The sequence below is a fragment of the Halalkalicoccus tibetensis genome (assembly GCF_037996645.1).
Classification (GTDB): domain Archaea; phylum Halobacteriota; class Halobacteria; order Halobacteriales; family Halalkalicoccaceae; genus Halalkalicoccus; species Halalkalicoccus tibetensis.
The window spans coordinates 1-57671 of record NZ_JBBMXV010000006.1; the positions used below are offsets into that span (position 1 = coordinate 1).

Annotated in this window: 54 protein-coding genes; 39 read left to right on the plus strand and 15 right to left on the minus strand. The window is 51.4% G+C overall.

Annotated features, from left to right (window positions below; all coding sequences use genetic code 11):
- On the plus strand, positions 1-1179 hold a 1179-nt coding region (locus WOA58_RS16460), incomplete at its 5' end, for a tyrosine-type recombinase/integrase (RefSeq protein ID WP_340605377.1).
- A 40-nt stretch (positions 1180-1219) separates the two neighbouring features.
- On the opposite strand, the gene WOA58_RS16465 is transcribed toward WOA58_RS16460, so the two are convergent.
- Positions 1220-1711 carry a winged helix-turn-helix domain-containing protein gene (locus WOA58_RS16465; RefSeq protein WP_340605378.1) on the minus strand — a complete coding sequence of 164 codons (492 nt, stop codon included), beginning with the start codon at positions 1709-1711 and terminating at the stop codon, positions 1220-1222.
- A 114-nt stretch (positions 1712-1825) separates the two neighbouring features.
- On the opposite strand from WOA58_RS16465, the gene WOA58_RS16470 reads away from it, so the two are divergent.
- The 3 genes from WOA58_RS16470 (at position 1826) to WOA58_RS16480 (ending at position 4245) form a co-directional block, all read left to right on the plus strand.
- Positions 1826-2623, plus strand: a complete 798-nt coding sequence (locus WOA58_RS16470) for a hypothetical protein (protein ID WP_340605379.1) — start codon at positions 1826-1828, stop codon at positions 2621-2623.
- A gap of 282 nt (positions 2624-2905) precedes the next feature.
- Entirely contained in the window at positions 2906-3778 is an 873-nt protein-coding gene (locus WOA58_RS16475; protein WP_340605380.1) for a ParA family protein, read from the plus strand.
- Positions 3778-4245, plus strand: a complete 468-nt coding sequence (locus tag WOA58_RS16480) for a hypothetical protein (protein WP_340605381.1) — start codon at positions 3778-3780, stop codon at positions 4243-4245. The genes WOA58_RS16475 and WOA58_RS16480 overlap by 1 nt, the downstream gene beginning before the upstream one ends.
- 28 nt (positions 4246-4273) lie before the next feature.
- On the opposite strand, the gene WOA58_RS16485 is transcribed toward WOA58_RS16480, so the two are convergent.
- Together WOA58_RS16485 and WOA58_RS16490 are read right to left on the minus strand one after the other, a co-directional pair.
- A complete protein-coding gene (locus WOA58_RS16485; protein ID WP_340605382.1) occupies positions 4274-5545 on the minus strand; it encodes a Cdc6/Cdc18 family protein in 1272 nt (423 codons plus the stop codon).
- A gap of 655 nt (positions 5546-6200) precedes the next feature.
- Entirely contained in the window at positions 6201-8117 is a 1917-nt protein-coding gene (locus WOA58_RS16490; RefSeq protein WP_340605384.1) for an archaea-specific SMC-related protein, read from the minus strand.
- Between the two features lie 234 nt (positions 8118-8351).
- On the opposite strand from WOA58_RS16490, the gene WOA58_RS16495 reads away from it, so the two are divergent.
- Positions 8352-8702, plus strand: coding sequence for a DUF6788 family protein (locus WOA58_RS16495; protein WP_340605385.1), 351 nt, complete (start codon positions 8352-8354; stop codon positions 8700-8702).
- A 359-nt stretch (positions 8703-9061) separates the two neighbouring features.
- Positions 9062-9481, plus strand: coding sequence for a TRAM domain-containing protein (locus WOA58_RS16500; protein ID WP_340605386.1), 420 nt, complete (start codon positions 9062-9064; stop codon positions 9479-9481).
- A gap of 614 nt (positions 9482-10095) precedes the next feature.
- On the opposite strand, the gene WOA58_RS16505 is transcribed toward WOA58_RS16500, so the two are convergent.
- Genes WOA58_RS16505 through WOA58_RS16520 form a run of 4 tightly spaced genes read right to left on the minus strand, consistent with a single transcriptional unit; the run spans position 10096 to position 13737 of the window.
- Positions 10096-10794 carry a helix-turn-helix domain-containing protein gene (locus WOA58_RS16505; protein ID WP_340605387.1) on the minus strand — a complete coding sequence of 233 codons (699 nt, stop codon included), beginning with the start codon at positions 10792-10794 and terminating at the stop codon, positions 10096-10098.
- A gap of 60 nt (positions 10795-10854) precedes the next feature.
- Positions 10855-12147: an MmgE/PrpD family protein gene (locus WOA58_RS16510; protein WP_340605388.1), complete on the minus strand. Its 1293-nt coding sequence runs from the start codon at positions 12145-12147 to the stop codon at positions 10855-10857.
- Complete coding sequence (locus tag WOA58_RS16515) at positions 12147-12611, minus strand: Rieske (2Fe-2S) protein (RefSeq protein WP_340605389.1); 465 nt, start codon at positions 12609-12611, stop codon at positions 12147-12149. The genes WOA58_RS16510 and WOA58_RS16515 overlap by 1 nt, the downstream gene beginning before the upstream one ends.
- A 10-nt stretch (positions 12612-12621) precedes the next feature.
- The gene (locus WOA58_RS16520; RefSeq protein ID WP_340605390.1) at positions 12622-13737 is read right to left on the minus strand and encodes an amidohydrolase family protein; all 1116 of its coding nucleotides are present in this window, start codon (positions 13735-13737) and stop codon (positions 12622-12624) included.
- Between the two features lie 246 nt (positions 13738-13983).
- Here WOA58_RS16520 and WOA58_RS16525 point away from each other — a divergent pair, with 246 nt between their 5' ends.
- The 8 genes from WOA58_RS16525 (at position 13984) to WOA58_RS16560 (ending at position 19706) form a co-directional block, all read left to right on the plus strand.
- A complete protein-coding gene (locus tag WOA58_RS16525) occupies positions 13984-14793 on the plus strand; it encodes a carbon-nitrogen hydrolase family protein (protein WP_340605391.1) in 810 nt (269 codons plus the stop codon).
- Between the two features lie 174 nt (positions 14794-14967).
- A complete protein-coding gene (locus tag WOA58_RS16530) occupies positions 14968-15918 on the plus strand; it encodes a glycine betaine ABC transporter substrate-binding protein (RefSeq protein ID WP_340605392.1) in 951 nt (316 codons plus the stop codon).
- Positions 15918-16634, plus strand: a complete 717-nt coding sequence (locus WOA58_RS16535) for an ABC transporter permease (RefSeq protein WP_005557530.1) — start codon at positions 15918-15920, stop codon at positions 16632-16634. The genes WOA58_RS16530 and WOA58_RS16535 overlap by 1 nt, the downstream gene beginning before the upstream one ends.
- Positions 16631-17689, plus strand: a complete 1059-nt coding sequence (locus WOA58_RS16540; protein ID WP_390220971.1) for an ABC transporter ATP-binding protein — start codon at positions 16631-16633, stop codon at positions 17687-17689. The genes WOA58_RS16535 and WOA58_RS16540 overlap by 4 nt, the downstream gene beginning before the upstream one ends.
- Before the next feature lie 3 nt (positions 17690-17692).
- Entirely contained in the window at positions 17693-18367 is a 675-nt protein-coding gene (locus tag WOA58_RS16545) for an ABC transporter permease (RefSeq protein WP_340605394.1), read from the plus strand.
- Positions 18368-18972: 605 nt separating this feature from the next.
- Positions 18973-19146 (plus strand): hypothetical protein, encoded by a 174-nt coding sequence (locus WOA58_RS16550; protein ID WP_340605395.1) that lies wholly within the window; start codon positions 18973-18975, stop codon positions 19144-19146.
- Positions 19143-19277, plus strand: a complete 135-nt coding sequence (locus tag WOA58_RS16555) for a hypothetical protein (protein WP_340605396.1) — start codon at positions 19143-19145, stop codon at positions 19275-19277. The genes WOA58_RS16550 and WOA58_RS16555 overlap by 4 nt, the downstream gene beginning before the upstream one ends.
- 123 nt (positions 19278-19400) lie before the next feature.
- The gene (locus tag WOA58_RS16560) at positions 19401-19706 is read left to right on the plus strand and encodes a hypothetical protein (RefSeq protein ID WP_340605397.1); all 306 of its coding nucleotides are present in this window, start codon (positions 19401-19403) and stop codon (positions 19704-19706) included.
- A gap of 48 nt (positions 19707-19754) precedes the next feature.
- On the opposite strand, the gene WOA58_RS16565 is transcribed toward WOA58_RS16560, so the two are convergent.
- On the minus strand, positions 19755-19934 hold the full coding sequence (locus tag WOA58_RS16565) for a hypothetical protein (RefSeq protein ID WP_340605398.1): 180 nt from the start codon (positions 19932-19934) through the stop codon (positions 19755-19757).
- Positions 19935-20277: 343 nt separating this feature from the next.
- On the opposite strand from WOA58_RS16565, the gene WOA58_RS16570 reads away from it, so the two are divergent.
- The 3 genes from WOA58_RS16570 to WOA58_RS16580 all read left to right on the plus strand — a co-directional run bounded on the left by WOA58_RS16570 (position 20278) and on the right by WOA58_RS16580 (position 25124).
- Entirely contained in the window at positions 20278-20811 is a 534-nt protein-coding gene (locus tag WOA58_RS16570) for a GNAT family N-acetyltransferase (RefSeq protein WP_340605399.1), read from the plus strand.
- Between the two features lie 1090 nt (positions 20812-21901).
- Positions 21902-22921 (plus strand): hypothetical protein, encoded by a 1020-nt coding sequence (locus WOA58_RS16575; protein ID WP_340605400.1) that lies wholly within the window; start codon positions 21902-21904, stop codon positions 22919-22921.
- 1240 nt (positions 22922-24161) lie between these two features.
- The gene (locus WOA58_RS16580) at positions 24162-25124 is read left to right on the plus strand and encodes a DUF4268 domain-containing protein (RefSeq protein ID WP_340605401.1); all 963 of its coding nucleotides are present in this window, start codon (positions 24162-24164) and stop codon (positions 25122-25124) included.
- Between the two features lie 284 nt (positions 25125-25408).
- Here the strand turns inward: WOA58_RS16580 and WOA58_RS16585 are convergent, their stop codons facing one another.
- Together WOA58_RS16585 and WOA58_RS16590 are read right to left on the minus strand one after the other, a co-directional pair.
- Entirely contained in the window at positions 25409-25759 is a 351-nt protein-coding gene (locus WOA58_RS16585) for a hypothetical protein (RefSeq protein ID WP_340605402.1), read from the minus strand.
- 783 nt (positions 25760-26542) lie between these two features.
- On the minus strand, positions 26543-28315 hold the full coding sequence (locus WOA58_RS16590) for a hypothetical protein (protein WP_340605403.1): 1773 nt from the start codon (positions 28313-28315) through the stop codon (positions 26543-26545).
- 214 nt (positions 28316-28529) lie between these two features.
- Between WOA58_RS16590 and WOA58_RS16595 the strand changes: the two genes are divergently transcribed.
- The 17 genes from WOA58_RS16595 to WOA58_RS16675 all read left to right on the plus strand — a co-directional run bounded on the left by WOA58_RS16595 (position 28530) and on the right by WOA58_RS16675 (position 48137).
- Positions 28530-28961, plus strand: a complete 432-nt coding sequence (locus WOA58_RS16595; RefSeq protein WP_340605404.1) for a TIR domain-containing protein — start codon at positions 28530-28532, stop codon at positions 28959-28961.
- A complete protein-coding gene (locus tag WOA58_RS16600; RefSeq protein ID WP_340605405.1) occupies positions 28961-29614 on the plus strand; it encodes a RipA family octameric membrane protein in 654 nt (217 codons plus the stop codon). Before WOA58_RS16595 ends, WOA58_RS16600 begins: the two co-directional genes overlap by 1 nt.
- Positions 29615-29738: 124 nt before the next feature.
- Entirely contained in the window at positions 29739-31241 is a 1503-nt protein-coding gene (locus WOA58_RS16605; RefSeq protein WP_390220980.1) for a type I restriction-modification system subunit M, read from the plus strand.
- On the plus strand, positions 31234-32649 hold the full coding sequence (locus tag WOA58_RS16610; protein WP_340605407.1) for a restriction endonuclease subunit S: 1416 nt from the start codon (positions 31234-31236) through the stop codon (positions 32647-32649). The genes WOA58_RS16605 and WOA58_RS16610 overlap by 8 nt, the downstream gene beginning before the upstream one ends.
- Positions 32642-35614: a type I restriction endonuclease subunit R gene (locus WOA58_RS16615; RefSeq protein WP_340605408.1), complete on the plus strand. Its 2973-nt coding sequence runs from the start codon at positions 32642-32644 to the stop codon at positions 35612-35614. The genes WOA58_RS16610 and WOA58_RS16615 overlap by 8 nt, the downstream gene beginning before the upstream one ends.
- Positions 35607-36338: a M48 family metallopeptidase gene (locus WOA58_RS16620; RefSeq protein WP_390220972.1), complete on the plus strand. Its 732-nt coding sequence runs from the start codon at positions 35607-35609 to the stop codon at positions 36336-36338. Before WOA58_RS16615 ends, WOA58_RS16620 begins: the two co-directional genes overlap by 8 nt.
- 1001 nt (positions 36339-37339) lie before the next feature.
- The gene (locus WOA58_RS16625; protein WP_340605410.1) at positions 37340-38437 is read left to right on the plus strand and encodes a hypothetical protein; all 1098 of its coding nucleotides are present in this window, start codon (positions 37340-37342) and stop codon (positions 38435-38437) included.
- A 1-nt stretch (position 38438) separates the two neighbouring features.
- Positions 38439-39524 (plus strand): hypothetical protein, encoded by a 1086-nt coding sequence (locus WOA58_RS16630; RefSeq protein WP_340605411.1) that lies wholly within the window; start codon positions 38439-38441, stop codon positions 39522-39524.
- Between the two features lie 595 nt (positions 39525-40119).
- Positions 40120-40326 (plus strand): hypothetical protein, encoded by a 207-nt coding sequence (locus tag WOA58_RS16635; protein WP_340605412.1) that lies wholly within the window; start codon positions 40120-40122, stop codon positions 40324-40326.
- Entirely contained in the window at positions 40320-41084 is a 765-nt protein-coding gene (locus WOA58_RS16640) for a hypothetical protein (RefSeq protein WP_340605413.1), read from the plus strand. Before WOA58_RS16635 ends, WOA58_RS16640 begins: the two co-directional genes overlap by 7 nt.
- 174 nt (positions 41085-41258) lie before the next feature.
- Positions 41259-41987, plus strand: coding sequence for a hypothetical protein (locus WOA58_RS16645; protein WP_340605414.1), 729 nt, complete (start codon positions 41259-41261; stop codon positions 41985-41987).
- 612 nt (positions 41988-42599) lie between these two features.
- Positions 42600-44321, plus strand: a complete 1722-nt coding sequence (locus tag WOA58_RS16650; RefSeq protein WP_340605415.1) for a propanediol/glycerol family dehydratase large subunit — start codon at positions 42600-42602, stop codon at positions 44319-44321.
- 15 nt (positions 44322-44336) lie between these two features.
- Positions 44337-44954 carry a propanediol/glycerol family dehydratase medium subunit gene (locus tag WOA58_RS16655; protein ID WP_340605416.1) on the plus strand — a complete coding sequence of 206 codons (618 nt, stop codon included), beginning with the start codon at positions 44337-44339 and terminating at the stop codon, positions 44952-44954.
- A 13-nt stretch (positions 44955-44967) separates the two neighbouring features.
- A complete protein-coding gene (locus WOA58_RS16660; protein ID WP_340605417.1) occupies positions 44968-45372 on the plus strand; it encodes a diol dehydratase small subunit in 405 nt (134 codons plus the stop codon).
- A 97-nt stretch (positions 45373-45469) separates the two neighbouring features.
- Positions 45470-47377: a diol dehydratase reactivase subunit alpha gene (locus tag WOA58_RS16665; RefSeq protein WP_340605418.1), complete on the plus strand. Its 1908-nt coding sequence runs from the start codon at positions 45470-45472 to the stop codon at positions 47375-47377.
- 31 nt (positions 47378-47408) lie between these two features.
- Positions 47409-47795: a glycerol dehydratase reactivase beta/small subunit family protein gene (locus WOA58_RS16670; protein WP_340605419.1), complete on the plus strand. Its 387-nt coding sequence runs from the start codon at positions 47409-47411 to the stop codon at positions 47793-47795.
- A gap of 156 nt (positions 47796-47951) precedes the next feature.
- Positions 47952-48137, plus strand: coding sequence for a hypothetical protein (locus WOA58_RS16675; RefSeq protein ID WP_340605420.1), 186 nt, complete (start codon positions 47952-47954; stop codon positions 48135-48137).
- Positions 48138-48551: 414 nt separating this feature from the next.
- Here the strand turns inward: WOA58_RS16675 and WOA58_RS16680 are convergent, their stop codons facing one another.
- On the minus strand, positions 48552-48956 hold the full coding sequence (locus tag WOA58_RS16680; RefSeq protein WP_340605421.1) for a GlcG/HbpS family heme-binding protein: 405 nt from the start codon (positions 48954-48956) through the stop codon (positions 48552-48554).
- 312 nt (positions 48957-49268) lie between these two features.
- Between WOA58_RS16680 and WOA58_RS16685 the strand changes: the two genes are divergently transcribed.
- The 4 genes from WOA58_RS16685 (at position 49269) to WOA58_RS16700 (ending at position 52496) form a co-directional block, all read left to right on the plus strand.
- On the plus strand, positions 49269-49424 hold the full coding sequence (locus WOA58_RS16685) for a hypothetical protein (protein WP_340605422.1): 156 nt from the start codon (positions 49269-49271) through the stop codon (positions 49422-49424).
- Positions 49425-49699: 275 nt separating this feature from the next.
- Entirely contained in the window at positions 49700-50953 is a 1254-nt protein-coding gene (locus WOA58_RS16690; RefSeq protein ID WP_340605423.1) for an MFS transporter, read from the plus strand.
- A 26-nt stretch (positions 50954-50979) separates the two neighbouring features.
- Positions 50980-51459 carry a M28 family metallopeptidase gene (locus WOA58_RS16695; RefSeq protein WP_340605424.1) on the plus strand — a complete coding sequence of 160 codons (480 nt, stop codon included), beginning with the start codon at positions 50980-50982 and terminating at the stop codon, positions 51457-51459.
- Between the two features lie 437 nt (positions 51460-51896).
- Positions 51897-52496, plus strand: coding sequence for a GNAT family N-acetyltransferase (locus WOA58_RS16700; RefSeq protein ID WP_340605425.1), 600 nt, complete (start codon positions 51897-51899; stop codon positions 52494-52496).
- Between the two features lie 284 nt (positions 52497-52780).
- On the opposite strand, the gene WOA58_RS16705 is transcribed toward WOA58_RS16700, so the two are convergent.
- The 4 genes from WOA58_RS16705 to WOA58_RS16720 all read right to left on the minus strand — a co-directional run bounded on the left by WOA58_RS16705 (position 52781) and on the right by WOA58_RS16720 (position 56457).
- Positions 52781-53308 (minus strand): DUF7344 domain-containing protein, encoded by a 528-nt coding sequence (locus tag WOA58_RS16705; protein ID WP_340605426.1) that lies wholly within the window; start codon positions 53306-53308, stop codon positions 52781-52783.
- 276 nt (positions 53309-53584) lie between these two features.
- Positions 53585-54517 (minus strand): DUF4013 domain-containing protein, encoded by a 933-nt coding sequence (locus WOA58_RS16710; protein ID WP_340605427.1) that lies wholly within the window; start codon positions 54515-54517, stop codon positions 53585-53587.
- Positions 54510-55424, minus strand: a complete 915-nt coding sequence (locus WOA58_RS16715; RefSeq protein WP_340605428.1) for a DUF4013 domain-containing protein — start codon at positions 55422-55424, stop codon at positions 54510-54512. The genes WOA58_RS16710 and WOA58_RS16715 overlap by 8 nt, the downstream gene beginning before the upstream one ends.
- A gap of 58 nt (positions 55425-55482) precedes the next feature.
- Complete coding sequence (locus WOA58_RS16720; RefSeq protein ID WP_340605429.1) at positions 55483-56457, minus strand: hypothetical protein; 975 nt, start codon at positions 56455-56457, stop codon at positions 55483-55485.
- Positions 56458-56709: 252 nt separating this feature from the next.
- Between WOA58_RS16720 and WOA58_RS16725 the strand changes: the two genes are divergently transcribed.
- Positions 56710-57051 (plus strand): aldo/keto reductase, encoded by a 342-nt coding sequence (locus WOA58_RS16725; protein WP_340605430.1) that lies wholly within the window; start codon positions 56710-56712, stop codon positions 57049-57051.
- The last annotated feature ends 620 nt before the right edge of the window (positions 57052-57671 follow it).

The following is a 57671-nucleotide window of genomic DNA, read 5'->3' on the forward strand; positions in this document are numbered from 1 at the left end:
TCAACCACCACAGAAGACCCTCCAACACTCCAGGAAGGGCTTACACAGTTCCTCGAGGCCAAAGCCAAAGGCGACGACTCAGGAAACTACCGGCGCAACGCAAATCGCGTCATCAGTCAGTGGATCGATTGGCTCGCCCAACGAGACATCGAGCGCTTCGAGCAGCTCGATGAAACCGTTCTCGCCCACTACGCCGAACATCTGCGCCGGCGTGTCGCTGCGAGCGAAGCCGAGACGACCGACGGAGGTATCGCTCGCTCCACTGCCTGGACCTACTACAACACGATCTCTGCCTTCCTTGGCTGGGCCTCCAAATGGGGCTATCTTCAGGAGAACTATGCCCGAGCGGGTCTCGCCCAAGAGTCGATGCCTGACCGATCCACAACACAACAGTCCCAACAGCAGTTCTGGACCCCAGCTCAACGAGAGCAGATCCTCAATTACGTCAACAAACGAGCTCACGACGCTATTGATGAGAAGGGTCTCAGCGCCGAGATCGAAGCACGCGATCGGGCTCTCGTCGCTGTTCTCGCGTTCACAGGAGTGCGTGCATCCGAGGTCTTCCGCTCCGAGCACGACAACCGCACCGGCCGCCAGGGCATTCGCTGGCGTGATATCAATCTCGAGGAACAGACGATCTCCGTTCTTGGAAAGAATCAGCAACGCCAGTCAGCATGGCTCCTCGAGCAAGCGATTCCCGCGGTCGAACGCTATCGGACGATTAGCGATCCCCCATCGGATGACTGGCCCGTCTTTCCTACGAGACACGCGCCATCGCTGTATGAGAGTGCTCGGACGCATCTTCGCGAAGTAGATAACGAGAACGAAGAATCGATAGAAGTAATTCTCGACGAAAATCCGATCGAAGAGGTGTTGCGAGAGTACCAGATCGTTCCACCCGCGATCACGACGACAGGCGCTCGAAGCGTCATGAAACGGCTCTGTGAGGCCGCAGAGCTCGATATTCCGACTCCACCGGAAGGTCCTGGGTATCTCCAACTCCACGGGGCTCGCCGTGGGATCGGTGATACGTTCTACCGCATGGATCGTGGGACTGCACAAGATCTCATGCGTCACCAGAGCCTCGAAACCACGAAAGACCACTATTCACACATCGACGCGACTGAGGGAGCAAAACGTGCGAGTGAAATGCTCGACGAGTCTAACGCCGATCAGTGATCGTACTTGGTTCTATGCAGTCCATTCCAGAGGAGTGAAATTATTGCCGACTGCCACTGGTAGTATCTTCCCCCAGATCCGGTTCTTCAAACGTAAGCGCCTCCACAACTGCTGCTGGTAATTCTGGGCGAGGGGCTGCTTCGTGACGAGTGATTTTCTCAGTCTTACGTGTGTTCTCGTACAATGCGCGCGCGATTGGCAATCCACGGAGATACTTATATTCGTAGAGGATTTCTACACCACGCTCAGTAAATCCATAGAACTGAGACGGAAGATCCCGCGTGCCTTTACTTGGTTCGTAGGTGTAGCGAGCAACGACCCCTGCCTCGGTTAATGTCTCTAACTGGTCTTTGAGTGCTGCCTGGCTTTTCCCGACCATATACTCCAACTCGGCAAGCGACATGAGGTGAGCAGGATGGCCAAGAAGTTCCTGAATTATGAGGTGGCGCGTATCCTGTGAAAGGAGCTTAAAGAGACGCTGTTGCTCCGCAAACGGCCCGACATCGGCGTTCCCCGTGTCGCTCTCACTCATACCTGCTACTACGATAAGCGCTGTATTAACAGTTTGGGCGCTCCAAGTAGGTTAATATTCGAATTGCCAAAGTGGTTCAGAAGAAATAAGCCACAGTAGTCTGTGCCTAGAGCAATGAGTAATCCAACGCCGCCACCGAATTCAACGGAAATTATGAGTGTTGTTCACGATGCTGTTGGAGGTCTCGAATTGGAGCCCGCAGAAAAACGGGAAATCTGGCGATTCGCACAGCGCGAACTGCCATACCTCTGGAGCCAACGCACTTCGTATTTCGTTCTCGGTAGTTACCGTGATCCCTATATTCGCCGCCTTCGGGCGGTTCAGAACGAACTCGCAAAGCAACTTGGTGCCTATCCGTTCATTATGGGTGATCTTCTGGAGCTACCAGCAGATCGACTTAACGCGTTCGACATTATGTTTGCGCTCCTTGCTACGTATAGCGATTATATTGTCGGCGTTTTCGAGAAAGAAAGCGGCGGGGAAGCACCTGAGCTAGGAGAGATTGATGATACGCCATACTTCGAGAAGTCCTATGTGTATCCTCGTGATTATACCTGGTTTACGGACTCAAACCTCGACTCAGAACACCATGTCGCTCAAGCCGCTATTGAGATCGCATTCACCGAGGATCTAACGAGAGAAGAAAAAGGAGCGAAGATCTCGTCACTAGCCGATCGTGCACAGAAACACGAGATTGAGGTTAGTGATCAAGATCTCTGGGACGTGGTTGGTGAACGGAAGGCGGAGAATGGCGAGAAGGCAACATATAGCTGGGTCCATATCAACAAGTTCCGAAAATTCGAGTTGCACGATCGATGTTTCCCGTGGGCAACAGTTCAAGAGCTTCGTACTGCAGTCTCTGAACTACCGCCGCCAACTCCGCGTCCAGTTTGGGAAAGTCAAGAAGAATAGTTCAGTCTCTCTCAACTGGCATCGACATTCTGTACAGCTATTACTGTAGTAACATGCTGTACATTCACGACATTATAGACAGTAGAGACAGTACAGACCGTAGCAACAGTCAGAGTGGTGCGCAATTAGTATGCTAATCGTTCTGCTTATACATGAAGTAGTGTACGTACTCTACTGAGTGTTCTACAATGACAGAATGTAGAAAGAGTACGTACTGTAGCCACAGTTAATACACTCATGCAGGCCAGTACATTTTATAATGTTACGGTGAGAGGACCGAATATGGTCGACGAAAATCAGAAGAGTCCACGGGCAATCGCGATCAATGTTTTAAAAGGAGGGTTTGGAAAATCAACGACTGCCATCAATCTCGCACGGGAGCTGGCGGAGCGAAATGATCAAGTGCTACTTATCGATCTCGATGACAACGGTCATACAACGTTTAATCTTGGCTACCGGGACCGCTATGAAGGTGAGAACCATGTACAGAATGTTCTCTTGGATGGAGAAAATCCATCAGATTTCATCGTTCCTGTCGTTGAAGATCTTGACCTCTTTCCTTCGCATGAGGCTCTTGAGGAGGTAGAAACAAATCTCAAGTCGGCAATGGCGTCAAGTCAACGCCTGTTTCGAAATGTTGTAGATCCGCTGCTTGGAGACGTCTATGATTACATTGTCGTTGACACCCCAGCGAATAGAGGAAAAATAAACGACAATGCACTGTTTGCGACGAAGAATCTCATGGTCCCGCTTCGACCGGAGAGTGGTTGGGAATCGGGTATTACGCAAACGAACAAGCGGCTGATTCAAGAAGCACAGCAGTATTTCGAGCTCAAACTGCTTGCGCTCGTTCCGACGGATCTAAGCGAACGCTTGGATCAAGATACGCGAGATCGGAACCTACTGCAAGCCATTAACAGCCGCGATGCCTTAGAGCCATTTGTTCCAAACTTCGCACATCTCTCTGAGTCAGATTGGGAAGCAATCGATGCTGGCGAGTACAATAATGAACTACCAGGCATTCGACACCGAGCGAGTATCGATAAAGCTCACCGAGCGCGAATACCGCTTCGGGACTTCGATCCCCACTGTGATCAACTCGAGTATTACGGCGAACTCGCACAGATCGTCGAGCAGGGAGAGGTGGTTCGATAATGCCATTCGAGGATATTTCCGACGACAACGAGGAGCAACCCGATCCAGGTGATGAAGCACTTGATGAGCTTGCTGGGACTCTCTCAGGAGAGACCACACCTGAGTCGGCCAGCAAATCGACAGCGACTGAGGACACAACCGAAGAAAGCGGTGAGGAAGCTACTACAGAGGTAGCAGCATATGATCCACAAAGTGAACCTGCATTTCCAACTGCGAAATCTCAAACACAGCACTCTATCTACTGTCTTCCAGAGACATGGGAGGATATAGATGGATCGTCAGGTTTGCTGTTTGAGGCCGAAATTACCCTCCGTCGCGATGGATACGATACGGTTCAAAAAAGAGAGTTGCATAATGCGATCCTCCGTGCCGCAGCAGAGTCCTTGACGGCTGATGATATCGCCGAAGCGTTTGTCAATACCCGTGAGGACCGAACCAACGAATCTCTCCTCGAAGAGGACTCGTAAGAAGCTAGTTGACAGAAAAGAGGGGCAGCTACGTCAGTTCTTTTGCAGTTGCGATTTCAGTTAAATCACTGACAACGTCATCGATACGAGTATCCTCCCCGAGAATATCGAGAGTAGCCTCTAGATCAGTCTTCAATTCGAATCGGTAGTGTGAGCCGCCCTGAATACCTGTGTTTCGAGTCTCTGCAAGGAGGAAGCCCTGCATGCCAAGGCTCTGGAGATGATCACGTACGCGGCGCTCAACGAGTTGATTGCCATCAAGTCGGTCGACGATTGATTTGTATTTCTGGTATACCTGCCTGGTTCTGGCAGGTGTTTCGCCGTCGATCTCGAGAGCTACGACAGAGAGAAGAGCAAACTGATCCTGTGTAGTTAGACTTCGCATCCCCTCTTCAATTCGTTTTCGTTCGAGAATGTCACGTGCTTCACGAACATGTGTTTCACTGACAGTGTCGTTACCGTGGTTGAGCGCTAATTCGCCGGATTTGTACAATAGACGAATCGCTTGGCGAGCACTCCCCTCGTCTTGAGCAGCGAATGCCGAGCAAAGAGGAATAACATCGTCATCAAGTACATCATCGATAAAAGCGCGCTCTGCTCGACGCTCAAGAATTGACGTGAGCTTTTCAGCGTTGTACGGAGCGAACTCGATCTCCGAGTCATACAGTGAGTCTTTGACCTTTGGAGAGAGGTTGTCGCGAAATTGGAGGTTGTTGCTAATGCCGATAACGCTCACCCATTGATCGTTGATATGGTCGTTTTTTCGTGCTCGTGGAAGTTCGTAGAGGAGCTCGTCGTTACTCCCAATTGCGTCGATCTCGTCAATAACGATAATGACTGTTTCCTCTAAATCGCTAATTTCCTCATAGAGGAGATCGAACATGGACTGTTGGTCAATACCACTTGGCTTCTTTCTGCTATCACGAATCTCTTTGATCAGATGAGCACAGAGCTGGTAGCTTGTCGTTTGATTGTTTGCGCTAGTCTTGATGACACTCAAATTAAAATCGTCTTGACTGGCGGCATAGTCCTGTAGTAAAGCCAGTTCGTGATCGATAGCGACTGTTTTTCCTTGCCCAGTCTTACCATAGAGAAACAGATTGTGAGCATTTACACCTCTTGTTGCGGGGGCGAGAGCATTCCTGATCTCGTCAAGCTCTGCTTCTCGTTCAGGTAACTTCTCAGGTTGCCAATCCTCTTTTAAAACGCTTTCATTGGTGAAAATGTCTACAGAGGAACGATAGGGATTGTCCTCAAATGACTCGTATGGGTTTCTGGAATCGGTTTCGTCACCGACCATGTTGGATGACACCAATAGTATGAAGGATAATAAACCCCTGTGTCCGGAGCGTCCGTCGTGTCCGCATATTGGAGAGGGATATATACCCCCTCCCCCCACCTTGTCCGCATAATATTCTCCACGAGACCACCCTTTCCAAGATTACACGATCGACTCAAGGATAGGAAAGATTTAAGAGTGTAGCAGCACAACCAGATCCGTACTAGAATATGAAGAAAGATGCTTCTAGCGGAGAGTGTTCTAGACCGGGGTTCTGAACCCTAATGAGGCTGAATTATGCGGACAGGGTGGGGGGTATAGAAGGGTCGCGCCATCGTGGTTATTGCTGACCAATCGGGATGAATATGAACTCAAGACTTGTCTTGCTTGCAGTTCAAGTTGGTACCTCCTGTCACAATTGGATTATGCGGACAAGGTGGGGTGGGGGCCTGGACTCACCGAATTCGTCAGGCTTCGGAAACGCACTCGGATAGGCAGTTGACAATATTTGTAGCCTTGTGCAACGTTTCGATCGATACCATCTATTGTTGCACAAGGTTCCGTAATATCATCATTCTATCGACAATGCTTCCACAGTATTCTCCGATGGTTTTCCAAAGTAGAATACGGAGGCACATGGCGATCTCCCCTATGTTGAATGGTGTTGATCCTGTTTTCAAATTTCCGTGATCCGCTGGTAGTCCTCATCAAGTGCATCGGCGTCTTCTGAGAGAAGGGCAACCACTATATACGAGGCGTACTCCTCGAGATACTCGACCAACTGCGAAATGCGTTCAGAATCGATCGCTTCCAGTGAATCCAGCAGGATGAACGGCATCTCTTCGTGGACCTCGTGGACGAGATAGCCCGCCAACGCAAGTATGAGTCCGGTTACTTCGCGCTCGCTCTCGCTGAGGTGCTCAACCGAATCCTCGTAGGTCGTCCCATCGTCCGTCTGGCGTGTCACATGGAGCTCAAAGCTCGCGTCGTCGTTGCCCTCCGCATGTCGGTATTCGAGCCAAATCCGTGCGAGGTTCCCGTAATCGAGCAGCTCGACGACCGTCTCCATGTGCTCATTGAACGCCTCGATCGCCTCGCGCTCGACGCGCTCGATGCGCGTTCGAAGCTCCTCGAGCTCCGTGTTGATCTCTTCGCGACGAGCCTCGAGCTGTTCGCGCTCTTCGAGTCGAGATTCGAGCTCCTCGATATCATCTTCGAGCGCATCGCGCTGGCGTTCGAGTTGGTCTCGTTTGAGTTCGAGTTGGGTCACCTCCTTCTGTGCGGCCAGAAGCTCTTCATCGTCTTCGTCGGTTTCGACGGTCGACTCCAAGTTCTCGATCTCCTCGAGAAGCTCCTCGCGTCGCGATTCGAGCTCGTCGATCTGGTCGGTCCTGTCGGCGAGTTCCGATTTGGTTGTCTCGAGCGCTCGTTCGAGCTCGGTACGCTTGTCCCTCGTTGCGGCGTGGTCTTTGCGCTGAGTTTTGAGCTCCTCGAGTTCTCGATTGAGTTCGTTGCGCCCCTGGACTTTCTCTTCGCGAAGGTCCTGGAGGCGCGACACAGTCGATTCGATCTGATCAGTGTCGACCTCCGAGCCACACGTCCAGCAAGTGACCTCATTCGACTGGTCTGCGACCAACTGATCGGTCACTGAGCCACCATCCGCTTCCGTTTTGGCCGCCGCTTCGTCGCCGAGAAGATCGGTGACTCCATCGTCGGTAATCTGCTCGTTGAACTGAATGACTGTCTGGAGCTGGGAGATTATCTCATCGAGTTCGCGCTTTCGACCCCGAATTCGTTCGATCTCGTTGGCTAGATCATCGAGCTCGTCCTCATCAACCGTCGGGAGCTCCTCAAGCTCCGCTTCGATATCGGCATGTTCGTTCTCGAGCGACGAGACGCTTTCCCGCTCGGTCTCAAGATCGTAGTTGACATCCTCGAGCTGAGACTGTGTTTCCTGCAGTTCATCGAGTTGCTCCGAGTCTGTACTCTCTGAATCGGATTGTTGGGCCGTTTGTAGTGACTCACGCGCGTCTTCGAGGTCGGCTTCGGCGTCCTCAAGCTGCTTTGTGACGCGTGCGTGCTCTTCTTCCAGCGAACCGTGTTCACGCTCGGCTTCGGAGAGCTCCGAGAGTTGGTCGTCGATGCTGCGTTTTTCGGCCTGGAACTGGCTGATTCGGGCCTCGATCGCATCGACATCGACCGGCCGAAGAATGAGTTCTCGAAGATCGTCGTTACGGACGACGGCGCGCCGAGCCGGGTTGGATTCGAGTAGAAACGCGAACAGATCGGCTAGTTGTGGATCGTCGAGGTAGGGATCACCGGCGAACGCGACGCCACTCTCTGTGCGCGTCAGCTCGCGAGTATAGGTCTCCTCGTCGAGCGCAAGCGAAACCGAACCATGATCGGCGTCGCCTTTGAGTGATGCTCGGTCGCTCCCAAGAGCAGCCATCAGCGATCGAAGGAACGACGTTCGGTTAGTTGCGTTTCGTCCCGCGAGGATCGTGACACCCGGGGTAAATTCGACTGCAGCAGTGTCGATCCCGCCGATATTCTCGACCTCGACGTCAGCGGTCATATTGTGAAGCGAAGGCATTGTATAGTCCTTCTTTTGGGTTCGTCTTCAATAAGCGTTCAGATGCCCGTTTTCTAGCGAATTCAACTGAACACCGTTTTGGATAAGAGACACCACCTCCGTACGCTGCTTTGCTCGCCCTCGCTTGGTGATATTTCGAATGAACGTTCCGTTCCCCTCCCGGAGATAGCAACTACTCCGGACCCCTTGTGCAACAATATTAATAGAAGGGCGCTCGTTGTTGCACAAGGTAGAATGGCTCCGACTGCACCTCCCTCGCTTCCGAACTACCTCGCCGACGGGCTTCCCAAACAGGACGACGAGACCCTGCGGGAGGTCCAAGAATACGTTGATGAGCTGCTTGCCACTCGTGAACAGCGTCGAAGTGAGCCAGTCACCGAAGACGAACTGCCTGAGGATGCCCAGGTTCTTGCAAACGAATCGAGCGGTGCTGTGTATCTCGAGTATCGTACTTGCGGTGATGAGAGCTGCTCGTGTATGAGTGGTGGTGCAAAGCATGGTCCCTACAAGTATCGGGCCTACCGCGATGGAGACACTGTGCGGCGGGAGTATCTTGGCAAAGCATCCAGTAGCGATACGGACTGAGACAATTGCTACCAATTTCTAAGCGATGATCGTCTTCAGGAATCTATTTCGTCTCGTTTCCCCAGCGGCCGTGCGTTTCGGGCGCCCAGTCGTCAGGAACGACCCGATCCGGATTTCTGGGACAAACCGCCTTATGCCCGTTCGCCGCTCGATCCGTCAGGAACGCGTTCCCACACCGCTCACACTCCCTCATTTGGAATCCGCTGATAGTTGAAACTCAATTGTTATATATTTGACGAACATAAGCATCTGCTGACACTATCCCCATTCAGTAGAAGGGAAGAGCAGTACGGGTCATAACAACTGCTACCAGTACTCTCATGCCGGTAGATTGCTAGTTGATGAACGGAGTATTCCAGATGGAACTCTCAGATACCCTTCTGTGTTTGTTTGGCAGTGAGATCGATCACCAGGATGGATCCTACACGATCGATATTCCTGGACGAGAGGTCGAACTTGGAGATCTCGAGCCGGAACGGTCGTATCGCATCGCGATGATTCCGCAGGCTCGGACCCAGCCCGACTCGGATCCTGATCCGAATGAAGAATCAGCACAATCAACAGCCGAATCTAGCCCGCCAGTTACGGAGGGTGATCATCGAACCGTCGAGATCGAGACGATCGGCGATCAGGGTGACGGGATCGCACGCGTCGAACGAGGCTACGTGGTTATCGTTCCTGATACTAATCCAGACGAGCGTGTCGAGATCGAGATTACGAGTGTCACAGACACTGTCGCCTTCGCTGACGTCGTTGAACGCTACGAGGACCACGAGTAGGAACGTTCTAGTATTGTGCTGATCAGAGTGGCGCCCCTACTGGAGTAGAAAGTATCCGCAGAATCCCGCTTACTTCACTCGTTGTTGCGAGAAGCACTTAAACAGACTCGGCTGCTTGCAGTGTCTTTCCTATTGAATATTTGAGTGACGACGGTAATGGCGAAACCAGAATAATTGAAGCGATTACCGACTGCCAGCGCAGTGAAAAGGGAGCTGTGAGGCCATAGCCAGCAGTGAGACGGTGAGAGACCACCTTCAATTGTTACTGTCAGACTTGTAGACCTTGCTATCTCGAAATCCGTGCCATAGCATGAGCTTTAATTGATACCCTCCGTCCGTAATTGGGCCTCAGTAGCTGCTATTCGTTTGATCAAACTTTATGACTACCTCCAGAAATCGGTTATATAGCAGCTAGCTGTCTATGCAGCGTTGTCGGGCAACTGGACGGTGTCATCCGTACGCTCTTCACCAGCCATGCCCTTCGAGAACTCTCAGTTGAGTTCGCCCACAGAAGCTCATAGCTATCGTCAATTCGATTATCGGGCTCAGCGTCTATCCGACGTGTAAGGGGGATATCTGGTTTTTCATGGTAGTAAGTTTGCTGTAATTGGGTATTATCTTTCGTTTCGAACTGCTAAATTAATGTACGGAAGAACGAACTCGATGAGTTGCTTCTCTACCTTTCGCAAATGGTTTGATGCAGTTGTCTTTGTAATATCCATCTCTTGTGCAATCTCCTCAAGTGTTACCTGTCTGGGAATCTCAAAATATCCTCGTTCAGCAGCCGTGTTTAGAATTTTACGCTGCCGAGGGGGAATTGACGAAAGTAGTTCCTGCCACTCAGAGCGACTCGGTATAATTTCGCGTCTGAAATCCTGTGTAATCCGTTCAACTCTAACACTCCCAAAATCCGAGAGTAAATCAATAGCTTTCGATAGTTCATTGCGATCATCCAGCAACAAATCAAAGCACTCGCGTCCATTGACTAACTGTGTTGGACCGAGAGGAAGATATCCGTCGTACATCAGTGCCTGTAGCGGCGTTACTTCATTCAGTCGTCCTCGGAGCAACATTGTTGCAGCACATCGCCTTTCGCTAGTCTCATACTGCTCAACAAGATCAATGGTCTCTACTGTATCGTGTGAACTGATGATTTTGCGAACAGCATCACAATCTTGAGATTCGATTGCAAGCATACCGACATAGCGATTGTTCCGGAATGTGGAGGCGATAAACTCGCCAAACACATCGTGCTTCGCGACTTCTGCCGTCCAGTCACCGTCATATTGGACACTTACCCTTGCAGTGAGCATAGCTAGTAAATGACGGGGAGGGATAGTATAATTTCCCTGCGAACGCAACAGCCTTGCTTATTACCAATATCTGAGTAGTCTCGCGATCGACTGGTCTTCATTCTGTAGGTCAACAGAAAGACCTTCAACTGCAGCCTTTGATAACGTGGGCGAAATAAGTTGGCGTGCTTTTTCCAATCGCTCTTCGACAGACAACGGTATATCCCGTGAGCCACGACTCGATGTTACATCGGATCGGTATGTCCTCTCAGTAGTTCTCACAGCTACACGAGCTAGACACTCTTCTGGAAACCGGCTGTCCAAGTCGTTGTCGACAGCGAATTCGACATGGTTAGCAATTGCTAATATATCGGAATCTTCCCGTGCTGATTCGGACAATTCGGATTGCGCAAAGCGACCCCGGAGGAGTGCAGCGGCGACTGGATAGGCATATGAGTACTGTGCTTCTTCCGGTGTCTTCGGCTTACGAGTCTGCAGATGTACTGCTTCCTCAAAAGTCGAAATTTGTACTGACCGAATACTCGTTGGCTCAATCTCGTACTGGGATGCCAACATTAGGACTGCTTCAACACCAGGTTGTGCCCAGCGACAGCATGGGTATGGTTTGAGATACCCCTTTGTCACGTGGAATACATCGTTTAGTGTGTCGTCCACTGATGCATCATCGAAGACAGTCCCAGACCCTGTGAATCCCATTTTAGCGAGTTGCGCAGACACAAGACCGGTGTACGCTCCCCATCCGATCCCATCTTTAGTCATGCCCGGTTTCTCCACACCACGCATAATTGGTGTCCGAGGAGCGTGATACTCAGCGACGCCAAGTGCATGTGTCGTCTGCTCTGTTGAGAATTTAAACAGCCGAGCAACTGCTGCGGCGGCTCCGAATGCGCCCCACGATCCAGTACCTGTGTAAATTTCATCAACCGTATGAATTGCTAACCCCGCGCGAACGGCGAGCTCGTAGCCCACAAAAACAGCATTGAGAAATTGGCGTATCGAGGCATCGACTTCTTCTGCGGCCGCTAACGCAGGGGGGACAACCACTGCAGCAGGATGCCCCTTGACCTCACGGTGTCCATCATCGATATCGAGTGCGTTTGCAGCAACGCCGTTAGCTAATGCCGCACCGCCGACAGATACTGTGTCTCGCGATTTATCAAGAAGTGTCCTTTCGCCCTCACCAAGATGCTCTATAGCATACTGGCGGGCAATATCAACACCTTCCTGCCGATATCCGGCAGTTATGGCTGCCAATGTGTCGAGCACGCGTGCCTTTAGTTGTGCCTCGACGTTATCCGGCGCGTCTGCCATCTTCGCTGACCGCGCGAATTCCACTGCTCGAGCGGTATCCATTACAGGTAGACAACAACCTGCTGGTCTTCGACATCCACTTCATACGTGTCCACTGGTGGTTGATCACCTTCAACGGCCCCACAGTCACAACCCCCATCGGCAGCGCTTTCTTCCGAAGTGTCGCCGCTTGTAGACTCAACAGCAGTATCAAACGACCTTGCACGAACCTTGTGGGGATTGAATACGGACTCGCCCGTTGCAATATCGAATTCCCAGCCGTGCCACGGACAGCGCAAAATCTGGCCATCGTCTTCCCATTCTACCTTCTCAGGGTCTGTAGCCGATGTCGTTCCTGTCACTTTCCCCATACAGAGTGGAGCTCGTTGGTGTGGACAGTCATTTTTGAGTGCGTGGTACTCTCCATTGACGTTGAATACGCCGATTGAATGGCCGTTTAATTCAACGATTGTTCGTTTACCGGGTGGCAGTTCGTCAGTCGAACATATTTCGAAGCGTTTCTCCATCAAATCACTCTCAATTGGTGGGAAGGGTCGTCGGATTGTTCGGGAGCCCGTACAGTTCCTGTGCGTTACCGGCCATCACGGCTTGCTCCATCTCATCAGACATCGGTGGCAGTGCGTACACCGGTGAATCCGTATCCCAGTGTGGATAGTCACTGGCGAACATCACCGTTTCCTCAGCATGCATCATTTCTAGAATTTGTAAGAGATGCTCGGGGTTATCCGGCTCCTCGATAGGTTGAGTCGTAAACCGAACTTGGTCGCGAACGTATTCACTCGGTGGCTTCTGAAGATAGGGTACCTGTGCACGGAGGGCTTTCCAGTCTTTGTCCATCCGCCAGAGGAAATGTGGAACCCAACTCAGTCCCCCCTCAATAACAACGAAATTGAGATCGGGGAATTTCGCAAGGACACCTTCAGCAACGAGGCTGACGAGTTGTCCCATTGCATACGTACCCAGGAGCGTATGCCACTCAAAATAGGTGTTCGGATGTCCTGCGCCCGTCGGCGGACGCGTTACACCGTGGCCTTCTGTGTAGGGATGCATAGCGATGGGCAGCCCCATCTCCTCGGCGGCTTCGTACATCGGCCAATAGTACTCGTGACCGTAGGGGTGCTGCGAGGCCATCGGCATCACCACCTGGACAACGCGCGCATGGTCCCCCAGTTCCCGAATCATTTCAGCCATCCGTTCTGGCTTCTGTGGTGCAGCAAGTAACGATCCGACAAATGGCCCTCCCTCTGAAAGCCAGTTGTCGATAACCCATTTATTATTCGCGACTGCAAGTTCGGCAGCGTAGTCACGGTTTGGAAGAGCAGTGAGATTGAGATACGAGTTGCCTGTCAGAACCGCATAATCTACGCCGAATTCCTCAAAATGATGTTCCTTCATTTTCTCGATGCTGGATCCCGCGGGACTGCCATCATCTGGGATCGCATCGCGTCGAGAGAATTCTGCGACGTTGTCGTAGAGAATACTAGGCGACTGCACACCGCGATCTTTGTACTGGTCGGGAAGGTAGGCGATAACCTCCTTGGGATCTTTCCATTTTTGATGGATATCACAATCGATGAGCGTCGGAGCTGTGTCCTCTGACCCAGTCGATTGTTCGACTTGTCGTCCTGACATCGTCTGGCACAACCAAACAGGGATACCCCCCTAAACCACAGGGCGAACTTGTAGCGGGTATATATACTAGCTGTCGCAGATGCTTTATCTAGACCCACAATCCTCCGAATTATCGTGCCCTTCTCATTAGGGGAACGAAACAGAAAAAAGTCAAATTTCTGCCAATAGTATTAGGAGGGGCTTCATTTAAGCACTGGAGATGTTCGTGTCAAAGATTACCGCATTTAAGAATTGAGGTACCCATATGTGTTCTCGAACGAGGTATTTCAATCGATGACAAATGCACGTATCGCTTCTTGCCAATTTGAACCGGATATTGGCGATGTGGACGCAAATCTCAATCATGTTGAGCAGCTTGCTGATCAACTACCCACATCGACCGTCTTCGCTGTCTTCCCAGAACTCTGTGTAACCGGCTATGATCTCAGTGACGTTTCGGCAGCGAAAACACCGGTACCTGGACCTATAACTGACCGAATCCAGAGAATCGCTCAAAGTACCGGTATTGATCTAATAGTTGGACTGCCCGAAGTCGCCGACAACAACGTTTACAATTCGCTTGTGTACATATCTAACCACGGTGTCGAGGCAACATATCGGAAGCAACAGCTATGGGGCGACGAAGCAGCGGAGTTTGCAGCCGGAACGGAACCAGTGGTCGTTGACACGCCAGTTGGACGAGTCGGGTTGTTGCTTTGCTATGACCTGAATTTCCCCGAACTCGCACTTGAGTACGACGAAGCTGATTGTGACCATATTGCCGTCAGCTCAGCCTGGCGGCAGTCGTTCGACAATGACTGGCGACTCCTTTGCTGTGCTCGCGCACTTGATCAAACCTGCTACGTTGTCGGCTCGAATCACTCCGGTACTCAATCCGGACGGCATCATGCGGGTGAAAGCCTAGTTGCAGGGCCACGTGGTGAGATCCTCGCGAAAGTCACAGATGATACCTCGACTGTTTCGGTCGAAGTCGACGCTGATTCGATTGAAACCGCCCGTATCAAGAACCCGGTTCGGGAATCCCGTTACGAGATGACCAGCACTTCTCGGCAGTAGCATCCCTCTGATAATAGAGTGGGCTTTCTTCTCCTTTCCGGGACTCAGCCCTCGTATTTATATATTCTTCGTGTATCTCATTCATAAACATTACTGCTCTATCATGTACTTTGTTTATAAACAATTGATTAGTGTGGGTCAATACTTAGGGTCTTTGTCACAGAATGATTTGGCGTGCCAACTCAAAACACACGGCGTAGTCTCCTCAAGACGGGAGGTGGGCTCGCCGCCACAGCGATTAGCGGGGTGACAGCCGGGTGTCTCACCCTCGCGACACAGTTTCGGAGCGATTCAATTCCAATTGGATCGAAGCGGTTCACCGAACAAGAGATTCTCGGCTACCTCGCGTACGAGTCGCTCGATGCAAACACTGACCTCCATGTTGACGACCAGACTGGTCTCGGCGGCACTACAACGAACTTCCAGGCAGTGAATTCCGGGGAGATCCAATTATACTGGGAATACACTGGTACGGCTTGGCAAACGCTACCACCAGAACAAGACGAAGTCATCCCCGATCCTGAGGAACTCTACAATAGAGTAAAAGAGGAATTCGAAACGGAACACGGACTGACTTTCTTGGAGCGAGCACCACTCGACAATACCTACGTCCTCATGGCGAATCCCGAGTGGTCGGACCAGACTGGTGTAGAGTCGCTATCCGGACTCGCATCTTATCTTACCGAGACGGATACGGAGACTACAGTAGCGTTGAACGCTGAGTTCCAAGATAGAGCGGATGGCTGGCCCGGACTCGTTGATCACTACGAATTTCCCGAAGAGGGTCAAATAGACGTCCGAAATATCGAGTCTGGACTGCTGTACCAGGTCGTCGGCGAGGGTGAAGCGGATATCGGTGTCGGTTTCAATACAGACCCACGCATCCTACAGTTTGACCTACAGGTACTCGAGGATGATGAGCACTTCTTCCCGGGCTATAATGCGGCCCCCATGATACCCACGTCGACGATCGAATCTCACCCATCGATTCGCGAACAGTTGAACGAAATAAGCGCGGATCTCACTACTGAACAAATACGCGAACTCAACAATCGAGTTGCGATCGACAATGCGAATCCACAGACCGTAGCCAGAGAGTATCTACGCGAAACGGGGGTACTCTAATGTCTACGCTTGTCGATCCGCTATCACTGTTCGCAAACCAGTACGTCGAGTACTTCCTTACCAACAGAGAACTTCTATGGGAGTTACTCGTTAATCATATTATCGTTGTCATCGACTCCGTATGGTTCGCACTCCTCATTGGTGTCCCACTTGGAGTGCTCGCTACCTACAACGACCGCCTTGGAAAGGGCATTCTCTGGAGTGCGAGTATGATGATGACGGTGCCGAGCATTGCTCTTTTTGGACTGCTAATTCCTCTCGTCGGGATTGGGGAACTTCCGGTTGTGATTGCGCTTATCCTCTATGCACAGTTGCCCATCATCAGAAACACCTACCTAGGTCTCACGCAGGTTGATGAGGCAACCATCGAGGCCGGGCGTGGAATGGGGATGACAAAAACGCAACGGCTCCTGCGACTCCAACTACCCCAAGCAGTTCCAGTTATCATGGCGGGTGTGCGCAATGCCGTTGTTATCCTCGTCGGTATTGCCGCTATTGGAGCTTTCATCGGGGCAAATAATCTCGGTGATCCCATCTTTAACGGCATCAGCGAGGCCAACACCGCGGCAATCGTTGTCTCGACAATTATAGTGTCGCTACTTGCACTGGCCTTTGATTACATCTTCCAAGTCCTCGAACAGGTCTTCAGACTTCAGAACGGCGAAGACATCGAATTAACCCTCGGTACGCGATTCATCCAGAGGTCGATAGCATGACTAAGACAAACACAACAGGTATGACAGAAGCATCGGACACGATGATTAAATTCGATGGCGTCACCAAAATATACTCGGATCAGACCGTTGCTATCGAAGATATTAGCTTCAAGGTTGAACGTGGAACGACAACAGTCTTCGTAGGCCCATCCGGCTGTGGCAAAACCACGACGATGACCCTCGTCAACCGAATGCAGGACCCAACAGAGGGAACAGTGTACTACGATGGCGCTGATATCCAGGAGCTGGACAAAGTCGATCTACGACGAGATATTGGCTACGTAATTCAGGAGATCGGACTATTTAATCATATGACTGTTGGAGAAAACATCGCAACAGTCCCTGAACTCAAAGGATGGAATCAGTCCCGTATCGATGACCGCGTTGACGAACTGCTCGAGCTGATGGATCTCAAACCGGGAACGTATCGTGATCAATATCCCAACGCTCTCTCTGGTGGCCAACAACAGCGAGTTGGTGTTGCTCGTGCGCTTGCTGCAGATCCTGATGTCCTCCTAATGGACGAGCCTTTTGGAGCGCTCGATCCCCTTACTCGCGAGGAACTGCAGGATGAGTTCCTCGAAATTCAGGAGCGAATCGATACGACGATTCTCTTCGTCACACACGATATCAACGAAGCGCTGAAAATGGGTGATAATATTGCAATCTTCGATGTTGGTGAGCTTGTACAATACGGATCCCCCAAAGAGATTCTTCATAACCCAGCTACTAATTTCGTTGAAAATTTCATTGGAAATAACAAAACATTGAAAGAGCTTCAGATTACCCCTGTTCAGGATATTATGTCGGAGTCGGTACCTACAGCTGAGCAGCCAACGGCTTCATCTACTACCGACACTGGAGAAGACTCTACTGCGGCACTCGCTGACGGAACTGGGAATCAGTACCTTACTCCAACAGATACAGTCGACATCGCACTCTCTCGGATGATCGAAACTGATACACAATCACTTCCCGTCGTCAAAGATGATGACATCGTAGGCACCATTACGGAATCTTCGATTCGTACGCATCAATCGAATGGTGGTGTATAATCGATGGGACTAATTGATGCACTTATCGCAGCCTATGTCTACCTCGTAGCGAACTTTGACGAGTTTCTTGGACTGTTAGCAGAACATCTAGCCCTCGTTCTTGTGTCGGTCACCTTGGCAATCGTGATTGCCATCCCAATGGGTGTCCTCGCGACACGAAATGAGCGTGCAAAATCTGTCGTCATGAGTTTCGGAAACGTCTCACAGACGATTCCAACACTCGCTATCATTGCACTCGTCTTCCCCATACTTGGTCTCGGTTTCCTGCCTGCACTGGTCGGTCTGTTCGCCTATGCGCTTCTGCCGATCTTGACTAATACTGTTGCTGGTCTCGAGAACGTTGATGAGAGTACCGTTGAAGCGGCGCGTGGTATTGGAATGACTGAAAACCAGATTCTACGACAAATTCAACTTCCGCTAGCTGTTCCTGTCATCTTTGCCGGTATTCGAACGAGTGCTGTTCTCAACGTCGGGACTGCATACCTCGCGTTCTTCATCGGCGGAGGGGGTCTTGGTGTCTGGGTTATCAGTGGGATTTCGCTCTTCAACACCCCTCAGCTGCTCGCCGGCGCCATTCCTGGCGCGTTACTGGCTATCGGTCTTGATTCGCTGTTTGGATTTATTGAAGGACGACTTAGCGGTGAGAGTATGCCAGAACAGTCTCCAGCGGCCGGGTGAGGACGGTCCTTTGTATTGTTCTTTGAATTACTGAGGACAGTCGTGAAACTCGGTCAGCCCTATTTATGTTGACTACAATCGACTCATTCTTTAAGTGTTTCTAGATTTCTATAACCCGCTGGTAGTCGTCATTGAGCGCGGTTACGATCGCTTGATTGACCGTCTTAACGGGATAGGCGCTGTTCGCACCGAAATGAACGCGGATTTGGGTAGCGCTGATCGTCCCAGATTCGCCCTTGCCCGTGTTATATTTGACTGTGCGAACAACTCGGCTGATCATGTCTTCTGTGGCAGTGAACATCGGATATTTGCATATTTATATAGGGATGATTGACTGGTCCGCTAATTCTCATCAGAGACAGACTTGCGAAGGTGGTTCCATTATTCTTTGAACAGGTTCATTCTTACCCTGCTACTCTGTGGGCGAAGTACCGATAGAGTGGGCAAAATATAAGTATCTTACCCACAATAGTGTAGATACAGACAGACCAATGATGGACTCTTCGCAGGCGTCGGCGTTCGATCAGGCCGTGATTGCTCACCTCAAATCAACCGATGAAGCCGCCGCAAGGTGGGCACGAAACGCGCTTGGAGATAGCCAATCGATGAGTCCGACTCAGGTCGCTCGTGAGGAGTCGGTGGCGGCCGATCCCGACGATCAGGCGGCCGTTGAGACGGTCGGGAACGCCTACGAAGCGTGGGTGGAGAATATCGGCTATGATCCTGCAACGACCGATATGGCCGGCGGCGAGCTCGAAGCCGAGGAGGGAGAGAAATGAAGGTCTACGTGGAGTCGAAAGACCAGATCCTCGAGAAACGGGCCGATAGTCGTGGCCGGGTGACGCTCGGTAGCGAGTACGCGAACAAGGAGGTGCAGTTGGCGGTGCTTGAGGTCGACGGCGAGGAGTAGTCTTATGGGTGGCCAGTGATCGAGTTTTGTGCCTTGTGCAACGAGTTGGCTATCTAGTGGAGCGTGTTGCACAAGGGACGCTTGGAGTACGGCTGGTTTGCGGTCGGTTAGGAGCGATGTCTATTGGATATTCTCGGCGGGCACGAGATCGTGGTGACGAAATGCGAGAGGGAGTGTCTCGCCAGTCTCGAGCTCTTCGAGTCTGTAGGAGTAGGCATCCGTTGGACGATCGGTGTGGCTGTCGAGATCGTCGGCCAATACGTCGACGACTTCACAAATCGTGCCATGAGCGTGGGCATCCGGGTCAGCTGGATCCAGATAGATTTGGACCTCATCACCTGGGGCGTAGGGCTCTGGTGCTGGCTGGGGGATGTCTTCCACTACTATGGGGTGGTTCGATGTGGTGTATCAGTCTATCGCTGGGTATAGTGGATCTGATTGGGAAGGTGCCTCCGACAGCTTCTCGGCGGTTCGTCGTCAGTGCAATAGGTGGGTCAGTTCGTTCTCGTCGAGGTCGTAGTGAGCGATGTCGCCGAGCAAGGCGTCGATCGTATCACACTCATAGCACCGGCAGTCCTCGTGTTGTGTATTCATGAGTGCGCGAGCGATCAGTTGCCAATCTTCGAACAGCCATTCGTCGGGAGTTCCGGCGGACATACGCTGGGGTGGGTCCGTCTTCTGGGATAAACTCTTGTAGTGTCTTGAGCTTGGGAGTAGCGGAACTGGATCGTAATCAAGGAGCAGTATACGTGAAAAGTCAGCCCGATGGGACGAGGGGCCGACAGCAATCTTTGTCGACGGCAGGAACTCCATCGGCGGTCGTGTTACATTGTGGCGCAACTTAACTCCCTCGTCTATTTTTCGGTTGGAGTAGAGCCTTGTGCAACATGGGTAGACGTGCTGACTGTTGCACAAGGAAAATAGCTGCTCTTCTGGTCGGCAGTACTGATCCGACCATACCTTGCAAAGGCTAAAAACCGAGCATTGAGCAATTTCTCCAATGAAACTTGTTGAAGCCACCACTGGCGACCTTGATGCTCTTATCGAACGCTGGTACGATCTCGCGAAAACAATGGAAGACTATTCCGAGCTAAACAAATTGGTCTACGAGGACGTAAATGAGGTCCCCGACGACGGTTTTCGCGCTCACCTCAACGACGAGAGTATTACAGATTATGTCCTTGTCCATAATAACGAGACTATTGGCTTTCTCACGCTTTCTGAAGGCCAGCATTCTTCTCGCCACTACTCGCAGTATCTCCGTATTGTCAACCTCGCTATCGACGAAGAGTATCGGAATCAGGGCCACGGTACAGAGGTCATCGAGCGCGTCAAAGAATTAGCTCGTGAACGCGGTTGCGACCATCTCAAGGTTTCCTGTGAGTGGCACAACGAGGATGCACGTCGATTCTATCGCAATACCAATTTCCAGCCGAAACAGGCCGACCACCACGGCCCACGTTCACTCACACCACGCTTGGACTGGCTATATAATAATGGAGAGAATACATACCTATATGGGAACTTGCCCTAACTGCAACGACAGGGATGAAGGTCCCCGGATCGACCCGTACCATTCGTCACCCTATGGTCGACGGTGGTCCCTCCCGACATGAGAAGTACCGCTGTACCAATAACGACTGTGGAAAGTCTTGGCACGAGCCGCCGCTGTAGCCCGGCCCGGCTCGCGTTTTCTTTTCGACCTTGTGCAACAACCGTCCACTGAGAAACGCCGATGTTGCACAAAGTGGGCACCTCATCAAATGCTGTCAGCCCCCCAAAGACTATTTTAATTGAGAGGATAACACAAAACAGATGTCACGTTCTATTGTTACTCTCCCTGATCAGTGGTGGACTCGAACCCGCCGCCTGCTGGACTACCTCGAAAGGGCCAAGAAATACGTTTCACTTCACATTACAGGCGAAGGGTTTGCATGGATGAGCGACTTCGACATCGATTTTAAAATTATCACGGTGTCTATAGCTGGCGTAGGTACGCTCCTATGGTTATTTCTAAAGCCGTTAAAGCGCCTGAATAAAGGCTTCGAGCGCTATGTAGGCCGTTGGATCAATCTCGAATCAGTTCGTATCGGCTATTCAGCATCCCAAAGCGAGATCGCGGCCATAACCTGTTCAGCAGACGATTGTAGCAAGACCAGCCCATGTACGAGTTGTCAGGAGCGGTTGGACTCCTACGATTCCTAACCGGTCCCCGGTGGATCACGGTCTTCATGCAGGGGGTTGAACGCCCGAAAAACCAGTCGTCGATCTGCATAATTCCCGCGAACGCCGATGTGCATATCCGACCGATCCGACCCCGGCCGGTCGCCCCGATCGGGGACTCGAGCAGGGGACTACCGGACGCCCGATATCGAGACGTACGGTGGTCGACTCATAGACCTCCCCCACATAGTTCGGTGATTGAGGGTCCGCTGGACGCTGACGCCCCACCGTAGAGACTGCCGACGAGTCCTCGAGGTCAAGCGGCGCTTCGAGGCGGAGCCCGCGGAGGTATAGCACTTCGATCCCGACCCAAATGCCGGGGCGACGGCTTGTGAGAGACAGAATATCTTAATTGTTCAACTGATCGTGGCACTATTAGGAATGGAGAGGCTATCAGGACTATGCCACTTGGATATCTGTCTAGCTTACCTGAAGCATCTGGTGGAGCAATCATTGGTGTAGTTATAGCTGGTATTATACGCTTTTTGCTCGGATGGAACGAAAATGTGAAACGCCAAATGAATTTGCGTCGTGCTCTAATTGCTGAATTGGAAGCATCAGGTCCTGCATTAGAGGAAGCATCAGGTTCTGCATTAGAGAATTTTGACCCCGAATCTATAGATGTGAATCAGATTCTGTCCGATCTTCCGAGGGCAATCTTTGACGGTAATACGGACAAAATTGGTGAATTGTCAAGAGAGGAAGTATCTTCTCTCTCGCTTTTTTATTCTACCACAATGGTTAGACAGTTAGATAGGTATAGGGGCTCGCGTACTCCTGCGGAAAAAAGGGCTAAGGAGATTCTGGAAAATCATTCACAAGAAGACGGAGACGACATTGTAGAAATAGTGAAAGACAATTTACAAGAAGATGAAGACTTCCTCGAGGAACATTCTGATGTTATTGAAGAAGAAATAATCAATTATATGAGTCAAAAAATCCGCTCTACTGAAGAGAAGACGACCAACAAACGCTATCTGGAAACATTGGATAGGAGAAGAGAGAGTGCTATCGAAAATCTTGAAGGCAATCTCCAGTCTAGAAAAAGAATAGTATTTTCAAAATTAGTGTATCCTCTTAATAGAATACGAGAGACAGATTCAAATATGAATTCGGAGGACCTCACCCCAAACGAACGTATGATGTTGGTGGCAATAGCCCATATATACAGAACTTCCGCTTTCCATCGAAAAGATTTGAAGGAAAAGATATCCTCTGATGACATAAAAGGAAAATTCAATGATGAGGTTAAATATAACCCATACGAGTTACAGGAGCTAGCTTCGGCTGGTGTCCTCGAAAAAACAGATAGGAACCACTATAGGTTGACTGGTAAGGGTGCAAGCAAACTCTTGGCATCCACGTCTTCCCTTTGCGAGGTGAAAAATGACGCAGATCTAGACATGGGATGGATTCCTTAAGCTATTCTGCGCAATTTCAGGGGGAGAAGCTTGTGGCATTCCCCGTCCGGGCTCCCTAACTCCCACTCACCACCTACACGCTCCCCCACGGGGTTACACAGTCGAAGATACTAATCGCGTTTTTGCACATCAACGCGCAAATCCAATGTGCAATGTCGACGCAAACGGCCCCGGGTCACCCCCATATAATAACTAAATGACTTGAAACCGCGTGGTCGAGCCCGGCTAAGGCAGTTAGTACCTCGATCTGAGCCACTCTCTAAGGTGGACGTGCAAAAGAGCCACACGGATCAACACTGACGGAGAGTATGCGTGGCGCCCCGACCTCCACGACCATGACGGTGAGCAGCTCGGTGAGAACATGTGCTCGGGTCGATCGAAACGAGTTATGAGTTCACCTGCGAGATGCTCGCGAACCGCGAAGTCGACGCCGACCCCCCGGACATGACCGAGAACTTGGCCCGGACGTTGTCGGCGATTTCGGGCTTGATGACGGACCCGGCGACGTCACGAAGCGGTCGAAAGCCGAGCTCCGGGTTCGGAGCGTCGTCGCCGAGCTCGGCGTCGGGGCGACTATCCGAACCACGGATGTCGCCGAGGCGCTCGAGGCAGACGCCGAAATGTCAGAGAAAATGCCTCACTCCGCATCCGCCGCGTTCTCTATCGACACGCCGACCGGGACTTGCTCGAAAAGCAACGCAACCCTAACGACGGCCGCCCGAAGGTATGGATCGATACGGGACTCGCGTCGCTCTCTGAGGACGACGACGCTACAAGCTCCCGAAGCACCCCTCCGATCATTTCGACTCCGCTGGTCGAACTCGCGACCGAAGATCGGGAGACTTGGATGGGGGCGAAACCCCACCCGATCCCTGCCCGATCGAACTCCCAAAACCCGATCGGTCCATCGAAAGAATTCGATCCAACCGCCGGTTGTCTAGCGATTAGCGAAGCGGCTCTCCACTCGATCGAGATGGACATACCATCGAGTGCGATGAGTGCGGCTTTCGATACGCTGTCGAGGAAGGCCGAACCGGCATGTGCCCCGTCTACCGGTAGAATCATTATTCAAAAAGTCCAGAAATAGTACTCTGATATGCGCTCTATTATTTTGCACACCCCCAATGAACTATCTAATACGAACAAGTAAACTAGCTGAATTCGGACTCTCAAAGCCACGGTTGAAGCTACACTACGACCATCCTGAAGGTTTTTGTAACTACATTGGCCAGTAGAGGCCATGAGACAAGGGTCACCCGAGGAATTCCATGAATTGGAACCACAGGACGTGCGCGAATATTGGACTCACGAGGCTCACGATTTCACGCCATGGTTGGCGAACTCAATCGAATCTGAAGAGGTCTCTCATCTCGAGGACATCCTCGGACTGGATTTGGAGGTGACCGAGATAGAGAAGAGTGTCGGAAAATATAATGTCGATATCGTAGCCGAGGTCGTCGACGACGGTCGCCAAGTCGTTATCGAGAATCAACTGAGTTCTTCTGATCACGACCATCTGGGGAAGTCTATTGCTTACGCGGCCGGTGTCGATGCGGACATTATCGTTTGGATCTCACCGACGTTCAACGACGAGCACCGAGACGCTATCCAATGGTTGAACAAAAACAGCCGGGAGGGCGTCGACCTGTTCGCCATTCGGCTCGAAGTATGGCGGATCGGCGAATCACCCCCAGCAGTCCGGTTCAATCCAGTCGAAGACCCCAGCGAGTGGAAGGAGAAAGCCAAGCGGTCTGAGGGTGAGTTGACGGAGACGAAGAAACTCCAGGAGGAATATTGGACGCAGTTCCGCGATCTGATCGACAGCAAGGATACCCCGTTACGAGCGCGAAAGCCGAAGCCACAGCACTGGTACAACAATCCGATCGGGAAATCGGGCTACAAACTCCAGTTCACGGTCAACACGGTGGAGAATAGGCTGTACGCTCAGCTCATTATCAAGGACGACTCGGAGGCTTTCCAGTCCCTGGAGCAACAGAAAGAGCAGATCGAGGAGGAGATGGGTGAGTCGTTCATCTGGCACCCGCCGGAGGAGGCTCAGGGAGAGAGTAACCGGAGCAAGATTACGCTTCGTCGAGAGGGTCATCTAACGGAAAAGGGCGATTGGGATCAGTACCACCAATGGATGCTGAAGCGAGGAGAGCGATTCCATGAGGTATTCGCTGGTCGAATCCAACAGTTCTAAGCGAGAGTTTCGTGACCATCCGTATTCGGTTAAAGCTGAAATCGGGTGACGGCACGCTAATCGAGTGGGTTATTTCTGACGGTTGAGTGGGGAAGGGTGAACAAAACTCTCTCCAGATGCGATCAGTACCCTGTTGATTTCGGTATTTCCCTCCGAGATGATTGACGACCTCGCATGCGAGTGCGAAGTTGAAATAAATTATGAGATTAGTCCAATTCGGATCATGATGATGAGCACATCAATCTGGTCGTTGAGACAAAAAAGAGTACTGCATACACTATCGATTACGAGTATGGGACGAACAGCAGTTTGAAGATCACATCAATCAGCATATTGGGGAGCTTCAACGGCGAGGCTTCGACAACATCTATTTCGCCGTTATTTCGGGATCGTTCGTTGATGAGGCTCGCGAAGCGATTCGTGGGCTGAAGATCCGGACGCTGATTCGCGAAGTCCGGCTGCTTGAGGCTAACGCTGTTCTTGAACTGCTTGAGAACTCGCTCCGAGATCCGGAGTTTCAGCTTGGACCCGGTGGGTACCAGGGCGTTGGGCTGCAGGACTTCTTTGTCGAGAGTGGCATTCTCACTGAGGTCGATGTTCGGGAAGAGCTTGGGTTGTAGAGAGTAAATCTCCAATGAACGATAGTACTGAAAGGATATCTGATCTGATCAAGCCTAACCAATAGCTATTTTATTTGGAACAAGTCAGTTCATCTGGATGCCAGAGAAGAATAAATCGAAATTGTATAATCTTGATCCAGTCCTCGTAGAATACCATTCACAGGGGGATTTTTGGACTATACACCGGGAGGAAGAGGCTAGTAGTGACAGGAAACGTTCTGGACAGTTAGTCCCATACGGAACTGCTATTCAACTCGAAAATGTTCGTCGTTGCACAGGCTGCTTTGATATGAGTGACTCATATCGTCACTAACCTTTTTGCACATTGGCTTTAGATATCAGTTCATCTCGGATTACGCAGGGCTATTATCTGGCGCTAATTCTCGATATCTCTCCGGAATAGGGAGGAGTACCTTGCCCTGGCTCTTCTTTTCCTTCGACTCTCTCAGTAGAGAGAGCGGGGCGCCATCTAGCTTGTGCAACAAATGTTTTGAATGGGAATGTTGCACAAGATAGATCTCTTTGTGGAATACGTAGGGTCTATCTGTTTTCGGATTTCTTCCTCACCACTGGCCACCATCGTGTCACTCCCGATCTGTTGGTAGTACGCCTTCCGATAGTCCCGAGAACGAACTCACCCGGGCTCTATTCGTGGAGCTTAGTGAGTATTCAAGGGTAGTCAGAAAGCCCTAGTGTTCAATCGGACTGAAGAGAGCTGCAACGTAGCATTTGGAAACGGCTTAGATAGTATGATTTGTTTGGCGGTGAAATCAGGATGCCTCTAGCATGATATTCCTATTATAGATCTAAGAGTAACTCTCGCATTTCAGCACTGATCGCCATATCACTCCCCTCAGTGCTACTGACAAGATGAGCAAAGGTTGCAAACCTCCATAGAGTATTCGGATCAACGCCGCTAAGATTCTCCATCACAGGCGGTTTGATCGAGGGTGACGAACCACTGCGACCAGCGACAACTTGAACGGCTGTCAGTACCGGCGACCCTGATCCAAACACGTCATCAGCCTTCTTGAGGGCAGCATCCTCTGACCCAGAAACCAATTTCTGTTTAATCTCCACGAGAGCCTCCCGCTTCCTGAGGCTGAAATGAGGTGATGATACGTTCCTGTAACACCGGAGAGCTGCGTCAAATTCTCTGGCATCCTCTAATCGGATCGCCTCGGCTAACTCATCGAGTGTGTATAGAAGATCTTCATTTACGTCCGTCGACATCCTATCTAGATGATCTCGTGTCTCAACGATGTGGTCTTGCATACGGTCGAGATCACCATATTCAAACGCAGCGACCGCCGCAGCTTGATTTCCACGGAATTTGTGAGAACTAAGAGCTAATAGAATGGTTTCTTGGAGAGTCTTATCCTCCTCGAACTCTGAATCAAGCTGGCAAAGAACTCCGATAGCAGTTTCATGTAGTTGCCGGCTAGATTCCCATCCTCGAGCTGGACCCCATCCACGGTCAGGCTGTCGGACAGCCACTGCTTGAGATCGGAACGCGCGACTCATATATTTCACATACCGATTCGCATCTATTGGTTTGATGTACTCTGCTGCACTGATGAAATCCCTAGCAGCCCCCATAAAATTTGGATCGGGCCTTTGACGAGGATCTCGTTGGGACTGCCATTGGCGACTACTCTGTAGTTCCCCACTCGCTAACTTCTGATACGACTTGGCACGTAACACTCGTTCGTCGGACATTCGATCTTCAAAACAATTTACCAAAGTCTGGAGCTGCCAAGATGCTAACTGGAGCTCACCCCGCCATGGATTCTCACGTGACTTGTGCCGATAGCGTTCAACGATGTCCCTTCCATTGAGATAAAGATAGTCCGCTACCACATCCAAATCTGGCTGTTCTAAGCGAGCAAGTCCAGTCTGCTGAAGTCCTACTTTTTCGGGATCAGCATACGGAGTGTTCACTGCTGCTTCAAGAATATCATCCGCGGATCGATCGTCATCCTGACGCCGGTCTGGCATGTCTGTGAAGAATCTCTCAATATGCGGATTGAGAACTACCATATCCGAACCAAAGGACTGCATCGCTGCGGCAAATCTGATCTGCGCAAGGAGTTCGATTGTTTCCGTCGGGAGGTCCGGCGTCTCCGTGAACAAGGCGTCTACGAGCTCATAGATACGCTCCGGATCGTCCTTAGCGTCGACGAGGTGTTCCAAGATAGTGAATACAACCGACCGGGGAGAAACGTGCTCAACGTTGATCGACTGGAAAGCTTCGATCCGGTGATTGAGTTCAGCTGCAGTCGTAATGTGATATCGTCTACCAGCCTGACTATCTCGAAGAACCATATTTTTCAGCATTCGGCTAGCGTTGTCTTCGACGAAAGTTTCGACTGTTCCTGTTGAATCTGTTTTCAAGCAGGTGTTGTAGAATGCGAGGTAGTCATCGAAGGAGTCTAACGAGGTTTTAGCTGCGTTACGAAGCGTATCAAAGCAATCACTCTCATTGTCGAAGTCGGCAGCTATTTTGGGGAAGGTAGTGGAGCCTGACAGAAGATTGGTAAGGTAATCGTCAGTTGAGGCCTGAGTTGTCATGGAGATAAAAAAGGATTAATCGATAAAAATGCTAGGGTAGTATCACTAACCCCCAATATGTCGTCGTCTGGAACTCTTCCTCAATCGCGACAATATGCTACTGATGGAGTAGTCTCTCAACATAACTTCACACAGATTACTATCAATCACCTCGAGAAACAGAGATGACATCCATCTCGAAGCGTTTTTACGTTTTGGCGGAGTGTGCTATCATATGTCGTATTCATTTAAAAGTAATGATCGGCGAAGCACCTATCGGCTCTTTCTCAGCCACTCGTGGAGTTATGATGATGAGTACGAACGGATGGTTGATCTCTTAAACGAGAAATCTAATTTTTCATGGGATAACTACAGTGTTCCAGAAAAGGACAAGGTCAATGCGACGACGACCGCTGGTCTCAAGCGAGTGCTTAAGAATAAACAGATTAAACCGGCAACCGTAGTTGTTATTCTCAGTGGTATGTACGCTGAACATAGCACCTGGATCAAGCGAGAAGTGCGAATTGCAAACGAACTTGACAAGCAAATCCTCGCCGTGAAACCCCACGGGAACACACGGATACCGATCTACATCCGAAATAGAGCGGATAAGACCGTTAACTGGAGTACGAACTCGGTAGTTAGGGCTATCCGCGACCTCGCTTGATGAGCGATCCGACCGAAGAAGATGAGCGGAGTAAAACCAGCAATCATACTAGTGGAGAGACGGACGCATCAGAGGTATCTGCATCACTAGAGTCCCCTGCTGCCGAGCTTGAGCAATGGAAGTTCTACGGTCAATCTACTCACCAAGTAAGCAACCGCCGGCTTAAGAATAATCGCTTCTATCTACGACTTCTAATTGCGCTACTAGGCGTTGCTGGTATCGGGGCAAGATTGGGGTACGTAACTCCTGTCGGAATTATGTTTATCGGTGCTATTGGTCTTCCTTTCTGCGTTCTTTGGACGTTCCATATCCTCTCGTATAAGCAACTGAACAGCGGAAAATATCGTGTTCTGTGGAAAATAGCTGAAGATCTCCCGTATGACCCATTCAAAATGGAATGGGAACGCCTCAAAGAAGGAGAGAAACCAGAGGTCTACATAAAGCATACTACCGTCGAGGTCTGGTGGCCGCGCGTGTTCGGATTCTTTTATGCCGTTTTGTTCGTTTATGGGACGCTCTCACTGCTGGGGATGCTGAATTACTATTGGTGGACGATTGCTGCTCTCGCCATTATTTGGGGAGTTTATGCATTCTTCGTAATTCGAGGTGAAAGTCCGACGCAGAGATACTGGGATTACACTGGGGAAGAGTAGACAGCCGCAGTTAGCCAGCGGGGTCTACATTTATTTGGAATAGGTCAATTCATTTGGGTGACTAGTTACAGGCATCGGTAGCTAAACCAAGAGAGATAAGGCAGATAAGTATTATTCAATGGATATGAGCCTCACTCTCCAGGACCTTGATGCGTACCTGTTTAAGTGCGCAGACATCATCCGAGACGCGGTCGATTCGACCGATTATAAGGACTACATTCTCCCGCTTGTCTTCTACAAAGCAATCTCGGATGAGTTCGAGAAAGAGTACGAGCAAAACCTCGAGGAGTATGGCGAAGAGTTCGCTCGCCGACCGAACCTCTACGACGTCCCCGTCGTTCCCGAAGGCTATCTCTGGGACGATCTCCGGCAGGTCAGCGACAACGTTGATCAGGCACTCAACGAAGCCTTCGACAAGATCACCGAGGAGAACGAGGAGCTCGAAGGCGTGTTTCGTGCAGACTTCGTCGAAGCGGACGCCCTCACTGACGATCGCCTGAACACCCTTCTCGAGCATCTCGATACCTACGACCTCGACCGAGAGAGCGTCCCCGCAGACATGCTCGGCGAGGCTTACATGGACCTCGTGCGCCACTTCGCTCAAGAAGAGGGCAAGTCCGGCGGGCAGTTCTTCACGCCGCCGCACATTGTCCAGCTCTGTGTGCGCCTCGTCGACGAGTTCGAGGACGGCCAGGAGTTCCACGACCCGACCGTTGGCTCCGGCGGGATGCTCATCGAGGCCGCGAGGTACTACCGTGAGCAACAGGAGAACGACCCGACGAAGCTTCGGTTCACGGGCCAGGAGATCAACCCCGACATTGCGGCGATCGCTCGGATGAACCTCGCCATCCATGCGCTGAACGGTGAGATAGCCCGCGAGGACTCGCTCCTCCGACCTCAGTTCACTGACGAGGAGACAAAGGAACTGGAGCGGTTCGACCGCGTGCTCGCCAACTTCCCCTTCTCGGCGGACTGGGCGAAGGATGACCTCCAAGACGACCCCTACAATCGGTTCGACTGGGACGAGAAACTGCCGCGTGCCGATCGGGGAGACTACGCGTTCATTCAGCACATGGCGAAACAGCTGAAGACGCCCGAGAAGGACGGGACGAGAGGAAAGGCCGCGATCGTCATCCCTCACGGGGTCTTGTTCAGAAAACACGAGTCGAAATACCGAGAGCCGATGATCGAGAACGATCTGGTCGAGGCCATCGTCGGCCTCCCAGGTAACTTGTTCCAGAACAACTCGATTCCCTCGGCGATCCTGGTGTTGAACACGGACAAGCCCGCTGACCGCGAGGGCGAGGTCCAGTTCATCCACGCCGCAGACGAGGCGTTCTATCGAGAGCTCTCGAACCAGAACGAACTGACCGACGAGGGGCTGGATCACATCGTCTCGAACTTCCGCGAGTGGACGACCGAGGAGCGCGTCAGTCGGGCGGTATCGCTGGAGGAGATCCGCGAAAACGACTATAACCTGAATATCGCGCTCTACGTCGACACGACCGAGCCGGAAGAGGAGATCGACGTCAAAGAGGAACTGGCGACGTTGCGCGAGCTACAGGCCGAGCGCGACGAAATCGAGAGCCGAATGACCCAGCACATGGAGGCCCTCAGCTATGAGTGAGGAGGCGACGCTGGACGAGTTTGTTGATCGGGACGAGAAGGAATCGAACCAATCGAAACCGGTCACTGACGAGTTAGAACAGGAACAATTCGGGCCCTTCACGCTTTCAACTCCTGGAGAATGGACTGCGAAGCGGCTCGGAGACATCAAACAACTAATCACAAGGGGCAAACAGCCAACCTACGATGATGACGGCGTCCCTGTAATCAATCAAGAATGTATCTATTGGAACGGGTGGCACTTCGAGAATCTTCGCTATCTTGATGCGGAAGTTGCTGAGGATTGGAAAGATAAGTACTTCCCTCAGAAAGGAGATATTATTCTGAACTCTACCGGACAAGGAACTCTCGGTCGAGCACAAGTCTATCCTGATAACGAGCGACGAGCTATTGATTCTCATGTTACGCTTCTCCGAACTACTGATGAACTGAGCCCCTATTTCCACCGTTACTTCTTAGAGAGTTATCTTGGACAAGCCCTTCTCTATTCGATGTGTGTAAACGGCTCGACTGGACAAATCGAACTCTCCAAAACTCGACTTGACCTCCAGCCTATTCCCCTTCCACCACTCGAAGAACAGCGCAAAATCGCCAGCGTGCTCTACAACGTCGATCAGGCGATTCAGAAGACGGAAGAAACGATAGGTCAACTGGACCGTACTCGGAAGGGTATAGAACAAGACTTGCTCTCGCGAGGAATCTCGTCGACTGGATCTCTACGAGAAGAGGATGAAATAGAATATAAAAGTAGTTGGGTCGGAAAAATACCCCTTGACTGGGAGGTTCGACAATACGAAGAATTGATTACGAAGTCCTCTGTCGGAATTGTTGTCAAACCATCTCAATATTATGATAATTCCGGGAGTATCCCTATTCTCCGTTCCAAAGATATTGGCCGTGATGGGATTGTTGATGGTAATTTCAAATATATGACCGAGGAATCAAATAAAGAAAATCCGAGTAGCCAAGTACATACGGAAGATGTCATCACGGTACGGTCAGGGGATCCTGGATTATCATGTGTTGTATCACATCAATATAATGGAGTCAATTCTGCGGATTTGCTCATCTCTACCCCGGGGCCCGAGCTCAATTCACATTTCGCGGCAATGTGGATCAACTCGTTCGCAGGACGAAAACAGATAGATAGATTCCAAGCGGGGTTAGCTCAAAAACACTTCAACCTCGGAGCACTTCGAAAACTACGGATTGCCGTACCCTCACTTGAAGAACAAACCCGTATAGTCGATACGGTGGCATCGGTAACAGACGATATTGCTCAGGAAAACTCATATCTGAACCAACTCAAGCGTCTGAAACAGGGCCTCATGCAAGACCTCCTTTCCGGGAAAATCCGAACCCACGACAAGGACATCGAGATCCTCGACGAGGTCGCCCAACATGGTTAGCCTCCCGTCCGAACAAGCCGTCGAACGTTCGCTCCTCCAGTGGCTCGACACCGTCGGATGGGAGACACACGGCATGGACGGCGGGCGCGGCGCGGAGATCCTCGACGACACCTATGGCCGCGACACACACGAGGTCATCTACTGGGACCTCCTCGCCGAGCAAGTCATCGCCCTGAACAAGGAGATCACCGACGAGAACGTCGAGCGCTTCGTCTCCTCTCTGAAGCGTGATCTCGACCACGACAACCTGATGGACGGCAATCGTGCGTTCTACCAGCTCCTGACCAAGGGCAAGAAGTTCAGCGTCACACGCAGGGATGGCTCGACGGAGTACGTCTACATCGACCTGATCGACTTCACGCATCCCGAGACCAACCGCTTCCATGCTGTCAACCAGTTCGTCGTTTCCCGAGGGAGTGGGACGACCATTCGCCCGGACGTCAACCTGTTCGTCAACGGCATCCCCCTGGTGACGATGGAGCTCAAGGCGATTACCCAGGACAACGACTACTACGACGCGATCAGACAACTTCGCCGGTACGAGGAGGACGTCCCGCGGCTGTTCATCCCTGGCCTGTTCAACATCGCCGCCGACACCATGGAGCTTCGCTACGGGGCCGTCGGTGCACCCACGGAGTTCTACGAGGAGTGGAACGATGCGCCGCCGGAGTATCAGGATGACAACGAGATGAAACAGTCCGTCCAGGCGCTCTGTAACCCCGGGACGGTCTTGGAGATCCTGAAGCACTTCGTGTTCTACGAGCGTCGTGCGGGCGGTGACGCGAAGATCGTGCCCCGCTACATGCAATACTATGCGGTGAACAGAATCCTAGAGCGCGTCAACGAGGGTGATCCGGTGGCCGAAGTCCTCAACAAAGGGCTGATCTGGCATACCCAGGGCTCGGGCAAGTCCTTCACGATGCTCTACGCGGCGCAGAACCTCCTCTCTCGAGACGTCCTCGATACTCCCCAGGTCTTCATCATTGTCGACACGGCCAAGCTGGCGAGCCAGATGCGCGACGTCCTTTCGAACATCGGATTCGAGCGTTCAGTGGTCGCTGACAGCATCCGCCACCTCCAGGAGTTGATCGAGGACGGTCAAAGCCAGCTCGTCCTCACGACTATCCAGAAGTTCGCCGACGTCGACCCCGACGTCCAGGGCAATGACGAAGTAGTCGTTATGTCTGACGAGGCACATCGCTTCATGGAGGAGGACCTCGGAAGCCGCCTCGAGGCCGCAATGCCCGTTAACTTCCACTTCGGGTTCACTGGCACTCCGATCCGAGAGGGCGAACGAGAAAAGGACCACAACACGTTCCGCGAGTTCTCACCCGAAGGCGAGGAGTACCTTCACAGATATTCCATCAAGCAAGGCATCGACGACGGACTCATCCTTCCTGTCTACTTCACCCTCCGACATCAGATGGAGTGGGAGGTCGACGAGGCGGGACTCGATGAGGAGTTCGAACGTGAGTTCGCCGGTCTCACTCCTGACGAAAAGCGCGAGTTCATCCAAGAGCACGTCACCAGCCGAGAGCTGGCCGAACTCGAACCACGTGTCGACCGCATCGTTGAGGAGATCGACGAGCACTACGCTGGCGTCGAGAAGAACGGTTGGAAAGGCATGGTCGTCACGCCGAGCCGTGAGTCTGCCGCGATGTACGGCGAGCGACTCATCGAACGCCGGGGCGAGGACGAGGTCGAGGTACTCTATACTGCGACCAGTGCTGACAAGCCCCTTATCCGCCAGTTCCATACTGATGACGAGGAACGGGACCAGATCATCAAGCAATTCAAGCAAGAAGAGAACCCGAAGCTCCTCGTCGTTCACAACATGCTCCTGACTGGCTTCGACGCGCCTATCCTGAAGACGATGTATCTCGATCGCAACCTGACGGATCACAACCTCATGCAGGCGATCGCCCGGACGAACCGAACCGCAGAGGGCAAAGAGAACGGCGAGATCGTCGACTTCCAGGGAGTCTTCGAGAACATTGACGAGGCGCTCGATTACGACACCGAGACGAAGGCCTACGCCGCCCGCGACAAGGACGAGCTCTTCGAGGAACTTACTGATCAACTCGAGTACGTCCTCTCGATCTTTGACGGCATCCCGATGGACGACACGCAGGAGACGGTCGATCAGTGTCTCGCACGGGTTAGCACGCACCCGGAGAAGCGGAACTTCAAACAGGGCTTCCGCCGGCTTCAGGACCTCTACGAGTCCGTCTCACCCGATGGCCGACTCGTCACCGAAGGCATTCAGGACGACTACAAGTGGCTCGTACGCATCCACACGGCCTTCCAACGCCACAACAATCGTGAGGAGAACCCCGAAGACTCGATGCGAGAGAAGACCAGAGAGATTCTCGAGAGCCACGTCGACGTCGGCGAGATCAAACGAGACTTCCCGGTCTACGAGCTCAGCAAGGAGCACTTGGAGGCGGTCGAGAGCATGAGCGAGCCCGCTACCCAGGCGACGAGTATCGCACATGCGACGCAGGATCACCTTCAAACTCGGACGGGACAGAACCCACGGTACAAGCGCTTGAGCGAGCGTGTGAACGAGATCGTCGAGGACTGGCAGCACGGGAACCGAAGCGACCCTGATGCTGTCGAAGCCCTCACCGCGGTCGAAGAAGAGATACTCGAGTTCGAGACGGAAGCCGAGCGACGGGGGATGACCGATGCCGAGTTCGCGATCTATACGCACCTTACAGAGGAGACCCCAGATGCTATCAACGGGGAGGCCCAGGCTGAACAAGTCGCACGGGATATCGTTGAGGCGTTCGAAGAGAGAGTCGACCGGGACTATCGCGGATGGAAGACCAACAGGACGACACTACAAAATATCGATCGGATCCTGTTAGATGTCGTCGTTGTTGACCACGGCCTGCGAGATCTGATGGTCGAAGGGAGTTTCGACGAGGGCGTTCGTGAATACCTGATCCGGAATTATGCCTGAAACCGATACGGCAGAATGTTTTAAAATGACGTTGGCCGGGAAACCTATCGAATATCGAGTCTTACAGAGTCGAGAGGCGGCTGAGCCTCGTATCGACGTCGACATTCGAGGTATTCGAGTGGTAATACCGTACGATAGGCAGGAGGATCCAGAAGAGCTCTTAGCTGACAACGCGGCCTGGATTCTCGAGAAGAAAGCCAAGTACGACCAGTACCGCGAGCAAGCACCTGAACGGGTCTTTGAGGCTGGTGAGACGTTTCCCTTCCTCGGCAAGGACCGCGAGCTTATTATCGAACCCCGGGCGAAGCACGAACTCGATGGCAGTATAGTTTGCCTCCGTGAAAGTGCGGTTGCCCAGTCGTCCGTAAAACGAGTCCTCGAGAATTTCTATCGATCGCAAGCACGTGACTACCTGACTGAGCGAGCGGATCATTATGCTGACGAGATGGATGTCACGTACGAGAAACTGGAGCTACGGAATCAGCGTACGAGGTGGGGATCCTGTTCGACGTCGGGAACCCTAAGCCTGAATTGGCGGCTGATGATGGCTCCCCCAGACGTTATCGATTACGTCGTTGTCCATGAACTCGCGCATTTACGGTTCCAGGATCACAGCCAACAGTTCTGGGACTGTGTTGGTCAATACGTCCCTGATTACAGGGAGCACAGCGACTGGCTGGACCAACACAGTGCCGAGCTAATTTTCAGTCAAGCTGACCTCTAGAGGGTATGTTAACATAGAACATGTGGGAGGAATGCAAAAATCCGGTTGGTGGCAACATCCAGTATGTACATACAGACTGCCTCAGTGGATGTACCGAGCATAGTTAGTGAACTGATTTATTGAATCTTTTGAGGAGAATTATCTAAATACTTTTCGTACTACGCGAGGCAACCGAATAAAGGAGGAAAGTCTACCTAATATCGTCTATATTATGTTGTATAAAGAGATTGTAACGGTGCCCTCCTGATACCATTCAAACAAGTTAGATTAGAGACTCATTTGGTAGATAGTCAGAGAGTCCCCGAGTTAATCTCGTGGCCTGTACTGCCCCCATCTGCTCTTACCCTCAGTGAAAAGTTCCCGAATGAGCTGCCGACACCACAGGCGGCCGGGTAAGGGGACCCCCGGTTCGAGAAACCGGCGTAATCTGAACAGAGAGATCAGAACTAAGCACTGTCCTGGGCATAAGCCTATTCAGTGATCGTCGACGAGAAAACTCTCTTTATCCTATTCAGAAACCCGAAGAGTGGATTTTGACTCGAAGTGCTATCGCTCCTATCCCGAGTCCACTATAAATCATTAAATCGAGGACATTCAGCGATCCTGCGTCCAGGAAAACTAGGATAGCGATCAGGAGCCCGATACAGACGCCTGCAAGGTAGCCATACGACTAGTAGCGAGAATTATCTACAACCATCACTGCACTCACGATAGAAACCGGAACTACTTACTAGAAGAGGCCATGCGGCAAGATACCTTGTTGAACAAGAACGGGAACGATCTCAACAATCAACCCGACACCTCTCTCAATGCCGTGATCAAGACCTAGCATCTATCAGGATGTTGCGGTACAATAATAGAGTGCTTCGTCTGTACCAACTTGTATCTAATAGCTGGTTACAGCTCTAACTGGCCCTCGGTTTCACTTTCAATTTGAATGGGGAACTAATATACGGTCAGCCATACCACGTTCAAGAAACAGCGTTGTCGGAGGCACACTTATGCATATCCCCGAAGGCCAATACAATCTCAAGGAGTTCTGTCGAGTTATTTTCGACTCGCCAGAGTCTGTCCTAGAGGGATATCATGGACAACGCATCAAATCGTTCTTATACCTCTCAGATGATGGCTGGCGCGATTACCTTGACCAACATTACGAGACCGAGGAACTCGGCGGGATAACGAAGTTCGTCGGAGAGTATACGAATAGGAAAGGAGCAGACCAGGCAGCTAAATTCTACGTCGGGGAGTATAAGGACGATCTCCAAATGGTGCTCACTGCCGAAACCGAGGAGGCTATTCGACAAGCCTTACGCCCGGTGTCAGAGCACAGTGACTGCCTGTCACCGATGCCGATTATGACTGAGGACTTCCAGACAATGAACGAGATCGTCCTCAGTAGTTACGATAATATGCGAATCGCCGAGTTCAAATCGAAGCGCGTGCCGAGTCTGGCGGACGCTCGAACCCGACCGGATGTTGATCGAGAGATCGAATACAAAGGTATCGACGGCCGCGACCGCCTCGACGAATTTCGTGAGGAGTACGGTGTTGTCCCGACCCGTATTCAATACGAACATGAGAATGTTTCCATTAGGATCGATACCTCTGGCAAGTTCACATTAGAGACCGTCAATCAGGAGAGCTTCAATATCCTGTTCGAACTGCTCAGCGAGGTGGTCGTGAACGTTCTCGAATTGCTCGATGTAGCGAATCAGATCAAGTTCGAGAAGCGTGAGGTGGAGCCGGGAAACTTGAAAATCCAAGTGCCAGAGGTGAGTTCTGGTGAAATAGATTTTGATCACCCAGTGACGTTGATGCAAGCCGAGAGTTTCATCAAGGGGACTAAGAATAGCGATAATCTGAACTTCAGCTTCACCGATGTCACAAAACAAGCCGGTTCACTGGACTTCTCCGCACAGGTAACGGACGAGAATAGAGGGTCGCTTTTCAACGTAAGTGCAACTGAGGAATCGATGCGGATTGTTCCGAAGCATAACTGCTCGTTCCCATCTCTCGTTGAGTTCTATCTCGCAGTAATCCAGATGTTGGACGGTGGGGCGAAGATGAAACTTTACGACTCTCAGACTGCAGCATAATATGACAAACGTTGACCCTCCCGATTCGGTGCCAGAGGGTCAAGAAACGACATACCGCGGGCTATACGGCAAGTGTATTCATCATAAGTTCCGAGAGTTCCCGGAGCAGTCCAAACGTGAGACGCTCCGTGGAGAGATCGATGTCCAGCGCCACCACCGCAAACTTATCAGCTACTCTATCTTCCCGTTCGCAGAAGGGAGCCCTGCGGGGTACAAGTTCATCACTGCTGAGCCGCTAGAGGAACTCGACGTTCCAAACTTTGATTTCTTACTTTGGAACCTTGATGGGAGTGTGATATTCGGTGAAGCAAAATCTTCGATTCCCGATAGCGCAGCCACTGTTGTGAACCAGCTTCAAGAACGAAAAGAGGTGGCAGAAGATCACAAGGAGTACATCGAAGAAGAGTATCTTGGGAGCGAGATTAACCATATGGAGTTTGTGGTGGCGACATACGTCAATCATGGCGACAAGATTGCGAAGGAAATCATCGAGACCGGTGCGGAATTTATTACGTGGGTAGTGGATGCTCACTCTGATACGCTGTGGATCCGGCAGGCAAGACCCAGGTCATTTCCTGACAACTTGGAATCTGACGATCCTGACGCTATGCTTGAAGAGCTTGACCGCCGACATACTCACGACATTTCGTCTCTGAACAGTGAACTGGATCGGGTGACCACGAGCTTCGGGCAGGCAGATGTTCTACCGACTTCAATCATTGTAGACCGTCTACGTGTTGTCGTACAGTCTCGCCGGGTTGAAGATCGATACCCGTGTGTTGATCGTGGAAATATTGAGAAGTATGTGTCGAATAGCGCGTTGAACTACTCCGATGAGCGCATCTCAGAGATCGTCGATGAGCTCATTGAATCGGGGAAGCACCTCAACTTCTTGTCTGAATGGGATGATGATCGAGCAGAGTTCAAGATCGTGTCCAACTACACAGCCAAAGATGATCTTGAGCGAGCACTCGAAAACAAGTGGGTAGACTGGCGGATCGAGGGAATGAAAGACCAGTTACGAGACGCGTGTGAGGAGCGTATTATTGCAGAATTCGGAAAGCAGAGTCAACTTGATGAGTTCTAGTGGTTCACGACGGCGGTATGTGCTCACTAGTCATCTCCACAAGTTCTAATTTCTTGATACGGTTATCCAAATCCACAGATGGTAGTCTATCTTAACATGGGAATTTCGTTTAATTCCCCAGATATCGATCCTATACTGGTTCTTATGGGAATTTATTATGCCTAAATAGGCCGAAGTACGCCATATCCGTTTGAAATTTCTCTTAGTAGATTATGACCGCGGGTCTTTGATGAGTTCGTATAGTCCCTCATACACCTTGCGTACGTTTCCATGCTCAACTAATCGACCAAGTCTATCACGAACGTACTGAAGGTTATAACCTGTTTTATCAGCGGCATACGGAGCCGTAATTCGCCCCTCATTTAACATGTCGAGTAACGCTTCATCTGCTGGCCCAAGATCATCTTCATTCAGCATTCGATCTCGGATAATAGTTATCTGGCTCATCTCTAAAGGGTGTATGGAGTAGATATTAGGCCTTAGTACCTAAGGGTTAAGTGGCTACAGCCAGTATATTTGACTAAGCACGAGCTGCCTCAGAAGGTCTCTGAGGCCGGTGTTGATGCCACCGACCCCTCGTGCTGGAGAACCAGCAATGAGCACTAGCAACTCAGCCGCAGAAAACAGTATCGCCTCCGAACAGACCCACCGAATCACCGGTCCCCACCGCGAACCCCCGTCGGTCGTCAACGCCACCACCTACTGGCGCTGTGAGGCCTGTTCTCGTGAATCCATCCGCGAGCAGGACCTTCACCGCGAGGCCTTCCACGCCGAGGACTGTGAGGTGGCCGACCGATGCTGACCGAAATCTCCACCGACAGTACCCAACTGTTCGCCGGCGCGCGACTCTCCGACACTAACCCCGAATGCACCGCCTGCAACCGACCCCTTAGAGAAGGCGAACAGGTCACGATCTACGCCGCCCGCAAAGAGGACGCCCCCACGTTTGCAATCGAACGCATCTACTGTCGCAACTGCACCCCCGAGGAACTCACGAACCCGACGCTCGGCCTAAGCGAACACCTCCTCCAGAGCCGACTCACCCGAACGCTTGACGTTCGCACCCAGAGTGAGTTCCAGACACTCGGCGAAATCACGACACTCGATACAAGCGCCCCCAGCCAGGGCAGTGCCGAAGCCTACGAAGAAACCCCCACGGCACTCCTCCGAGATACCCACACCCAGAACCCCGCAAGCGCGGTCTATCACATTGACGACGGCGAGGGCCAGCCCCTCTGTAACTGCAACAGTGACGCCCACTACACGCCCGTTCCACTCGCGGAAGCCGAGGCGAGCACGGCCCGCCAGTGCGAGAACTGCCAGATTGCCCGCCAGGGCAAACAGGCAACCCAGCCCTGTCCTCACTGTAACGCGCCGGTTGGGATGAGCGCCTGGCCCCAACACGTTCGGGCCTGTACGGGTGATCCGACCGACGCCGCCGAGGAGACCGATCCCGACGGCGACCCCGCGATCACCAATACCGACACCCGGACCCAACGCGCCACGAGCCCGGCCACACGCACGGGCGGTCGCACACAGCTCCACCAGCGCCAGGAGTAACCCGCGCCACAATGGGCGGGCTCTCTCACAGCCGTAGCGCTGCACGCCTATCGAGAGCCACGCCTGTACCACCCCGTATCTCGAGTGTAGTTACGCCGCTGAGCCACGCGTTCAGGTCGCTCGCCAGCCACGAGACGGGCCCGATCGTCTCACTTGCGACACACCGTATTTCCGATGACTGAATCCACACCCACGACCACGAGTACGAGTACGACGACCACCGACAGTACCGCTACCGACCAGCCGGCAACCGAGACCGACGAGCCAACGCTCGACTCGGTCTGTGAACAGCTCGAGGCGCTCACCGATCGCGTCGCAGAACTCGAGGCCGAAGTCGACCGCAAAGACGAGCGGGTTGAGGAACTCGAAGCAGAGCTCACCGAGTACAAGCGCTTTGCTGGCTCGGAGTTCGCCAACGTTCGTGGGCGGATCACCGATGTCGAAGAACAGACCGAAGACCTGGAGACAACGCTCCAGGCAACGCCGACAGAGGCCACCGACGCTGAGGAGAACGGCTCCCAGACCACGACCATGGAGACACCGTTAGAACGCATCTGTACGCTCCCCGAGCACGTTGCCGACCGGGAGCTCACGACAAACCAGAAACGCGCTCGGTTCATCGCTCGTGACGTGCAGGACTACGCCGAGAAAGCGCCTGCTGGGCTCGTGCTCGATAGCCAGACGATCGCGAAGGTGATTACCGCCGCCGAAGGGTCGAAGCCCCACACGCAAACTGTGGCCCGAGTCATGGACTTCCTCGAGAAGTTGGGCAAAGACGACGTCGAGCAAACGAAGCGACGCGGCAAGAAGCTCGTTGTAGTTGATGAGGAGGCGGCCGACCGATATCACAATCGTTGTGATCGGGATATTGAGCAAGCCCCCGCAGGAAGCGTGATGTCCTAACAACGGACCAAGAGAAAGGCGCATAGTTCGAACCAACCACCCCAGGCAAGCCCTCCGGTCCTAGTCACAACTCCGAGCAGCCTCCTCCCATTATAGTAGTAGTAAAGGGAATAGAAACGGTTTCGTCGGTTCTACCTTCGGAAGCATATCACACCACGGTGTGATTAGATTGTGTATCTTGGTTAGGATTGTCACTGACTTGTTTAACACTATCCTTTAGGACGGCATTTGATACTCGAGCCACTGGAGAACATGCCTCTCTTCATTCTTCGTCCGAAATATCACCAGCAAATCCATCTCTCCTCCATTACCGCAATCCAGCTGTCGTATCTGTGGATTAACCGCTGCTGCAGTGTTTCCTCTTCTTTCGCTTGTATTTACTAGGATCGCCACTCGCTATTTCTATTATTAGCCAGTTTTTATCGCCGCAAAATATATAATACGGAGAGAATGGCATTTCGCACGAATTAAAGTAAGATTGCCTTAACTAAACAAAATATGCGCTTATGTTTGCCAATATCTTATAGAACTTTAAAAATTGGATAAAATTAAGAATTATATTATTGAAAATAAATAAGGTTATATGCCGCGGGCAATTGGTGATGATTGCCAATGGGTAACAATAATCCAGATTCGGAAGAGGTAGCACAAGCTACAGAAGAGGTGAAAGAGAAGCGTTCTAAGAGATTCGAGGTTCTTAATAATAGACCTGTCAACAAGGATGGGCTAGTCGAAGAGTGGCCAGAGGTGGGGTTTGTCGCAATGGAATCCCCGGACGATCCTGACCCCTCAATTACGATCGAAGATGGGACCGTTGTTGAGATGGATGGGATTGTACGAGAGGATTTTGATTTTGTTGATCAGTTTATTGCTGATTACGCGATAAACCCCAGCGTAGCTGAGGAAGCCCTCGAAATCGATTCAGTAGAGTTTGCTCATATGCTGGCAGATATCAATGTTCCTCGTGAGGAGATTAGACGATTAGCAACCGGGATGACTCCAGCGAAGCTCACAGAGGTTGTTAATCAGATGAATACTGTCGAGATGATGATGGCGCTTCAAAAGGTCCGTACTCGTAAAAACCCTGGAAATCAGTGTCACGTGACAAGCGTCAAGGACCACCCAGCGCAGTTGGTTGCCGATGCGGCTGAGTCTGCACTTCGGGGTTTTGATGAAGCTGAGACAACAGTTGGGATTACACGTATTGCTCCATTCAATGCCCTCTCCTTACTGATTGGAACTCAATGCGGTAGAGGTGGTGTATTGACACAGTGTGCAGTTGAGGAAGCGACTGAGCTCGAACTGGGAATGCGAGGGATGACCAGTTACGCTGAAACGGTCTCCGTGTACGGTACTGAGGACGTTTTCAAAGACGGCGATGATACACCATACTCGAAAGCGTTCCTCGCATCCGGATATGCTTCGCGAGGGGTGAAAATGCGATTCACATCTGGATCGGGATCAGAGGTGAACATGGGGCAGGCAGAGGGAAAATCCATGCTCTACCTCGAAACGAAATGTGTATTGGTGACAAAAGGGTGTGGTGTCCAAGGACTCCAGAATGGGTCAATCAGTACCGTTGCTATTCCAGCAGCAGTTCCTTCTGGACTTCGATGCATCCTTGCTGAAAACCTCATCGCAGGTATGGTTGATTTAGAGATGGCCTCTGGGAACGATCAGACATTCACACATTCGGAAACACGCCGAACAGCACATATGATTCCCCAGATGTTCCCAGGGACTGATTTCATATTCTCTGGCTACAGTGCCGTACCGAACTACGACGATATGTTTGCCGGCTCTACTTTCGACTCGTCAGACTTTGATGATTACAACCTTATTCAGAGAGATTTCAAAGTTGACGGTGGTACCAAAGATGTCGAAGAAGAAGAGGTCGTCAAATATCGCAACCGCGCAGTCAAAGCGCTCCAAGCGGTTTTTGAAGAACTTGGTTTCCCACCAATTACCGACGAAGAGGTTGAGGCAGCCACGTATGCGGATGGTAGCGATGACATGCCTGACCGAAACCAAGCTAAAGACATCGAGGCTGCACAGGAGTTAATGGAGCGTGAAATTACGGGAGCAGATATCGCTAAGATATTGGCTGACCGTGGATTCGAAGATATCGCAGAAAATATCACTGGTATCCTTAGATCGCGTGTTTCTGGTGATTACCTCCACACCTCTGCGATTCTCGATGAGGAATTCAATGTGGTGAGCGCAGTTAACAATCCGAATGATTACGAAGGGCCTGGGACTGGATACCGGATTAGCGATGACCGCTGGGAAGAAATCAAGAACTATCGCCACGCTATTGATCCAAAAGATGTCTAAAAATACCTCCATCTGGTGCAAATTGATCAGCTACAAACTAAGATCAGGAAAACTACTACCATGAGTCAAACAGAACAACGAAAACGGACGGTCACGTTCGAAGATATTGGGCCTGCGGAGAAAGGTACCACCCCCGATGAGGTTGTCATCGCCTTGAGCCCGGGGTTCGGCGAAATAAGCACAGAAACACTGTCTGGGATCTCTCACGCCGAGATACTCCGTGAGACAATGGCGGGTATAGAAGAAGAAGGCGTCTCAATGCGTATTGTTCGCGTGTACGATACTGTCGACCTAGGTCGGATGGGACTTATCTCCTCGAATCTCAGTGGTTCCGGTATTAGTATCGCGGTTCAAGCGAGAGGTACTACACTGATCCACCAGGAGGATCTATTACAGCTTGATAATCTAGAGCTCTTCCCCCAAGGACCGTTGCTAGTGCCGGAGACGTTCCGTGCAATCGGCCAAAACGCTGCCCGCTATGCAAAAGGTGAGAGTCCAGCTCCTGTCACGGTTGAAAATGACCCTATGACACGGCCAAAATTCCAAGCAATGGCGGCTATTTGGCACATAAAAGAGACAGAACGACTCGGTGAAGATCGCGGACAAGTCGAATTAGACGTCAACTTCAGCTAATACACTACCAACAATGAACGATTCAGACAAAGTTGAGTACCCGTTATCCGATAACCCTGATCAAGTAGAAACGCCAGATGGAACGAGGCTCTCTGAAATCACGCTTGAAGCAATTGTCAACGGAGACATTAATGGTGATGATATCGCTATCTCGCCAGAGACACTAGAAAAACAAGCACAGGTAGCTGAACAGGAGGGGCGACCACAGTTAGCACAGAACTTCCGTCGCGCAGCAGAGTTGACAACTATTCCTGATGAACGGATCCTTGAAATCTATAATGCACTCCGACCTAGCGGAGCAGAGAAGCAAACACTCCAAGAAATGGCTGACGAGCTCGAAAATGAGTACAATGCCCAAATTAACGCTGATCTGGTTCGAGAAGCTCTTGAAGTATACGAAAAGAGAGGACTTGTATAATCTCTACATACTGCTTAAGCTGTAGAGTGTACCTTCCATCGTAAGAGTAGAGAGTAGATGGCCAAGAATAGATAATCAGCCCCAAACCAGAGAACACATGGATTATATCGCAGGCATAGACATTGGTAATTCAAGCACTGAAGTGGCCCTCATTCGAAATAATAATGGATACGAATTCGTTGCAACCAGTCTATTTCGAACTACGGGCTTGAAAGGAACGGTAAAAAATGTTCCCGGGGTCATAAATGCCCTTGAGCAAGCAGCCGAAAAGGCAGACATAGCTGTTGAGGACATAGACCGAATCCTCCTCAACGAAGCGGCTCCAGTCATCGGTGATGTTGCTATGGAAACTATTACCGAAACAGTAATCACTGAATCAACGATGATCGGACATGACCCTTCGACACCAGGTGGTGTCGGTCTCGGGACTGGAACGATCGTCGATATCACTGCCGATCGTGAAGCAATCACGGAGGAAGATGCAGTTATTGTCGTCGTACCAGCAGCAGTCGATTTCGCAGACGCTGCGGCGACGATCAATGAGTGGGCCGAACACGCTATTGATATTCAAGGTGCAATCGTTCAGAAAGACGATGCAGTCCTAATCAACAATCGCATTGACCAAGATATTCCAATCGTCGATGAAGTAACTAAAATTGAAGCAATTCCGAGAGGCCAACCAGCTGCTGTAGAAGTAGCTACCGAAGGTTCGGGCCAGACAATCGATCAACTGTCTAATCCGTATGGTCTTGCGACGCTTTTCGACCTTTCTTCAGAAGAAACACAGAAAATTATCCCTGTTTCCCGCGCTCTTGTCGGGAACAAGTCCGCCGTCGTTATCAAAACGCCTGCCGGCGATGTCGAAGAGCGAACAATTCCAGCCGGCTCCTTGACTATTATCGGCGAACATGGCAATTCGGTATCGATCAACATTGATCAGGGAGCCGATAATATTATGACACAAATTGATGAGCTCTGGCCGATCGAGGACATCCAAGGCGAGCGCGGATCGAACATTGGCGGTATGTTGAGCAGAGCACGTGAGCAAATGGGAGAGGTGACTGGGCAAGACCACTCAGAGATCAATATTCGGGATATCATGGCTGTCGATACGCTCGTACCTCAAAAAGTCGAAGGGTCAGTTGCAAGTGAACATAGCATGGAAACAGCTGTCGGACTGGCAGCAATGGTTAAAACGAGTGAACTTCCCATGCAACAAATTGCTGATGAAATCGAAAATCGGCTAGAAACGGAAGTTAACATCCAAGGAATTGAAGCAAATATGGCGATCTTGGGATCGCTAACGACTCCCGGAACGGATGTCCCTTTCGCGATTCTTGATATGGGTGGTGGATCAACGGATGCTGCATACATCAACGGTAACCATGAGATTAGTTCTATTCACTTAGCCGGTGCAGGGGACATGGTGACGATGCTGATTGCGTCTGAGCTTGGTCTTGACGATAGGGAACTGGCTGAAGGACTCAAAAAATATCCTGTCGCAAAGGTCGAGACACTGTTCAGCATTCGCCATGAGGATGGAACAGTCACCTTCCTTGATGAGGCAGTCGATTCCGAGACCTTTGGTCAAGTGGTACTTCTCAAGGGTGATGGTGAAATGGAGCCAGTTGGCATCGATGAATCTGTAGAAAAAATCCGACGTACCAGGCGCCACGCCAAAGAGAAAGTTTTTGTCACAAATGCTAAGCGTGCCCTACGGCAGATATCTCCCACTGAGAGTACTCGATACCACTCGTTTGTCGTAATGGTGGGGCGATCAGCACTCGACTTCGAAATCCCAGAGATGATCTCTGATGCCCTTGCTGAGTATGGCATCGTATGTGGACGTGGAAATATTCGCAGTACAACTGGGCCGCGAAATGCAGTCGCAACGGGCCTCTGCCTATCCTATGTTGGCGATCAGGCTGAATTCGACGTGAGTGTTCCTAATGGACTTGCATCAGCAGTTGGATTGACGGAACTTACTGGCGATAAGCAATCATGAATCAGTCAATGCTTTCCATAGAGAGGTCTACATGACCGATCAGCAAGCCAAACCGGTAGCGAGTGATGGAGTCCCCCAAATCGTTATTCGATACGTTGAAAACGAACATTCTCTGGTCGAATATATTGAGTACGGTATTGAGGAGGAAGGTGTCCCATGGCGCAAGCAACCCCTTGAAGACGATGCAGATCAACCGAAAAACTCGGCTACGGAGCTCGCTTATCAAGCTGCTTCAGATTCAGGACTGAAAATCGGAATCGGGGTTTCGAGGGACAAGACACTTACACTGCATCATGCACGCCTCCCTATCGATAAACCTGTGTTAAGTGTGATAGACCCTACAAACTCGCAAGCAAGAACTACTGGGACGAATGCCGCTCGATTAGCGAAGCGAATGCCATTACGGGTTATTGACTAATTTGTCCTTAGACGTTCCAATAGTCAAAATCCATTAAAAATCACTATAATTATTCTTCTGTCACTAGATATGTGCCTATTTTGTGGAAAAGGTGGATGAACAATAGAACTAATACGGCATACGACATTGTTATAAATTCACGATAGGTATCTTGCCATGGTTGAAAAACACACCGCCTACATCGAAACACTTGCGCATATAAACTGTGGTGAGTGTGAGGAATACTGGGGTCTTAGCGACCTTTCTAATGGAATATTCGAGGAGCGCACACTCTATTGTCCGCATTGTGGCCACGAAGCAACTGTGGAAGATGTAGTAACTGGAGAAGAATCTGATCAATAGTATGACTGTGATTGACAACTAACACTCATTGTAAGGGACTATATGCTTCTATAACTGCGGATGGGAATTAACAGCACGCATATGGCGACAATCGGATCGACTAGAGGCATTGGTATGAACATAGCAATCACAAGTAGCTGCTTTCCCTTCTGATAATGTGACTATATAATCACTCTCTCCGATATTCTCTGAGGATATCTGTACAGTCTCATCACCACAGAGAGTGAAGCAAAAATTCTCGGAATAATCGTTCCACTCCATCGGAGTGTTTCGATCGATCGTTTCTAATACGAGCTCCATCGAGACATTAGCACTATCCCCGTCCATGGAACCCCCTTTACACGAAACCAGATAACTCCTCCCTCTGATTAGTACACCACTCCGTCTTTGCAAAAATCTTTGAGACAACAATGATCACTGAATTGGCTCAAGTCCAGCCTGAGCGACAGTCATATCTTCTTCAGGAGACCCACCGCTAACACCGATAGCACCTATTATCTCTTCGTTGGATTCAATCGGAAAACCACCACCAAACGTGATAATACGTCCATCGTTTGTGTTCCCTATGCCATATAGTGCTTCACCGGGCTGGGCAGCTTCCCCGATCTCATCTGTTGGCATTTTCATCGCTACCGAACTGTATGCCTTGTTCTGCGATATTGTAATACTCGCAAGTAAGGCGGTTTCCATGCGATGAAAGGCAAGGAGATTCGCCCCCGCATCGGTAACCGCAATGCACATTGGAACTCCAACCTCCTCTGCTTTCTCTTCTGCCTCTGCGATCATTTTCTTTGCGTCCTCTAATGTTATTTCATCCATATTGTCACCATTCTATGAGACGACTCTCATAGCCTTTCTGAATTATAGTATTCCAGCTTAGTATAACTATGTATCATAAACCAACACGATAGCGTTGGATCGTAACCCTTGGTTGAAGAGTATTTGAGACTTCTCGAGTTTCTTTAAGTGCCTCTCATAATAGGGGTGTAGTAAGAGCGATTTTACAGGGTTTATAGCCGAGAAGGACATCTCTCTGGTTCTATATACATACAACCTACAGAGCGGCGTCTCACGAAGGTCTTGACCACCATAGAAGGAACAAAGCCTCACACGCAAACTGTGGCCCGCGTTATGGATTTCCTCGAGAAGCTCGGGAAAGACGAGGTTGAGCAGACGAAACGCCGAGGGAAGAAACTCGTAGTCGTCAACGAGGAAGCGGCCGAGCGCTATCACGATCGTTGTGACCGGGAAATCGAGCAACCCCCTGCAGAGAGCGTGATGTCCTAACAACGAACCGAGAGGAAGGCGCATAGCTGGCGACAACTACCCCGGGCAAGCCCCCTCTCCTAGTTACAACTCCGAGCGGCCCCCTCCCGTTATAGTAGTAGTAGAGGGAGTAGAAACGGGTTCGTCGGTTCTGCCTTCGGAACCATATCACACCACGGTGTGATCAGACACCTAGACCGAATCCCGTTCTGGCCCAGATCAGATCGCGAGGCAACGATCTCTACTCAGTGCTTGGAAACAGAATACATACGTTCTATCCTCGAATAACGAACCCCGTGGACGACAACGATCGCTCCATCATTGGCTTCGTCATGATCGGCCACATGATGGTCCATACCTACGAGTTGTCGATTCCAATTCTCATGACGATCTGGCTGCTTGAGTTTGGTACCTCCACAGCAGTCTTAGGCATCGCGGTTGCTGTCGGCTACGGGCTCTTCGGCATCGGTGCACTCCCCGGAGGTCTCCTCGTTGATCGATTTGGCTCACGGACGCTGATTAGTGCCTGTCTTGCAGGTATGGGACTCTCGTTTCTGGTTCTGAGCATCGCACCAAACGTTGGCAGCATCACGATCGCATTAGCATTCTGGGGCATCGCAGCGAGCGTCTACCACCCAGCAGGACTGACACTCATTAGTAACGGCGTCACAAAACGTGGCCGAGGATTTGCCTATCATGGTATGGCTGGCAACGTTGGGATCGCTGGCGGACCGCTTCTGACTGCCCTTTGTCTGCTTGTGTTCGATTGGCGAATCGCAACGGCCATCCTTGCGCTTCCAGCACTGATTGGCGCCGTCGCTGGGCTGGCTATCAACTTCGACGCGACTGCTGGGGTCGAACTCACCAGCAATACACACGAGCGACAGGGTCCGTCATCGATCAGTGAGTTCATCGAAGAAACACAGCGTCTGTTCACGTTTGGCTTTCTCCTCATTTTTCTCATCGTGGCACTCAACGGACTGTATTACCGCGGGGTTCTCACGTTCTTACCGAATCTTCTCAGTGATTTTCTGACAACAACGATCGGCGATGTTCGACTCGGTGTGTTTGCTCCGGGTAGTCCACTTGCAGACGAGTTTGATCTCGCCCAATACCTCTACGCCGGACTGCTAACCGTCGGTATCGGTGGACAGTATTTAGGTGGTCGTCTCACGGACATGATCGAGCCTGATCAGGGGCTATCGATCATGCTTCCTGTGTTAGCTGGAATAGCGCTCCTATTTGTCCCAGCCGCCCGAAGCGGTCTCTGGGGATTACTGATCGTCAGTTTCGTACTCGGCTTTGCCCTGTTTGCGATGCAGCCACTCACACAGGCGACAATCGCGAAATACTCGCGACCAGAATCACGGGGACTCTCGTTCGGGTATACCTATCTCGCTATTTTTGGAATCGGAGCTCTTGGAGCGGCGATCGTCGGCACAGTGCTCACCTATACCTCTGTATCGACGATGTTTCTCGTACTCGCAGGGTTTGCAGCGACCGGCAGTGGGCTTGCGATTTGGCTCCTACGGATTGTCGAGTCCGCCTAGCAACTGTCGGAAGCGAAGAACTCGGCTTGATTGGCAGCGACGTGCTCGCTGAATCGCTTGATCTGGACAATGTTCGAGCTGTTATCAACACTGATGGTGCCGCGAGTGCACGGGATATGGTGGCAAACACCCAGAGCTCGGAAGCATTGGGTGAAGTGGTGAACCGCGTCGAAGAGACTGGAGGCGAATCGATCACCGTCGAGCCAACTGTCAGCCCGTATAGCGATCATTGGCGCTTCTTGGAGCGAAATATTCCGACAGTCCAGTTAGGGAGCGAAAGTGATGATCGGGGACGAGGATGGGGCCATACCGAAGCGGATACGCGGGATAAAGTCGATCCGGAACATATCACTGCCCACGCGCGGTTAACCGCTCTAATGGTTCTAGAACTCACCCGTACGGACCCACCGCGGATTAGTGATAATCAACTCTGTGCTGAACTCGATGAAGCGAATCTTGAGCCAGGAATGCGAGCAACAGGCATCTGGCCCGAGGTATGTGAGTAAGGAAGTTGAGCCAGCGGTCCGAACGTGTCGACTATTTTACACTGTATCTCTATTATGATCCCGCTGTCCGCTTGCGCCAACACGTGAATATAGCTCTGCAGTGCCTCTGTACGGAATACTCACCGTTGGCCCCATTGTATTGATTGGTGGCTTGAACGCAGGTAGTGGAATCGTTGTCGCGAGTATTTCACACCACGGTGTGATCAGTCAGACACTGCCTTGTGCAACGCCATGCCTTTTTCAAAAAGCTGTGTTGCACAAGGACCCGGTCTCTAAAACACTCCCACCACGCAACGCACTCGCTTGATAGTCGGTTCCACAATCATGGTTCGGTCTCAGGGTGATTCGTGACTCTGTTGAAATCCTCCACAGATGAACTGGTAAGGGTATCTAGCGCTATATACAGGATATACAAAGCTCGGCCAGAGCCAGTACGTATGGGTAGCACGATCAGGGTAGCTACGGTGGAAGATGCGCCGGCAATCCGTGCAATCTACGCTCCGTTTGTGGAATCGACCCCGATATCGTTCGAAGTCGAGCCGCCGACGACTCAAGAGATGCGAGCGCGGATCAAGAGAACGCTCGATCAGTATCCGTGGCTTGTCTGCGAAACGGCTGACAACGAAGTTATCGGCTATGCAGCCGCAAGCGAGTTGCGAGCGACGCCGCCGTACATCTGGACGGTCGAGCTTTCAGCCTACGTTCGTCCGGATGCCCAGCAAGCAGGCGTCGGCACGGCACTCTATACGTCACTCCTGGAGACACTGGAAGAGCAGGGGTACTACAACGTCTATGCAGTGGTGACGCTCCCAAATCCTGCAAGCATCAGACTACACAAACAGATGGGGTTCGACCCTGTCGGGACATTTCCTACTGTAGGCTACAAACAGGGTGAGTGGCACGACATCCAGTGGTGGTACCGACAGCTCACAGACCCTCCCTCTGATCCTGACCCACCCCAGCCACTGTCCTCGCTTCGGGAGACATCTGAACTACGGCAGGCCCTCAAAACGGGCCAAACTTACCTTGACGCCTGATCCAAACACTGAACTCTTCGTTAGCCAGTGCATGAATCCGTGAACTCTCACTGATCGGATCATCGTGTTCATCAACGCAGACGTCATGATGCAAGCCGGGTTCAGTTGAGTTATAGAGCTTGAGTAGAACACTCTACCTTGTTTCACGCCGTTTATCGCTACCGGCACTTTCACTGGCGCGAAGAACTGCAAGCAGTCGCTCATCAAGCAAGAGGTCTGACTATGCGAGACGATTGCCGATTGCTCTCACTGAGGATCATCGCTGGACCTGGCGTCAGCCGATCTCAGCGGGCCAGCAGCGACCGAACGATCGAGAGAGTGTCCGAAGACGGGTCCTCGGGGAGGGTGATCCGCTGATCGGCTGAATCGCTGCGAAACTCCGATTCGAGATACGGTTCAAACAGCGCGATCAGCCCGGTGGGCTTGATAACCGAGCGCGCTTGATTGTACTCGATGACGCCATAATCGTCGAGTGTGGGAAGATGCGACTGATACAACGCGATGTACACGCGTTGGCGCTTATTCGAAGTCAATTGCTCGACGGGGATATCGTTCTCCCAGGCGGCAACCGCCTCGGCGACGGTGCGCATTTCGAACGTTTCCTGGTCGGGATGCGCGGAGAAATATCGCAATACGGCTCTTCGACGGCTGTTCTGCAAGAGGTGAAACAGATCGTCTTTCTTGATCGAGAGGATTCCATCGGCCGTCCCTCCGGTGACTGTACTGTCGGCAACAGAGGATGATGATTTCTGTACCCGACTGGTGATATGTTTCGCATCGTCCAGAGCAGTAGTTTTTCCATCACCTATCATATTCTAACAGAAATCACGACGGTTTATATCATCACGGTAACCAGTAAGTAACCTGGAGTATTACGTTCAGGTAATCAGGTGAGAAGACGGCTATTAACAGAGAAGGCTACAACCACCTGCGAGAGCCGCGGTCATCAACGATGAGGCAGTATAGGCAACCAAGGGGATCATAGAATGCAGAATTTTCATAGGTAGTTCTCATGTGTGTATCTGGAATCGGAGCTTGTCAAACGGGACTTTAGAGAACGGTTTGATCAATCGCGGAGCTCTGCAAGCTTAACTGGGCTCTTCGGAATCAGCAGCGGTAGTCGATTGGGTCTGAGCCGTCCCAATAAGAGGCGTTAGAACGGAACTCAGCAAAGCGTATCCGACGATGAGGAAATAGAAGTTCACAAAGGACGCGACAACCAGGAACATGGCACTTTGTATACCAGTGGGAGTTGGGTGTGCGACAAGAGGGATAAAGCCGATATGCAGTAACCCCCAGTCAGCACCGGCGGTTAAGAGCCGCCATTCGTTCCAGAGGATCGGTCCAACGGCACCCAGAAGCAAGAAGCCGATAGCAACACACCATCCAATACTGTATCTACGGGTCAGTGCCACTTTTGTGATTGAACTGAATTCAAATGCGGATCGAAGTGTTCGATTGACGGCGAAGTTCGCAAACGCGATCGGAAACAGGTAGACGCTTACAAGAAGAGTCACTCCATAGATAATCCCGACAGATAGGACGACTGCATCGGCATTCAGAGTCGAAAGCAGCGGTACAACATTTCCGAACACCCCACCAATAGCAGCGAGATCATAGACAGTCTGGACTACTGGTCTGAGGGCAATCGGGCTACCAATGTTGATCCCCAGACCATGAATGATAACGTTCTGTAGTTGTTGATCGAACGTGGAAACGAGTCCCTCCGTAGCCAGTCTGGTTGAATATAGCTCGATCCAGAAAACGAGTCCAAGCAGTGGAATGGATACATAGACGATCCAGAGTATCAAGACCCGAACTCCATCAGAAGCCAGTGTCCACCACCGTTCGAAGCGAGGCGCCGATTCCGTCGCAGTATCAGGCGCGAGAACACGGACGAGATACCCTAGGACAAATACTAACGAGAGAATGGTTCCTGTCGCCAGTAAGAACCCCCCGATAAGGAACGTCTTGATCGGATCTCGTGTCCTGAATGGATACCTGACTGCGTCCCTAATCATGAGTACCACGCTCGGCCTCGGTAGATTCGGCAGATTCAGACGATCGATAGGCTATTCCGAGAATAGTGTATGCGAGCATCGACGTGCAAAAGTAAATTAAGGACATGGCGACGATCAGGTTCTCACTGACCTCATTTGCAAGCCCGTAGAGTCCATACTGCTCGAGGATAATCACACTGAGATCGATTAGTGGTCCTTGATCAGCGATGGAGAGTTGCCATGAAAACACCGCGAGATATCCGAGCCACCAGAGCGAGAGAAACGGGAGCCAGACAGCTAGATAATGCTTATCGAACACGATCGCTCGGATTTCTCCGAAATCGAACCCGGCCGAGAAGGTACTATTGCGAGCGAAATTTAACAGCGCTGCCGGAAGAACATACCAGACAAGTATCAACAGTGTGTATGTATACGGATCAGCAGCAAGATGAACAGCTACCTGCTCGGTGGTGACTGTATTCGTTACCCCCCAACCTGCTTCTAGGGGCTCACTTGCCCCGAGGTCTTCGAAGAAGGCCCGACCACCGAACGGAATGAAAACGGCGAAGATACCACCACCGGAGATCGCTACGAGAAACGTCGCGAACAGCTCGTAGCCCTGATAGCCCTCAACTCCCTCATACACGTCGAACCAACCCAGCAGTAGGGCGTTCAGGAACGGGATACAGAGATAGATCAGCCAGATCGCGTACGCTTTGACCCCATCGACGAACAACGCCATCCATCGTTCGAAGACTGGAGGCGACTCGTCGGCGGCTGCGCTGCGAAGGATTCGCATAAAATATCCCATAGTCAGAACCATTGGGAGAACGAAAAACACGCCGTAGTACGAGAAGAAGCCACCAATCAAGACAGTTTTGACTGGTTCGTCACTACGACGTAGATAACGGATTGTCTTCCTGATCATTTCGCGTCTACAGCATAGGAACTGCTCGTAGCCGAGGGGATCTCCGTAGCGGACTCATTCATTGTATCGTATTGAGACTAGAACTGTCGTCTATCGTCTCTTCAGTTTCGGAATCGTTCTCTTCGGACTCAGCTGGGGGATCCTCGTCAGAGTCAGTGGAACTGTCGGCACCATCGGTATCGTCTGTCTCGTTGTCTTCGTCAGTCGAACCCGCTTCTGGCGATTCCGTTGTGTCGTCCGAATCGGTAGTTTCTTCCTCAGTTTCGTCCGAAGTAGGCTCGGTCGAACTATCGCTATCACCTGTCTCCTCATTCTCATCCGACTCTGGAGGGGAGTCAGTCTCTTCGTCGGGTTCATCAATGGGTTCATCTTCCTCCGGAGGAACATCTGTATCTGCACCAGTATCCGGTTCATCGGTGACTTCTTCGTCTTCGTCTTCCTCCTGTTCCTCCTGAGTATCTGAATCGTCGGCTTCATCGGTTGGATCATCAGATGGCTCCTCTTGAGTATCTGAGTCGGTAACTTCTGACTCAGAAGTCTCATCATCGGGCTCCTCTGAGGGGGCCTCTCCGGACCGCACAACAGTGACCGTGAGGTCGACTTGGTCTGATTGATCAGTTGTTGCTCCCTCGGACACTATTTCTCCGTCGATGCTGATACGAACAGTTAGTATACCTTCCCCACTATCAGCTTTCTTGAGAGACGCTCGGATAGTTCGTCCGTTCTGGCCAGAGTTGTCTGTTTGCAGTAGTTGCTGGCCATTCCCGTTATCCTCTATTGGGACTTCGATCGTATCAGGTCCACTTCCCTCAACCGTCTGGACTGATCCTGCATTTCCAACCGAGCCGGACCACTGTCCCTCATACTCAACTTCGACTATTGCAACGTCTGCATCAGATGAAACTTCAACGTTATTGCTATCAGATCCTTCTGCTCCCTCATTATCCGTTGATTCAGTGTGGGTATTTTCGTTACACCCTGTGAGTGAGAGAGACAGACCCCCCGTTAATGCGAGATATCGACGACGACGCATATTCCGAGGGTATTACAGCTAGTACAATAAACGCATCTGATCCTAACAATCATCTACATCCTATTCATTTCACATCTTATAATAACTACAAAACACGAAATAAGGCGCCAGACACCATCTATTCGATAGGAGTGTGCCCGACCGAGTTGCAGACACGGTAGTGATCGCTAACACGGCAGAATGATCGGATCAGATCGAGCCAAGAAGTAGGTCCCAGCGCTCTACAGCCCCAGAATCTAAATAGCCTCACTCTTGGTCGGGATCGTTATTACCCAACAGCGTCGGGATTCCACGTCGTTTACGGCTGAGGGTGTCAAGCTGACCGCCCACAGTCCACTTGCTGTTGGGGATGTCATCGACGACGAGACATTGACAGCGATCGGGGAACAATACGACAAGAGCGCAGCACAGATCACACTCTGGTGGCTACTTCAGCAACCGATGGTATCGGCGATCCCGATGCCTTCCTCGCCCGAGCATATCCGAGAGAACTTCGACGTGTTCGACTTTGAACTCGGCGACAAGGACGTCCATGATATATTCGATCTGCAAGACGGACTTCCAGCCGATCTCGGCGATCGGCTCAGTGTTTAACGGCTCGTTGATCGATCGCGAAGCTTCCGAGAGAGCAAAGACAGAGACAAACGTCGTCTACTCCGATTGGAGCGGGAACCGAACACGGCTCTCATTCATCCGACTCAGCGTCAGGATTCGGCGTCCTGAAGCCATCCCGATAGCAGGGCCAACAGGAGAGATCGTCGACCGTTGGGAGACAATCACAGTCCGCTGGACGAGGATCTGCTTGCTGTTCACATCGCGGTGGATGCTCAAACGGTGTTCGTTCAGGCGACAGCTTTTCTGAGCTCATGAACTCACCCCCAGATAGAACTGCCGACAGGAGCGACAGAGCGGGGAAGCTTCGCCAAACGTCCGGACAAGCTGCACGTCCTCGCAGCTAAAGCAGTTTGGGGTACAGCAGATGCTGTGATCGCGATCGCGTGTTTGTTCTCTGGATGATGGTGGTGTTACATTCGTGCTCATCTCTGATCAGTCTGAAACCGCCCGTGGTGCGAAGTACGCCTATCTGCTCATCTCCCTCGCATGCGGGATGGAAGAACAGCGATCTATTGTACTCTCGATTTCTATTGCTCTGAGGGTTATTCTGACGGGATATCGAAGAATGGAGCGTGTGACAGGCTCCACTTGATCAAAGG

Excerpts from the sequence above, each read along its gene's own strand:
- WOA58_RS16465 (WP_340605378.1), bottom strand. The coding sequence starts at position 1,711 with ATGAGTGAGAGCGACACGGGGAACGCCGATGTCGGGCCGTTTGCGGAG.
- WOA58_RS16470 (WP_340605379.1), top strand. The coding sequence starts at position 1,826 with ATGAGTAATCCAACGCCGCCACCGAATTCAACGGAAATTATGAGTGTT.
- WOA58_RS16475 (WP_340605380.1), top strand. The coding sequence starts at position 2,906 with ATGGTCGACGAAAATCAGAAGAGTCCACGGGCAATCGCGATCAATGTT.
- WOA58_RS16480 (WP_340605381.1), top strand. The coding sequence starts at position 3,778 with ATGCCATTCGAGGATATTTCCGACGACAACGAGGAGCAACCCGATCCA.
- WOA58_RS16485 (WP_340605382.1), bottom strand. The coding sequence starts at position 5,545 with ATGGTCGGTGACGAAACCGATTCCAGAAACCCATACGAGTCATTTGAG.
- WOA58_RS16490 (WP_340605384.1), bottom strand. The coding sequence starts at position 8,117 with ATGCCTTCGCTTCACAATATGACCGCTGACGTCGAGGTCGAGAATATC.
- WOA58_RS16495 (WP_340605385.1), top strand. The coding sequence starts at position 8,352 with ATGGCTCCGACTGCACCTCCCTCGCTTCCGAACTACCTCGCCGACGGG.
- WOA58_RS16500 (WP_340605386.1), top strand. The coding sequence starts at position 9,062 with ATGGAACTCTCAGATACCCTTCTGTGTTTGTTTGGCAGTGAGATCGAT.
- WOA58_RS16505 (WP_340605387.1), bottom strand. The coding sequence starts at position 10,794 with ATGCTCACTGCAAGGGTAAGTGTCCAATATGACGGTGACTGGACGGCA.
- WOA58_RS16510 (WP_340605388.1), bottom strand. The coding sequence starts at position 12,147 with ATGGATACCGCTCGAGCAGTGGAATTCGCGCGGTCAGCGAAGATGGCA.
- WOA58_RS16515 (WP_340605389.1), bottom strand. The coding sequence starts at position 12,611 with ATGGAGAAACGCTTCGAAATATGTTCGACTGACGAACTGCCACCCGGT.
- WOA58_RS16520 (WP_340605390.1), bottom strand. The coding sequence starts at position 13,737 with ATGTCAGGACGACAAGTCGAACAATCGACTGGGTCAGAGGACACAGCT.
- WOA58_RS16535 (WP_005557530.1), top strand. The coding sequence starts at position 15,918 with ATGTCTACGCTTGTCGATCCGCTATCACTGTTCGCAAACCAGTACGTC.
- WOA58_RS16540 (WP_390220971.1), top strand. The coding sequence starts at position 16,631 with ATGACTAAGACAAACACAACAGGTATGACAGAAGCATCGGACACGATG.
- WOA58_RS16545 (WP_340605394.1), top strand. The coding sequence starts at position 17,693 with ATGGGACTAATTGATGCACTTATCGCAGCCTATGTCTACCTCGTAGCG.
- WOA58_RS16550 (WP_340605395.1), top strand. The coding sequence starts at position 18,973 with ATGAGTCCGACTCAGGTCGCTCGTGAGGAGTCGGTGGCGGCCGATCCC.
- WOA58_RS16555 (WP_340605396.1), top strand. The coding sequence starts at position 19,143 with ATGAAGGTCTACGTGGAGTCGAAAGACCAGATCCTCGAGAAACGGGCC.
- WOA58_RS16565 (WP_340605398.1), bottom strand. The coding sequence starts at position 19,934 with ATGTCCGCCGGAACTCCCGACGAATGGCTGTTCGAAGATTGGCAACTG.
- WOA58_RS16570 (WP_340605399.1), top strand. The coding sequence starts at position 20,278 with ATGAAACTTGTTGAAGCCACCACTGGCGACCTTGATGCTCTTATCGAA.
- WOA58_RS16575 (WP_340605400.1), top strand. The coding sequence starts at position 21,902 with ATGCCACTTGGATATCTGTCTAGCTTACCTGAAGCATCTGGTGGAGCA.
- WOA58_RS16580 (WP_340605401.1), top strand. The coding sequence starts at position 24,162 with ATGAGACAAGGGTCACCCGAGGAATTCCATGAATTGGAACCACAGGAC.
- WOA58_RS16590 (WP_340605403.1), bottom strand. The coding sequence starts at position 28,315 with ATGACAACTCAGGCCTCAACTGACGATTACCTTACCAATCTTCTGTCA.
- WOA58_RS16595 (WP_340605404.1), top strand. The coding sequence starts at position 28,530 with ATGTCGTATTCATTTAAAAGTAATGATCGGCGAAGCACCTATCGGCTC.
- WOA58_RS16600 (WP_340605405.1), top strand. The coding sequence starts at position 28,961 with ATGAGCGATCCGACCGAAGAAGATGAGCGGAGTAAAACCAGCAATCAT.
- WOA58_RS16605 (WP_390220980.1), top strand. The coding sequence starts at position 29,739 with ATGAGCCTCACTCTCCAGGACCTTGATGCGTACCTGTTTAAGTGCGCA.
- WOA58_RS16610 (WP_340605407.1), top strand. The coding sequence starts at position 31,234 with ATGAGTGAGGAGGCGACGCTGGACGAGTTTGTTGATCGGGACGAGAAG.
- WOA58_RS16615 (WP_340605408.1), top strand. The coding sequence starts at position 32,642 with ATGGTTAGCCTCCCGTCCGAACAAGCCGTCGAACGTTCGCTCCTCCAG.
- WOA58_RS16620 (WP_390220972.1), top strand. The coding sequence starts at position 35,607 with ATGCCTGAAACCGATACGGCAGAATGTTTTAAAATGACGTTGGCCGGG.
- WOA58_RS16625 (WP_340605410.1), top strand. The coding sequence starts at position 37,340 with ATGCATATCCCCGAAGGCCAATACAATCTCAAGGAGTTCTGTCGAGTT.
- WOA58_RS16630 (WP_340605411.1), top strand. The coding sequence starts at position 38,439 with ATGACAAACGTTGACCCTCCCGATTCGGTGCCAGAGGGTCAAGAAACG.
- WOA58_RS16635 (WP_340605412.1), top strand. The coding sequence starts at position 40,120 with ATGAGCACTAGCAACTCAGCCGCAGAAAACAGTATCGCCTCCGAACAG.
- WOA58_RS16640 (WP_340605413.1), top strand. The coding sequence starts at position 40,320 with ATGCTGACCGAAATCTCCACCGACAGTACCCAACTGTTCGCCGGCGCG.
- WOA58_RS16645 (WP_340605414.1), top strand. The coding sequence starts at position 41,259 with ATGACTGAATCCACACCCACGACCACGAGTACGAGTACGACGACCACC.
- WOA58_RS16650 (WP_340605415.1), top strand. The coding sequence starts at position 42,600 with ATGGGTAACAATAATCCAGATTCGGAAGAGGTAGCACAAGCTACAGAA.
- WOA58_RS16660 (WP_340605417.1), top strand. The coding sequence starts at position 44,968 with ATGAACGATTCAGACAAAGTTGAGTACCCGTTATCCGATAACCCTGAT.
- WOA58_RS16665 (WP_340605418.1), top strand. The coding sequence starts at position 45,470 with ATGGATTATATCGCAGGCATAGACATTGGTAATTCAAGCACTGAAGTG.
- WOA58_RS16670 (WP_340605419.1), top strand. The coding sequence starts at position 47,409 with ATGACCGATCAGCAAGCCAAACCGGTAGCGAGTGATGGAGTCCCCCAA.
- WOA58_RS16675 (WP_340605420.1), top strand. The coding sequence starts at position 47,952 with ATGGTTGAAAAACACACCGCCTACATCGAAACACTTGCGCATATAAAC.
- WOA58_RS16680 (WP_340605421.1), bottom strand. The coding sequence starts at position 48,956 with ATGGATGAAATAACATTAGAGGACGCAAAGAAAATGATCGCAGAGGCA.
- WOA58_RS16685 (WP_340605422.1), top strand. The coding sequence starts at position 49,269 with ATGGATTTCCTCGAGAAGCTCGGGAAAGACGAGGTTGAGCAGACGAAA.
- WOA58_RS16700 (WP_340605425.1), top strand. The coding sequence starts at position 51,897 with ATGGGTAGCACGATCAGGGTAGCTACGGTGGAAGATGCGCCGGCAATC.
- WOA58_RS16705 (WP_340605426.1), bottom strand. The coding sequence starts at position 53,308 with ATGATAGGTGATGGAAAAACTACTGCTCTGGACGATGCGAAACATATC.
- WOA58_RS16710 (WP_340605427.1), bottom strand. The coding sequence starts at position 54,517 with ATGATTAGGGACGCAGTCAGGTATCCATTCAGGACACGAGATCCGATC.
- WOA58_RS16715 (WP_340605428.1), bottom strand. The coding sequence starts at position 55,424 with ATGATCAGGAAGACAATCCGTTATCTACGTCGTAGTGACGAACCAGTC.
- WOA58_RS16720 (WP_340605429.1), bottom strand. The coding sequence starts at position 56,457 with ATGCGTCGTCGTCGATATCTCGCATTAACGGGGGGTCTGTCTCTCTCA.